53 protein-coding genes (2 of these 53 running past the window's edge) are annotated in these 55,646 nt (G+C 71.9%); 16 read left to right on the top strand and 37 right to left on the bottom strand.

Annotated features, from left to right (window positions below; all coding sequences use genetic code 11):
• On the top strand, window positions 1–619 hold the 3' portion of the coding sequence (locus AB0D32_RS14410) for an AfsR/SARP family transcriptional regulator (RefSeq protein WP_357089430.1). Its footprint begins 173 nt before the window's first position; the window shows 619 of its 792 coding nt (coding positions 174–792); its start codon lies beyond the left edge, outside the window; it ends in the stop codon at window positions 617–619.
• Between the two features lie 28 nt (window positions 620–647).
• Here AB0D32_RS14410 and AB0D32_RS14405 read toward each other — a convergent pair whose 3' ends face one another.
• From AB0D32_RS14405 to AB0D32_RS14375, 7 genes are read right to left on the bottom strand one after another with little or no spacing between them, the layout of a single operon-like run.
• Window positions 648–1,388, bottom strand: coding sequence for a response regulator transcription factor (locus AB0D32_RS14405; protein ID WP_357089427.1), 741 nt, complete (start codon window positions 1,386–1,388; stop codon window positions 648–650).
• Window positions 1,385–2,659 carry a hypothetical protein gene (locus AB0D32_RS14400; RefSeq protein WP_357089425.1) on the bottom strand — a complete coding sequence of 425 codons (1,275 nt, stop codon included), beginning with the start codon at window positions 2,657–2,659 and terminating at the stop codon, window positions 1,385–1,387. Before AB0D32_RS14400 ends, AB0D32_RS14405 begins: the two co-directional genes overlap by 4 nt.
• On the bottom strand, window positions 2,659–4,206 hold the full coding sequence (locus tag AB0D32_RS14395) for a condensation domain-containing protein (protein ID WP_357089422.1): 1,548 nt from the start codon (window positions 4,204–4,206) through the stop codon (window positions 2,659–2,661). Before AB0D32_RS14395 ends, AB0D32_RS14400 begins: the two co-directional genes overlap by 1 nt.
• Entirely contained in the window at window positions 4,203–5,456 is a 1,254-nt protein-coding gene (locus AB0D32_RS14390) for a cytochrome P450 (RefSeq protein WP_357089419.1), read from the bottom strand. The genes AB0D32_RS14395 and AB0D32_RS14390 overlap by 4 nt, the downstream gene beginning before the upstream one ends.
• Window positions 5,453–7,201 (bottom strand): non-ribosomal peptide synthetase, encoded by a 1,749-nt coding sequence (locus AB0D32_RS14385; protein WP_357089417.1) that lies wholly within the window; start codon window positions 7,199–7,201, stop codon window positions 5,453–5,455. The genes AB0D32_RS14390 and AB0D32_RS14385 overlap by 4 nt, the downstream gene beginning before the upstream one ends.
• A complete protein-coding gene (locus tag AB0D32_RS14380) occupies window positions 7,198–7,935 on the bottom strand; it encodes a thioesterase domain-containing protein (protein WP_357089414.1) in 738 nt (245 codons plus the stop codon). The genes AB0D32_RS14385 and AB0D32_RS14380 overlap by 4 nt, the downstream gene beginning before the upstream one ends.
• A 49-nt stretch (window positions 7,936–7,984) precedes the next feature.
• Window positions 7,985–8,800: an alpha/beta fold hydrolase gene (locus AB0D32_RS14375; RefSeq protein WP_357089412.1), complete on the bottom strand. Its 816-nt coding sequence runs from the start codon at window positions 8,798–8,800 to the stop codon at window positions 7,985–7,987.
• A 329-nt stretch (window positions 8,801–9,129) separates the two neighbouring features.
• On the opposite strand from AB0D32_RS14375, the gene AB0D32_RS14370 reads away from it, so the two are divergent.
• Window positions 9,130–12,291 (top strand): amino acid adenylation domain-containing protein, encoded by a 3,162-nt coding sequence (locus AB0D32_RS14370; protein WP_357089409.1) that lies wholly within the window; start codon window positions 9,130–9,132, stop codon window positions 12,289–12,291.
• A gap of 69 nt (window positions 12,292–12,360) precedes the next feature.
• On the opposite strand, the gene AB0D32_RS14365 is transcribed toward AB0D32_RS14370, so the two are convergent.
• Window positions 12,361–13,671, bottom strand: a complete 1,311-nt coding sequence (locus AB0D32_RS14365; RefSeq protein ID WP_357089407.1) for a peptidoglycan DD-metalloendopeptidase family protein — start codon at window positions 13,669–13,671, stop codon at window positions 12,361–12,363.
• Window positions 13,672–13,865: 194 nt separating this feature from the next.
• Here AB0D32_RS14365 and AB0D32_RS14360 point away from each other — a divergent pair, with 194 nt between their 5' ends.
• The gene (locus AB0D32_RS14360; RefSeq protein WP_357089404.1) at window positions 13,866–14,780 is read left to right on the top strand and encodes a hypothetical protein; all 915 of its coding nucleotides are present in this window, start codon (window positions 13,866–13,868) and stop codon (window positions 14,778–14,780) included.
• 179 nt (window positions 14,781–14,959) lie between these two features.
• The gene (locus AB0D32_RS14355; RefSeq protein WP_357089401.1) at window positions 14,960–15,712 is read left to right on the top strand and encodes a DUF899 domain-containing protein; all 753 of its coding nucleotides are present in this window, start codon (window positions 14,960–14,962) and stop codon (window positions 15,710–15,712) included.
• A gap of 91 nt (window positions 15,713–15,803) precedes the next feature.
• Here AB0D32_RS14355 and AB0D32_RS14350 read toward each other — a convergent pair whose 3' ends face one another.
• The 16 genes from AB0D32_RS14350 to AB0D32_RS14275 form a co-directional block, all read right to left on the bottom strand.
• Window positions 15,804–17,252, bottom strand: coding sequence for a fibronectin type III domain-containing protein (locus AB0D32_RS14350; RefSeq protein WP_357089398.1), 1,449 nt, complete (start codon window positions 17,250–17,252; stop codon window positions 15,804–15,806).
• A 79-nt stretch (window positions 17,253–17,331) separates the two neighbouring features.
• Window positions 17,332–18,291, bottom strand: coding sequence for an electron transfer flavoprotein subunit alpha/FixB family protein (locus AB0D32_RS14345; RefSeq protein ID WP_357089395.1), 960 nt, complete (start codon window positions 18,289–18,291; stop codon window positions 17,332–17,334).
• Between the two features lie 11 nt (window positions 18,292–18,302).
• A complete protein-coding gene (locus tag AB0D32_RS14340) occupies window positions 18,303–19,082 on the bottom strand; it encodes an electron transfer flavoprotein subunit beta/FixA family protein (protein ID WP_357089393.1) in 780 nt (259 codons plus the stop codon).
• Window positions 19,079–19,963 carry an enoyl-CoA hydratase gene (locus AB0D32_RS14335; protein ID WP_357089391.1) on the bottom strand — a complete coding sequence of 295 codons (885 nt, stop codon included), beginning with the start codon at window positions 19,961–19,963 and terminating at the stop codon, window positions 19,079–19,081. The genes AB0D32_RS14340 and AB0D32_RS14335 overlap by 4 nt, the downstream gene beginning before the upstream one ends.
• 80 nt (window positions 19,964–20,043) lie before the next feature.
• A complete protein-coding gene (locus AB0D32_RS14330) occupies window positions 20,044–21,060 on the bottom strand; it encodes an acyl-CoA dehydrogenase (RefSeq protein WP_357089389.1) in 1,017 nt (338 codons plus the stop codon).
• A 6-nt stretch (window positions 21,061–21,066) separates the two neighbouring features.
• Entirely contained in the window at window positions 21,067–22,206 is a 1,140-nt protein-coding gene (locus tag AB0D32_RS14325; protein ID WP_357089386.1) for an acyl-CoA dehydrogenase family protein, read from the bottom strand.
• Between the two features lies 1 nt (window position 22,207).
• Window positions 22,208–23,458 (bottom strand): acyl-CoA dehydrogenase family protein, encoded by a 1,251-nt coding sequence (locus AB0D32_RS14320; RefSeq protein WP_357089523.1) that lies wholly within the window; start codon window positions 23,456–23,458, stop codon window positions 22,208–22,210.
• A 29-nt stretch (window positions 23,459–23,487) separates the two neighbouring features.
• Window positions 23,488–24,462, bottom strand: coding sequence for an NADPH:quinone oxidoreductase family protein (locus tag AB0D32_RS14315; protein WP_357089520.1), 975 nt, complete (start codon window positions 24,460–24,462; stop codon window positions 23,488–23,490).
• Window positions 24,463–24,474: 12 nt separating this feature from the next.
• Window positions 24,475–25,263: an enoyl-CoA hydratase family protein gene (locus tag AB0D32_RS14310; RefSeq protein ID WP_357089383.1), complete on the bottom strand. Its 789-nt coding sequence runs from the start codon at window positions 25,261–25,263 to the stop codon at window positions 24,475–24,477.
• Window positions 25,260–25,793 (bottom strand): MaoC/PaaZ C-terminal domain-containing protein, encoded by a 534-nt coding sequence (locus AB0D32_RS14305; protein WP_357089380.1) that lies wholly within the window; start codon window positions 25,791–25,793, stop codon window positions 25,260–25,262. The genes AB0D32_RS14310 and AB0D32_RS14305 overlap by 4 nt, the downstream gene beginning before the upstream one ends.
• Window positions 25,790–26,263, bottom strand: a complete 474-nt coding sequence (locus tag AB0D32_RS14300) for a MaoC family dehydratase N-terminal domain-containing protein (protein ID WP_357089376.1) — start codon at window positions 26,261–26,263, stop codon at window positions 25,790–25,792. Before AB0D32_RS14300 ends, AB0D32_RS14305 begins: the two co-directional genes overlap by 4 nt.
• Window positions 26,264–26,322: 59 nt before the next feature.
• Window positions 26,323–27,120, bottom strand: coding sequence for an SDR family oxidoreductase (locus AB0D32_RS14295; protein ID WP_357089373.1), 798 nt, complete (start codon window positions 27,118–27,120; stop codon window positions 26,323–26,325).
• Window positions 27,113–27,988 (bottom strand): SDR family NAD(P)-dependent oxidoreductase, encoded by an 876-nt coding sequence (locus tag AB0D32_RS14290; RefSeq protein ID WP_357089370.1) that lies wholly within the window; start codon window positions 27,986–27,988, stop codon window positions 27,113–27,115. The genes AB0D32_RS14295 and AB0D32_RS14290 overlap by 8 nt, the downstream gene beginning before the upstream one ends.
• Before the next feature lie 2 nt (window positions 27,989–27,990).
• A complete protein-coding gene (locus AB0D32_RS14285) occupies window positions 27,991–29,106 on the bottom strand; it encodes a nitronate monooxygenase (protein ID WP_357089368.1) in 1,116 nt (371 codons plus the stop codon).
• Complete coding sequence (locus AB0D32_RS14280) at window positions 29,103–29,930, bottom strand: CoA-transferase (protein WP_357089365.1); 828 nt, start codon at window positions 29,928–29,930, stop codon at window positions 29,103–29,105. The genes AB0D32_RS14285 and AB0D32_RS14280 overlap by 4 nt, the downstream gene beginning before the upstream one ends.
• Entirely contained in the window at window positions 29,927–30,787 is an 861-nt protein-coding gene (locus AB0D32_RS14275; protein ID WP_357089362.1) for a CoA-transferase, read from the bottom strand. The genes AB0D32_RS14280 and AB0D32_RS14275 overlap by 4 nt, the downstream gene beginning before the upstream one ends.
• Window positions 30,788–30,959: 172 nt before the next feature.
• On the opposite strand from AB0D32_RS14275, the gene AB0D32_RS14270 reads away from it, so the two are divergent.
• Window positions 30,960–31,721, top strand: a complete 762-nt coding sequence (locus AB0D32_RS14270) for an enoyl-CoA hydratase-related protein (protein ID WP_357089358.1) — start codon at window positions 30,960–30,962, stop codon at window positions 31,719–31,721.
• Between the two features lie 4 nt (window positions 31,722–31,725).
• On the opposite strand, the gene AB0D32_RS14265 is transcribed toward AB0D32_RS14270, so the two are convergent.
• Both AB0D32_RS14265 and AB0D32_RS14260 read right to left on the bottom strand, forming a co-directional pair.
• On the bottom strand, window positions 31,726–32,541 hold the full coding sequence (locus tag AB0D32_RS14265) for a sugar phosphate isomerase/epimerase family protein (RefSeq protein ID WP_357089355.1): 816 nt from the start codon (window positions 32,539–32,541) through the stop codon (window positions 31,726–31,728).
• 43 nt (window positions 32,542–32,584) lie between these two features.
• On the bottom strand, window positions 32,585–33,541 hold the full coding sequence (locus AB0D32_RS14260) for an SDR family oxidoreductase (protein ID WP_357089352.1): 957 nt from the start codon (window positions 33,539–33,541) through the stop codon (window positions 32,585–32,587).
• A 197-nt stretch (window positions 33,542–33,738) separates the two neighbouring features.
• Between AB0D32_RS14260 and AB0D32_RS14255 the strand changes: the two genes are divergently transcribed.
• Together AB0D32_RS14255 and AB0D32_RS14250 are read left to right on the top strand one after the other, a co-directional pair.
• Complete coding sequence (locus AB0D32_RS14255; protein ID WP_357089349.1) at window positions 33,739–34,326, top strand: TetR/AcrR family transcriptional regulator; 588 nt, start codon at window positions 33,739–33,741, stop codon at window positions 34,324–34,326.
• 103 nt (window positions 34,327–34,429) lie between these two features.
• Window positions 34,430–35,506: a phosphotransferase family protein gene (locus tag AB0D32_RS14250; protein ID WP_357089347.1), complete on the top strand. Its 1,077-nt coding sequence runs from the start codon at window positions 34,430–34,432 to the stop codon at window positions 35,504–35,506.
• A gap of 95 nt (window positions 35,507–35,601) precedes the next feature.
• Here AB0D32_RS14250 and AB0D32_RS14245 read toward each other — a convergent pair whose 3' ends face one another.
• The gene (locus AB0D32_RS14245) at window positions 35,602–36,822 is read right to left on the bottom strand and encodes an acetyl-CoA C-acetyltransferase (protein WP_357089344.1); all 1,221 of its coding nucleotides are present in this window, start codon (window positions 36,820–36,822) and stop codon (window positions 35,602–35,604) included.
• Between the two features lie 155 nt (window positions 36,823–36,977).
• Window positions 36,978–38,585: an AMP-binding protein gene (locus tag AB0D32_RS14240; RefSeq protein WP_357089517.1), complete on the bottom strand. Its 1,608-nt coding sequence runs from the start codon at window positions 38,583–38,585 to the stop codon at window positions 36,978–36,980.
• 182 nt (window positions 38,586–38,767) lie between these two features.
• On the opposite strand from AB0D32_RS14240, the gene AB0D32_RS14235 reads away from it, so the two are divergent.
• Together AB0D32_RS14235 and AB0D32_RS14230 are read left to right on the top strand one after the other, a co-directional pair.
• Window positions 38,768–39,919 (top strand): acetyl-CoA C-acetyltransferase, encoded by a 1,152-nt coding sequence (locus tag AB0D32_RS14235; RefSeq protein ID WP_357089342.1) that lies wholly within the window; start codon window positions 38,768–38,770, stop codon window positions 39,917–39,919.
• A complete protein-coding gene (locus tag AB0D32_RS14230; RefSeq protein ID WP_357089340.1) occupies window positions 39,919–40,734 on the top strand; it encodes an SDR family oxidoreductase in 816 nt (271 codons plus the stop codon). Before AB0D32_RS14235 ends, AB0D32_RS14230 begins: the two co-directional genes overlap by 1 nt.
• Before the next feature lie 96 nt (window positions 40,735–40,830).
• Here the strand turns inward: AB0D32_RS14230 and AB0D32_RS14225 are convergent, their stop codons facing one another.
• Genes AB0D32_RS14225 through AB0D32_RS14215 form a run of 3 tightly spaced genes read right to left on the bottom strand, consistent with a single transcriptional unit; the run spans window position 40,831 to window position 44,054 of the window.
• Window positions 40,831–41,976 (bottom strand): acyl-CoA dehydrogenase family protein, encoded by a 1,146-nt coding sequence (locus AB0D32_RS14225; RefSeq protein ID WP_357089338.1) that lies wholly within the window; start codon window positions 41,974–41,976, stop codon window positions 40,831–40,833.
• Window positions 41,977–41,986: 10 nt separating this feature from the next.
• Entirely contained in the window at window positions 41,987–43,135 is a 1,149-nt protein-coding gene (locus AB0D32_RS14220) for an acyl-CoA dehydrogenase family protein (RefSeq protein WP_357089514.1), read from the bottom strand.
• A 37-nt stretch (window positions 43,136–43,172) separates the two neighbouring features.
• On the bottom strand, window positions 43,173–44,054 hold the full coding sequence (locus tag AB0D32_RS14215) for an SDR family oxidoreductase (RefSeq protein ID WP_357089336.1): 882 nt from the start codon (window positions 44,052–44,054) through the stop codon (window positions 43,173–43,175).
• A gap of 112 nt (window positions 44,055–44,166) precedes the next feature.
• On the opposite strand from AB0D32_RS14215, the gene AB0D32_RS14210 reads away from it, so the two are divergent.
• The 4 genes from AB0D32_RS14210 (at window position 44,167) to AB0D32_RS14195 (ending at window position 47,662) form a co-directional block, all read left to right on the top strand.
• Window positions 44,167–45,381, top strand: a complete 1,215-nt coding sequence (locus AB0D32_RS14210) for an MFS transporter (RefSeq protein ID WP_357089511.1) — start codon at window positions 44,167–44,169, stop codon at window positions 45,379–45,381.
• Window positions 45,382–45,458: 77 nt separating this feature from the next.
• A complete protein-coding gene (locus AB0D32_RS14205; RefSeq protein WP_357089333.1) occupies window positions 45,459–46,280 on the top strand; it encodes an SDR family oxidoreductase in 822 nt (273 codons plus the stop codon).
• Complete coding sequence (locus AB0D32_RS14200; protein WP_357089331.1) at window positions 46,273–46,872, top strand: nuclear transport factor 2 family protein; 600 nt, start codon at window positions 46,273–46,275, stop codon at window positions 46,870–46,872. The genes AB0D32_RS14205 and AB0D32_RS14200 overlap by 8 nt, the downstream gene beginning before the upstream one ends.
• Complete coding sequence (locus AB0D32_RS14195; RefSeq protein ID WP_357089329.1) at window positions 46,865–47,662, top strand: SDR family oxidoreductase; 798 nt, start codon at window positions 46,865–46,867, stop codon at window positions 47,660–47,662. Before AB0D32_RS14200 ends, AB0D32_RS14195 begins: the two co-directional genes overlap by 8 nt.
• A 32-nt stretch (window positions 47,663–47,694) precedes the next feature.
• On the opposite strand, the gene AB0D32_RS14190 is transcribed toward AB0D32_RS14195, so the two are convergent.
• Complete coding sequence (locus tag AB0D32_RS14190) at window positions 47,695–48,510, bottom strand: SDR family NAD(P)-dependent oxidoreductase (RefSeq protein ID WP_357089326.1); 816 nt, start codon at window positions 48,508–48,510, stop codon at window positions 47,695–47,697.
• Window positions 48,507–49,448 (bottom strand): hypothetical protein, encoded by a 942-nt coding sequence (locus AB0D32_RS14185; RefSeq protein ID WP_357089324.1) that lies wholly within the window; start codon window positions 49,446–49,448, stop codon window positions 48,507–48,509. Before AB0D32_RS14185 ends, AB0D32_RS14190 begins: the two co-directional genes overlap by 4 nt.
• A gap of 110 nt (window positions 49,449–49,558) precedes the next feature.
• Between AB0D32_RS14185 and AB0D32_RS14180 the strand changes: the two genes are divergently transcribed.
• Window positions 49,559–50,824, top strand: coding sequence for a MaoC family dehydratase N-terminal domain-containing protein (locus AB0D32_RS14180; protein WP_357089322.1), 1,266 nt, complete (start codon window positions 49,559–49,561; stop codon window positions 50,822–50,824).
• Window positions 50,825–50,834: 10 nt separating this feature from the next.
• Window positions 50,835–51,788, top strand: a complete 954-nt coding sequence (locus tag AB0D32_RS14175; protein ID WP_357089320.1) for a zinc-binding dehydrogenase — start codon at window positions 50,835–50,837, stop codon at window positions 51,786–51,788.
• Window positions 51,789–51,820: 32 nt separating this feature from the next.
• Here AB0D32_RS14175 and AB0D32_RS14170 read toward each other — a convergent pair whose 3' ends face one another.
• The 4 genes from AB0D32_RS14170 to tnpA all read right to left on the bottom strand — a co-directional run bounded on the left by AB0D32_RS14170 (window position 51,821) and on the right by tnpA (window position 55,158).
• Window positions 51,821–52,351 carry a nitroreductase/quinone reductase family protein gene (locus AB0D32_RS14170; RefSeq protein ID WP_357089318.1) on the bottom strand — a complete coding sequence of 177 codons (531 nt, stop codon included), beginning with the start codon at window positions 52,349–52,351 and terminating at the stop codon, window positions 51,821–51,823.
• Complete coding sequence (locus tag AB0D32_RS14165; RefSeq protein WP_357089315.1) at window positions 52,348–53,817, bottom strand: MmgE/PrpD family protein; 1,470 nt, start codon at window positions 53,815–53,817, stop codon at window positions 52,348–52,350. Before AB0D32_RS14165 ends, AB0D32_RS14170 begins: the two co-directional genes overlap by 4 nt.
• Before the next feature lie 3 nt (window positions 53,818–53,820).
• Window positions 53,821–54,654: an ATP-binding cassette domain-containing protein gene (locus tag AB0D32_RS14160; protein WP_357089311.1), complete on the bottom strand. Its 834-nt coding sequence runs from the start codon at window positions 54,652–54,654 to the stop codon at window positions 53,821–53,823.
• Window positions 54,655–54,762: 108 nt separating this feature from the next.
• Window positions 54,763–55,158 (bottom strand): IS200/IS605 family transposase, encoded by a 396-nt coding sequence (tnpA, locus tag AB0D32_RS14155; RefSeq protein WP_357089309.1) that lies wholly within the window; start codon window positions 55,156–55,158, stop codon window positions 54,763–54,765.
• Window positions 55,159–55,196: 38 nt separating this feature from the next.
• On the opposite strand from tnpA, the gene AB0D32_RS14150 reads away from it, so the two are divergent.
• Window positions 55,197–55,646: the start of a transposase gene (locus tag AB0D32_RS14150; protein ID WP_357089307.1), read on the top strand. The gene runs 771 nt beyond the window's last position; the window shows 450 of its 1,221 coding nt (coding positions 1–450); its start codon is at window positions 55,197–55,199; its stop codon lies beyond the right edge, outside the window.

Below are 55,646 nucleotides of genomic sequence, written 5' to 3'. Positions count from 1 at the left end.
GCCCGGCCAGGACGGCCCGGCGGCCACGGTGCGGACCGTGGGCACGCCGGCCAGCCGGGGCTACCTGCTGGAGGTGGCGCGGGACAGCATCGACGCACAGGTCTTCGAGAGCGCGGTGCTGGAGGGCAGCCGGCTGCTGCGCACCGGCGGTGCCGCCGAGGCGCGGCAGGCGGCGAGGCTGCTCCGGGACGGGCTGGCGCTGTGGCGGGGCACCGCCTTCGCGGACATCGCCCACTGGTGGGGTGCCACGGCCGAGATCAACCGTCTGGACGCGCTGCGCCGGTCGGCGATGCAGATCCGCGCCGAGGCGCTGGTCGAGATCGGCAGCTACCTGGAGGCCACGGGCGAACTCGCCGGCATGATCGCCGTCGACCCGTACAACGAGAAGGTGCGGCGCCTGCTGGCGCTGGCGCTCTATGCCGACCAGCGGGTGGACGAGGCGGCTGAGGTCTGTCGGGAGGGGCTGACCCTGTTGGCGTGCCGTGGCCTCGACGCACCCGACCTTCACGAACTCCAGCGGAGGATCCTGCGACGTACGGTTTCCGTCGGGACGCGCCAGTCGGTGTGGACGGCCAGTTGGCGCTGTACCGCAGCCTGCTCGTCGACCGTCGGCTGCTGACCGTGTTCGGCATCCCGGCTCCACGCGGTCAGCCCGCGGCGGCATCCGGGGCCCAGTACGCCCCTGGCGCGGGGGCGCCCAGAGCGTCACGCACCATGAGGACCGCCTCCAGGCGGTTACGGGCGCCGAGCTTGGCCAGGGCGTGCGAGACGTGGCTCTTGACGGTGGCGCTCGAGACCCCGCAGAGGTCCGCCGCCTCGGCGGTGGTGAGTCCCTCGCCGAGGCGGCAGAGCACCTCGCGTTCCCGGGCGGTCAGTTTCTGCACCGCGTCCCGGGACCGCCGGTCCACCCCGGCCGGGTCGACGTAGAAGTTCAACAGGGCCGCCGAGAACACCCGGTTCCTGCCGGCAACCGCCTGCACGCTGCCGGCCACGCCGCTGAGATCGGTCTCCTTCACCAGGCAGCCGGCGGCGCCGGCCGACACCGCGGCGTCGAGACTGCGCCGGGACCAGTCCAGGCAGAGAAGGACGACCCTGATCCGCCGGGCGGTCAGCTGTCGGATCGCACCGACCATCGGTTCCCCGTGGCTGGCTCCGAGGACGGCCACGTCGACGCGTTGCAGCGGCCAGTCCGCCAGCGGCCGGCGGCCGTCCACCTCGGCCACGACGTCGAGCTGGCTGTCGCCGTTCAGCACGTCGTACAGCAGGTGACGCCAGAGCGGATCGTGGTCCGCGACCAGGACCCGGGTCCGCATCCTGGTGCGGGTCTCGTCACCGTCGGACGTCGTTCGCGACCGGAACTGGCGCGTCGCATCATGGACCACCGTCATACCGGCACCTCCCGATGCAGCTCGGCCGCGCTCAGTCGCCGGGTGCCGTCGTGGAACCGGAACTCGTAACAGATCCGACGCTGGGCCGCGGCGATGAGCGCGGCCAGGTCGGCGGGCCGGTCACAGCGCCCCCAGTGGAGGTCGAGATGCCGGGTCATCACGTCGGCGTCGAGGACGTCGCCCACCCGTGCGTACGCCCGGAAGCCGTCGATGCCGTCGACCTGGCGGACGTCGGCCGCGCCACTGATCGAGACGAGTTCGCAGGGCTCGACCGGGGCCAACGTGTGGTACTGGAAGTGGACCCTGTCCGGCTGGTCGATCCGGGGCACGGTCACCGGTCGGCCGAGTGCCAGCTGCCCGGCGAGACGGACCATGTCGAAGCCGGCGCAGTGCCGGGCCAGGGCGTTGACGTGGCCGCCCAGGCGACCGTTCACCTCGATGATCCGCGGCCCGCGCTCGGTCAGCTTGATCTCGGTGTGGGTCAGGCCGGGGCCCAGGTCGAGCGCGGTGAGGGCACGCGTGGCGAGATCGAGGATCTCCTTCCGCTCGACGTCGGTCACCGCCGCCGGCCAGAACTGCCCCGTCTCCCGGAAGGGCGGCACCAGCGGGAGCTTCCCGGTGACGGCGAGATGCCGCAGCCCCTGCGGCCCGTGGCAGCTCTCCACCGACACGTAGTCGCCGTACGGTCCGCCCGATCGGCCCACGAGCAGTTCTTCGACCACCACCGTGGACGCCCGGCCGGCCGGCAGAAGCGGGGCGAGCACCCGGTGCGCCACCGCGTCGTCAGTGATCACGTACGTGTTCCGGCTGCCCTGGCCGTGGACGGGCTTGACCACGGCGGGCAGGCCGACGTGGTCCCTGGCGGCGGCCCACTCGTCGATCGAGGAGATCGGCCGGCTGCGTACGTCGTCGACGCCGCACAGGCGCAGTCGCTCACGTTGCCGGACCTTGCTGGTCAGCAGCTCGGTCGTGGCGATCGAGTGGAACGGCAGGCCGAGCGCGTCGGCCAGCCACGCGGTGACCGGCAGCATCGGCTCGGAGAAGGTCAGGACCGCCGCCGGGGTGAGCCGACGCACCGCCGCCAGATCAGCCTCGCGGTCGCCGGTCAACGGTACGACGTCCCCCAGCCGGCGCAGCACCTCCCCGGTCCGGTCGGTGTACGCGTTCGGGTTGACCAGGAACGCCACCGGGCCGAGCGCCCCCAGTCCGACGGCGACCTCCGCGGCCGACGCGGCGCCGCGGTCGTACACGACAACCAGCGGACCGGCCATCAGTCGGGCATCCCCGCCGCCGCGTGCAGCGCATCACGGTACCGCTCCAGGTACGTCGTCACCTGCGCCTTGTCGAACAGGTCGGGATCGTAGGCCACCGCGACGGCGGTACCCAGGTCACGAGAGTTGATCATGAAGTCGACCATGAACGGGAAGCTCGCCTTGTCGAAGGCCCACCACGCGCCGGGCCTGATCGCGGTCAGCTGCTCCAGCTGGTCGTACACGTGGAAGTGGGTGAAGTTGAACGCCGTGTCGAACGGTGGCCGGCCCAGTCGTCGCTCGATCATGGCCAGCGGGTACCGGCGGTGACGCATCCCCCGCTGCTCGGCGGCGAGGGCGCTGCGGCACAGTTCCACCTGGTCCTCGGGCACCACCGGCACCCGGATGGGCACGGTGTTGAGGAACAGTCCGACGAGGAGGTCCGCGCCGGCGGTCTCCGGCCGGCCGTTGACCGTCAACCCGGTCACCACGTCGCGGTCCCGACCGGTCCAGGTGCTCAGGGCCCGGATGTGACAGCCGAGAACCAGACTCTTCAGGGGGACGCCGATGCTGCCGGCCGCCGCCCTGAGGCCCTTCAGCAGGGTCTCCCCGACCTCGAAGGTGAGCATCTCCCGTGGGTCGGCCGCGCCGCCGAACCGCCCACGGTCGAGCAGCAGGCCGGGCACGTCCGCCTCGGCGTGCCAGTGGTCGGCGGCCTCCCGGTCGTCGACGGCCTCCCGTTCCAGCCGGAGGAACTCCCGCTGCCCGGAGGCCGGTGGCAGCGGCAGGTCCGCCGGCCGGCCGGTGAGCTTCGCGTCGTACAGCGCGAGAAGCTCGTAGCAGAGTCGCGCGTAGCTCCAGCCGTCGAGGACAGCGTGGTGGAGGGTGAGGGTGACGTGGAAGCAGCCCTCGAGTGCCACCACGTGGCAGCGGAGGGCCGGCGGACGACCCCAGTCGACGGCCTGGGACAGCTGCGTCTCACGCCAGCGGGCGACCGGTTCGGCCGTGGTGGCGTACTCGACGGTCAGCGGCGGGTCCACCGAGGACCACAGCAGTTGCGCGGGGACGCTGAAACCGCCCAGGTCGAAGGAGGAGCGCAGGGCCTGGTGCCGGCCGCACAGCTCGTCGAGCGCGGCCGTGAACAACGCCTCGTCGAACGGCCCGGTCACCTCGACACCGATGAGGTCCTGGTAGAGACGGGGGTCGCCCGACGCCTCGCTCAGGTAGATGAGCCCCACCTGCAGGGCCGAAGCGGGCCAGGCGTCGCGTACCTCCGCCGGCATCAACGCCCGGTCGTAGGGGTCCAGGAGACTGAACGGCTGGTGCTCCCCCACCCCGTCGGCAGGTCCGTCGCGGCCGGCCACCGCCGCCACCAACTCGCCGACGGTCGGAAAGTACAGCAGGTCGCGCAGCTCGACCGGAATGCCCCGCGCGTTGGCGTCCGCGACGACCCGGAGGGCGATCAGCGAATCCCCGCCGAGGGCGTAGAAGTCGTCGTCCGGGCCGATCGGCTGGTCACCGAGGTGCCTCCGCCAGATCTCCACCATGGCCTGCGTCGCGTCGCTCATTCGGCGAACTCCCTCGGGGATGCCGTGCGCCGCCGGGCCAGCACGGGCAGGTGTGTGATGCCGGCGATGAAGTTCGATGCCAGGTGCTCCACCGGGCCGTTGAGCTCGATCCGTTCGAACGCCCGGAACAACTCGGCGAAGAAGACGGCCAGCGTCAGCCGCGCCAGCGGTGCGCCCAGGCAGTAGTGGGGGCCGAATCCGAAGGCGATGTGCCGGTTGTCCGGGCGGGCGATGTCGAACCGGTAGGGATCGGTGAAGACGTCCGCGTCCCGGTTGGCCGACCCGACCCAGACCGCGACCGCCTCGCCCCGACGGACCAGGCCGCCGCTGAGTTCCACGTCCTGCCGGGCGTGGCGCAGGAAGCTGTTGGCCGGCGAGGTCCACCGCAGGCCCTCCTCGACCAGGCCGGTCAGTGCCTCCGGTGCGGCGACGGACTGCGCCGGGTGTTCGATGAGCGCGAGGACGGTGCCGGTGACGGCGTGCGGGGTGGTGGCGTTCGCGCCGAGCAGCAGGCTGTAGCAGTTGTAGATGACCTCTTCGGTGGTCAGCCGCCGGCCACCGGCCAGCATGCCGGCGAGGTGCCCGATCAGGTCGTCCCGTCGCTGGCGTCCGTCGTCGCGCAACTGCGTGGCGAAGTAGTCGAACAGGCCGTGGTGGGCGATGGCCAGGGTGACGGCCGGATGACGCACGCACAGCCCGGGGTCCTCTGGCGCGGTGGCCATCGCGGTCCACCGCGTCAGCTCGGCCCAGTCCGGTTCGGGAATCCCCATGAGCGTCCCGGCGACCGCCATCGGCAGCTGGGCGACGCACTCGGCGAGGTCCCATTCCGTACGGTCGAGCACGGGCAGCAGGATCCGGCGGACCGCCCGGACGACGTCCGGTTCGAGGTCGCGCACCGCCCTGGCGTTCAGCACGCGGTTGAGCGGGGTGCGCAGCTCGGTGTGCCGGGGCGGGTCGGTCGACACCAGCATCAGTCCGGCCGCCCGGTCGCCGTGGCCCAACTGTTGCAGGAGGCTGCCCTGTTCCGAGGTGAACTCGCGGTGGTCGCTGAGCACCCGGCAGGCGTCCTGGTACCTGGTGACCGACAGGAAGGCCCGCCCGTCCGGCAGTTCCTGCCGGTGCAGCGGGTGCCGGGCCCGCATCTCGGCCCACACCGGGTGCGGGTCACCCGTGGCGTAGAAGTCGGGGGCGAACAGGTCGACGTCCGCCACCGGCGTGGTCAGGGGTCGGACTCCGCTGGAGATCCTCACCGGATCTCCTGCATCTGGTGGGCGGCGGCCCGTACGGTGCGGGCCAGTCCGGCCGGTGTCGGGTCCAGATAGAACGACAGCGGGGACACCTCGACGCCGTGTGCCTGCCGGAGTTCCGCGAGGATCTGCACCCCGAGGAGCGAGTGCCCGCCGAGTTCGAAGAAGTCGTCGTCGGCACCGATACCGTCGAGGCCCATGAGGTCCTCCCACAACTGCGTGATGCTCAGCCCCAGCTCCGTGGCCGGTGTCCGATGGTCGGCGCTGACCTCGGGCCGGCTGTGGGACTCCCGGCCCGCCAGATCCGTCCGGTCGACCTTGCCGTTCGCGGTCAGCGGCAACGCGTCCAGCCGGGTCACCCGGGCGGGGACGGCGTACGACGGCAGCACCTCGCTCAGTCGTCGACGGAGCTCCAGCACGGACGCGGTCCCGGTGAAGAAGGCTGCGAGGCGTCTGCTCCCGCGCGCGTCGTTCTGCACCACGACGGCGACGTCGGTCACGCCCGGCGCCTCGACCGCCACGGCCTCCACCTCCGCCGGCTCGACCCGGAAGCCCCGGATCTTGACCTGCCGGTCCCGCCGGCCGACGAACTCGAACTGCTCCCCGGTCCGCCGGACGAGGTCGCCGGTGCGATACATGCGCGAGCCGGGGGTGGCGGCGAAGGGGTCGGCGACGAAGCGGGTCGCGGTGAGGGTGGGGTCACCGAGGTATCCGTGGGCGACGCCGGTCCCGCCGACGTACAGCTCGCCGACCTGACCGTCGTCCACCGGCCCGAGCCGGTCGTCCAGGACGTACGCCGTGCTGCCGTGGATCGGCTGCCCGATCGGGACGGTGCTGCCGGTGACCACGGACGTCATCCGGTGGCAGGTGCTGAAGGTGGTGTTCTCCGTCGGCCCGTACCCGTTGATCAGTACGGTGTCGGGCAGCGCCGCCACGGCACGGTTCACGTGCGGTACGGAGAGGACGTCCCCGCCGGCCAGCAGGTACCGCAGTCCGCGCAGGTCGTCGAGGCCGGCCTCGACCACCCGGTGGAACAGGCCGGCGGTGAGCCACAGCACCGTGGCGCGCTGTGCGGCGACGTGGGCGCAGATCTCCTCCGGGGAGAGATCGCCCGGCGGCGGGATGACGAGGCAGGCCCCGTTGAGCAGCGGGCCCCACACCTCCAGCGTGGACGCGTCGAACGCCAGGGGTGCGTACTGGACGAACACGTCGTCGTCGCGGACCGGCAGAAAGCCGTTCCCCACGACCAGTCGGACGACGGCCCGGTGCGGTACGCACACCCCCTTGGGCCTGCCGGTGGAGCCCGACGTGTAGGCGAGGTAGGCGAGGTGCTCCGGGCCGGCCCGGACCGCGGACGGGGCCGCCGGCCCGTCGTCCGGGGCGTCCGGCACCGGCAGGGCCCGGCAGCCGGTCGGCAGGCCCGGCGCTCCGGCGGGTGTGGTGAGGACCAGGTCGACAGCCGCGTCCCGCAGGATGGCATCGCGGCGCTCCGGCGGGTAGCGGTCGTCGAGCGCGACGTACGCGGCGCCGGAGCGGAGGACGGCCAGCAGGCCGACCACGGCCGCGGCGGAACGTGGCAGGTGCACTCCGACCACCGCCCCCGGCACGGCGCCCGCCTGCTGCAACCGGTGGGCGAGCCGGTCCACGCGCCGGTGCAGCTCGTCGTAGGTCAGCTCGCCGTCCCAGGCCCGTACCGCCGTCCGGGCGGAGTGCAGTGCGGCGATCTGCCGGAACAGCTCGTCGATCATCGCGGGGCACGCTCCTGTAGTTGCGTCGACAGCAGGGCGAGCAGCGTCTCGGGTGCGTTCAGGAACTCGTAGTGGCCCCCCGCGAGGACGTCGAACCGCACGTCGTCGCTGTAGTGCTCCCAGCCCCGCAACTCGGCCTCGGTCACCTCGGGGTCGTCGGCCCAGTGCAGCACCGAGATGTCCATCGGGACCGGGGCCGGCTCGTCGAGGCGGTAGTAGCGGTTGGCCTCCAGGTCCTCGCGCAGCACCGCCATGCTCAGTGCCAGCATCGCGGGATCCGGTTGCCCGCCGCGCCGCACCGCGAGGTCGGCCAGCTCGTCGAGGAGTTCCTCGTCGGTGAGGGCCAGGAACCGGTCGTGCGGGCAGTGGTGCGGCGCGACCTGGGCCGAGACCACGAGGCTGGCCGGGTGCGGCAGCCGGTCGACGGGCAGGCGACGCGCCGTCTCGTACGCCGGCAACGCGCCGGCGCAGTGACCGAAGAAGGCGAACGGTCGGTCGAGCAGCGGCAGGAGTTGTTCGGACAGCACGTCCGCCAGCTGCGCGTAGCTGCGGTAGTGGGGTTCCCGGACGCGGTTCTCCCGACCGGGTAGTTGCACGAGGCAGACCTCGATCCCGTCGATCCAGCGGGGCCACCGGTTGAACATCGACGCGCCCATGCCGGAGTACGGGAAGCAGAAGACGCGGCCCACGGACTCCTCGGACGGGTCGCGCAGCAGCCAACGGTTGCGCTTCACGACCCGCCTCCGCTCCGGCGGCGACCGCACGCGCGGTCGGACGAATGTGTCATCCTCGCTCTCCCTGCGTCGGGCGCATCGGTGCCGAGCCGGTCCCGCACAGCAGGGGTAGCTGCTGGCGGATGAGATCGCCGAGCTCCGCTGCCCGGTCGCGGTAGTAGAAGTGGTCACCGGGCAGCAGGACGGTGGTCGCCGGCCCGAGGGTCAGGTCCTCCCAGCCACGCAGGTGCTCGGGAGTGATGTCGGGGTCGGCGTCGCCTCCGACGATCAACATCGGGCAGGGCAGGGGCTGCGGCGACCCGACGTGCCGCGCGGCCAGCAGCGTGTCGGAGCGGATCGCCTGGATCGCGAGGCGCCGCATCTCCGGGTCGTCGAGGATCTCCTCGGTGACGGCGTTCTCCTCCCGGAGGACGGCGACCCACTGTTCGACGCCGCGTGATTCGATCTCGTCGGCGCACAGGGTCTTGAACGCCGTCGGCTGGGCCGACGAGATCACCAGGAGTTCGACGTGGCGGCCGGAGCGGGTGAGTCGGTGCGCCAGCTCGAAGCAGAGCAGCCCGCCCAGGCTGTGCCCGAGGAGCACCAGGTTGCCGACGGTGTGCTGGTCGATGTCCTGCGCCAACTGGTCGGCGAGATCGTGCAGGCTGGCCGTGGGCGGCTCACCGACGCGTGGCCCCCGTCCCGGGTACTGGAGGACGAGCGTCTCGTCGGCGGTGGGTGCCACGTGCCGCAGCAACTCGTGTACGGAGTAGGCGCTGCCGCCTCCGTACGGCGCCACCACCACGGTACGGGTGGCGGGGCGGCCGGGCCCGCCGGCGACGCCGCGGTACCGCCACAGCCCACGCGTTGTTGGCTCCAGCGCCATGCGGCACACTCTCTTTCATCAATGGATCTCGGCCCAGTGAAGCACCCGGTTGTGGAAACACTGTGGAACCGGTGTGGAAGGCGGGAGCGGGGAGTCGGGAGCCGATCGCCGGTCACGGGCCTCCACCTCCGGTGGAGGCCGGGCGCACCTCCTCCACCATCGGTTGAAGACAGGCCGCCGCATCAACGACATGATCTGAGCATCCGCCGGGCCGCCGTTCTCCGGTGCGCGCCTGGGCCGTGCCGCATCGGCACTGCCGAGCAGGCACCCCGAACTGGCCGGGCGCACCGTCAGCGCCGTGCTTGCGTCACCGCGAGTGAAGGATGAGCATGACTCCAACCGAATCGCGCCGTGGTGTCGGCGGCGAGGCCGAGAGCCTGCTGGCCGGCTTCGCCCACTCCGTGCGTCGTCATCCCGACCGGACCGCAGTCGTCGCGGACGGGCGGGTGCTCACGTACGCCGAACTGGACCGGGCCGCCGAGGCGGTGGCCGCGCAACTTCAGGCCCGGACCGTCGACCCTGGAGCCCACGTCGGCATCTTCCTGCCCCGTACCGCCGACCTGGTCGTGGCGGCGATCGCGGTGATCAAGGCGGGCTGCTCGTACGTTCCGCTCGATCCGGCGAACCCCCGGGCCCGGCTGGAACGCATCCTCGCCGTGGCCGAACCCTCCCTGGTCATCACGACGAGCGCCCTGGCGGGCGACCTGCCACGGGACACCGCCGTGATCCGGCTGGACCACGACCGGCCAGGCAACCTGCCCTACTCACCGCCGTCGGTGCGCTCCTCCGACTGCGCGTACATGATCTTCACCTCGGGCACGACCGGCCAGCCCAAGGGTGTACGGATATCCCACGGCAACGTCCTGCACCTGTTCGACTCGACGGACTCCCTCTTCGCGTTCGACGCTCACGACGTGTGGTCGATGTTCCACTCCTTCGCGTTCGACGTCGCCGTCTGGGAGATGTGGGGGGCGCTGCTCTACGGCGGTTGCGTGGTCGTCGTACCGGAGCCCGCCGTCCAGGACCCGGCCGCGTTCCGGCGACTGCTGCGGGACCGGGCAGTGACGGTGCTCAGCCAGACGCCGACCGCCTTCAACCAGTTGGTCGCCGAGGAGCAACGGCACGACGACAGGTTGGCGGTGCGCCGGGTCGTGTTCGGCGGCGAGGCGCTGCGCTTCTCCAGCCTCGCGCCGTGGGTCGCCAAGTACGGCGACGAGACGGTCGAGCTGATCAACATGTACGGCATCACCGAGACGACCGTCCACGCCTCCTACCGCCGGGTCCGCGAAGCCGACCTGCGCCAGGGGGCGAGCCTCATCGGGGTACCGCTGCCGAACTCCTCGTTCCTGCTGGCCGACGACCAACTCCGTCCGGTGCCACCGGGCGAGGCGGGCGAGATCGTCGTCCTCGGCCCGGGTGTCGGGCTCGGCTACCACGCGCAGCCCGAGCTGACCCGGCAACGGTTCGTCGAGCTGACCGACGCCGACGGGCGGGCGATCCGTGGCTACCGGTCAGGTGACCTCGCCCGGCTCCGGCCGGACGGCGACATCGAGTACCTGGGCCGGGCCGACGACCAGGTCAAGATCCGCGGGTTCCGGATCGAGCTCGGCGAGGTCGAGACGGCGCTGCTGCGGCATCCGGCGGTACGCGCCGGCGCGGTGGCCGTCCGTACCCTGCCGACCGGGGACGAGGGCCTGGTCGGATACGTCGTGCCCGACGACGGGGCCGCCCCGGACCAGCGCCGGCTCCGCGACGATCTCTCGCTGGTCCTGCCCGGCTACATGGTGCCGGCGGCATTCGTGCTGCTGGACGCACTGCCCCACACCGTCAACGGAAAGCTCGACCGGGCGGCCCTGCCGGAGCCGACCCTGGCCGCCACCACCGGCCGCGCGCCACGGTCGCTGGTGGAGGAGCTGCTCTGTCAGCTCTCTGCCCAGGTGCTCGGGCGTCCCGTGGTGGGCCCGGACGACAACTTCTTCGTACTGGGCGGACACTCGCTCACCGCTGTCCGGCTGGTCACCCGGATCAGGGCGGTCCTCGGGCTGGAGGTGAGCATCCAGGAGCTGTTCCAGTCGCCCACCGTCGCCGCGATCACCGCGAGGATCACCGACGCGACCGGTCGTCCGCCACTGACCCGACGTGCCGGCGGCGACGTGGTGCCCCTGTCGCCCGCGCAGCGGCATCTCTGGTTCCGGCATCAGGCGCCCGGCACCGCCCCAGCCGATCAGGGGGCGTACGTCCTGCACCTGAGCGGTCGGGTCGACGTGGCGGCGCTCGACGCCGCGCTCACCGATGTCGTACGCCGGCACGCCGTACTCCGCACCCTGTTCCCGCAGCACCAGGGGGCACCCGTCGCGCGGATCGTTGACGCCACCTCGGTCCCGCCGCCACTGGTCGTCGAACACGTGAGCGCGGAGAAGCTGGCCGACTCCGTCACCGCCGTCGCCCAGGAGCCCTTCGACCTGCGGCGGGACCCCGCCATCCGGGCCAGGCTCCTCCTCGTGGACGAGGACCGCTCGGCGCTCGTGCTCGTCCTGCACCACATCGCCGCCGACGAGTGGTCGTGGCACCCGCTGCTGCGCGACCTGACCGAGGCGTACGCTGCCCGGCTCGCCGGCCGTCCGCCGCACTGGCAGCCGTTGCCCGTGCAGTACGCCGACCACCTCCTGTGGCAGCGGGACCTGCTGGGCGACGCCGACGACCCGGACAGCGTCACGGCGCGGCAGTCGACCTTCTGGAAGGGCTACCTGGACGGCGTACCGCACGAACTTGAGCTGCCGTTCGACCAGGCCCGGCCGGCCGACTCGCGGTCGGACGTCGACCTGGTCCCGGTCGACATCGACGCCGACCTGCATGTCCGGCTCGCCGGACTGGCCGCGGCCAGCGGCACGACCGTCAGCATGACGCTCAAGGCAGCGGTGGCGGCACTGCTGACCCGGTTCGGGGCGGGCACCGACCTGCCGATCGCGGTCACGGTGCCCGGGCGGACCGAGGCCGCCCTGGAACGGCTCGTCGGACGCTTCGCCAACACGCTGGTCACTCGGGTCGACACCACCGGGGACCCGACCTTCGCGGAACTGCTGCTGCGGGTACGGGCCACGGACCTCGCCGCACACCAGCACCAGGATCTGCCCTTCGAACGGCTGGTCGAGCAGCTCGACCCGGCGCACCCGGCCGGCCGGCACCCGCTGGCCCAGGTCAGGACGGGAACCCGACCCGCGATCCCGGCCGGCGTCGCCCTACCCGGGCTCGGTGTGCAGGTGGAGCCGATCGGCCAGCACAGCGCGGCGTTCGACCTGTCGTACCGGTTCGCGGAACGGCGCGACGCGGACGGCCAGCCGCAGGGGGTGCCCGGCTCCGTGGAGTACCGCGTCGACCTGTTCCACCGGGAAACTGTCGAACAGCTCGCGGGCGACCTCAGACGCCTGCTGGAACAGGTGACCACCCAGCCCGCCGCCCGGCTGAGCCAGCTCGACGTGCCCGACGCCTAGCCTTCCGCGCCGGCGCCCGGAGGCGGCGCCGCGTTCGGCACCGCCTCCGGTGGTGCTACCGACACCGGATCAGGGACAGATACCGGCGACCGGATCGTCGCTACCGGTGTCGACGAACGCGTCACTGACGTATCCGCCGGACGGCATCCGGTTCCACAGGTTGGTCCGGTTGTTCCACGGGCCGGTCACATAGTCGCCCGTCGCGGTGCAGGCGATCTCGATGACGTCGCCGTCGTTCACCGAACCGACGACGGAATGGTTGACGCCCGGACCGGATCTGACGTTGATGGTGCTGAACGTGCCGGTCTCCACCACGCCGGTCGGGTAGCTGCTGTCCCCCGGGCCGTAGTTCACGATGGGGCAGCAGTAGTTGCGGTAGACCTTCTGCCCGTTGCGCTCCGCGTAACCCTGGTACGCGGCGTTGCCGGAATACCAGGTCCAGCCGCCGATCGTCTTGCCGACCACGGTGACCGCCGTGTTGCCCCGCCACAGGGTCCAGTGCACGTGGTCCCCGTTGGCCCGGCCGCCGCAGGGCAACTGCACGTCGATCCGGCCGAGATACTCGCCGGCCGCGACGTACGCCCCCTCGCCCTTCGTGGTCTGGTTGCTGATGTGGTAGTAGCCCGTGGTGTAGCCGTTGTCGTGCACGACCTTGACGTACGGCCAGCGGGCGTTGGTGCAGAACCGGTACATGTACCCGGCCCGCGACGCGCGGACGTCCCCGTCGCCGCCGTAGAAGTCGATCGAGTTGTACGGGTACGACTCCCCGGAGTCGCCGTGCACACCCCAGTGCGCCCAGCCCTGGTTGAGCTTCCAGGGCAGCGCCAGGCCGGTGGCGGTACCGGCCGCGGCGACCGACGTCCGGCCGAACAGGTCCCGCTCGGCCTGGCTCAGCACCGGCGCCTGCCGGGCCGCGACGGCGAACTCGGGACTGCCTTCCAGAGCCACCTGCCAGCTGCCACCGACCCGCTGTGCCAGGAAGAGCAGCGCCACCGGTGCGGCTTCGACGTCCGACGGCACCCGGATGACGCCGCCACCGAACACCCAGTTGCGGTTGGCCGCGTACCGCTTGGGTTCGACCATCGTCGCGACGCTGTCGGTGGCGGCGCGGCCGTAGGTCGCCAGCGCGCGTTGGCCGTGCTGGTTCACCAGGCGGGCGGCGACCACCTGTCGCAGCTGGCTCTCGTCAGCCGGCTGTAGCCGGCTCTCCGCGACCTGCCAGGACTGGCTCTTCTCCTCGGCGGCGGGCCCGGCCGGGATCGGGGCGGCGGAGATCGGGGCACCGGGCAGGAGCGCCGTCGTGACGACTGCGGCCAGACAGACCGAAGCCCACCGGGCCGCCAGCCGTCGTGTTCTTCGGGAGGGTGCGGGGCGTCTCATCTGTTTGCTCCTCGAGCGGTGGGGGACGGGACGCGTTGACGATGCAGCCGTTCACCGCGCCACACAACGACCTCGCAGGAACGCCTCGTAGCTCGGTGAACACCGCTCGACGCAGCGGTGAACGTCGCTGGGTGGTGGCCTTGCGCTTCGGTGCCCGACACGGTATTTGTCTGTGAACGTTCACAGGAGTCGCCATGGATCGCGAACTGGCGGCCGTACTGCGGTCCGGTCCCTTCCACGTCGCGCTACGCGCGGCGATCCAGTCCCACGGGCTGGCCCTGCAACGAATCCAGCACCGACTCGACCAGCTCGGCGTACACGTCAGCCTCGGCACGCTCAGCTACTGGCAGTCCGGGCGTCGGCGGCCGGAACGGCCCGCCTCACTGCGGGCGGTGACCGCCCTGGAGGAGATCCTCGGTCTGCCGGCGAACTCACTGATCGTGCTGCTCGGCCCGCCCCGGCCGCGCGGGCCGGCGGCCGGGCTGCCGCCCGGGGCGCGACGGTACGCCGACGTGGTCGACGCGCCCGGGCCGCTCGCCGCGCTGCTCGACGACCTGGACGGGCCGGACGGCCGGCTGCACATCCTCAGTTCCTTCGACAGCATCCTGATCGGCGCCGGCCGGGACGGCCGCCGGTACGAGCACGTCCAGGTGCTGGCGGCCCACCAGGACACCGACCGGCACGTCACCATCTACCAGGGCGATCCCGGCTGCGATATCGGGCTGGTGTCGTTCACCGCCCTGGACAACTGCCGGCTGGGCCGGATCCGCCGGGATCCTCAGGCCGGTCTGCTCGTCGCCGAACTGCTCTTCGACCGCATGCTGCGGGTCGGCGAGACGCAGATCCTCCGCTACCACATCACCGACGCCAGCGGCGTACCCGGCACCGGTTACTCCCGCGCGTTCCGGTTCCCGGTCCACCAGGCGGTGCTGCAGGTACGGTTCGACCCGGCCGCCCTGCCGGTGCGCTGCTGGCGGTTCGTCCGGCGCTCCGCCACCGGCGCCGACGACGAGTGCGAGGAGTTGACCCTCGGCCCGCACCACGACACGCACTACGTGCGGACCGGGGTCCTGCCGGGCGTGATAGGGCTGCGCTGGGAATGGGACTGAGCGAACCGTCCAGCGGCACCTTCACGTACCTCCGGGCTCTGCCCGTTCCGAGACCGCTGTTGCTGCTCGCGGACCTGACGGTATGGCCCGCACGATCAGCGTCCGGGCCCTGACCCGCCGAGCGTGACGGGCTGAACACCGCTATGGCAGGTTGTACCGACAAACGGATGGAGCGTCACATGACAGAGATCGACCTTCCTCTGCCTCCCGTCGTGGATGCCGAAGCGTGGGCGGAAGCGCGGCGCGTGCTTCTCCTGCAGGAGAAGGCGCTCACGCGGATGAAGGACTCCGTCGCGGCCATGCGGCGGCGGCTGCCCGTCGTGGAAGTCACCACCCCGTACGTCTTCGAAGGGGCCGATGGCCCGGTGAGTCTCCTCGACCTCTTCGGAGACCGGCCGCAGCTCATCGTGCAGCACTTCATGTTCGCCGAAGACTGGGAGGAAGGATGTGACGGCTGTTCGATGATGGCCGATCACATCGGCCCTCTCAGCCACCTGCAGGCGCGGCGCACGTCGTTCGCGCTCGTGTCCCGTGCGCCGGTCGAGAAGCTCACGGCATTCCGAACGCGGATGGGATGGAAACTGCCGTGGGTGTCTTCCGGAGGGACGACCTTCAACGACGACTTCGGTGCCACGCAGGACGGTGAGGAACGCCAGGCGGTCAGCGTCTTCATCCGACGCCGCGACCGCATGTTCCACTCGTGGTCGACGTTTGCTCGGGGCGAAGAGCCGTTCATGCTCGTCTTCGACCTCCTCGATCTCACTCCCTACGGACGACAGGAGTCCTGGGAGGACTCCCCCGAAGGGTGGCCGCAGGAGCCGACCTACTCCTGGATGCGGCTGCACGACCGCTACGGCGCCGAGGCTGACCAGTGCGCACACCATGCGGCGCCCCCGCACCCGACGGAGGGCTTCGTGCCCGACCCCGTGTGAAGCAGCACGATCTTCACCGCCGTACGCGACGCGCTGCGCCGGGCCGCCGCGGCGATCGCGTCGGCCGGTCAGGACCGCCCGTGCCGCGACCTCACGGGGCGACCAGGAAGGGGGTGATCACGTCGACCGGGGCAGTCGGCGGGGACTCGTCGCCGTTCGCGTTGACTGCGGTCAGCCGGTACTGGTGGCGTTCAGCGCCGCGGGTGCGCAGGGTCACGGCGTTGCCTGGGTACGTGCCGACCACCGTGGCGCCGTCGTACAGGCGGTAGGCCAGGCCGGGCAACGCGGTCCAGGACAGCGGGACGTCGGCGTCGTAGGTGTTGACGACCGTCGGCTGGGCCACACGGAAGCCGAGCGGAGCCACCGGGCGGTCGGTGGGGCCCGGGAGCGTGGTCACGGTCAGCGGCGCCGAGGCGGGCGTGTCGGGGCAGCCGGGCAACGACCCGACCACGCGCAGGCTGTGTGGCGAGGCCGGCGCCAGGCCCGTGAGCACTGCGCCCGGGTCGGTGACGGTGGCGACGGCGCTGTCGCCGTCCAGCACCGTGTAGGAGCCGGCGGTCGACTCGAGGGTCCAGTCCAGGCGCAGGGTCGACGCGGTGACAGCGGTGGCGGTCACCCTGGACGGGGACGGCGGGAGAACCGGGCAGGCGGCGGTCGAGAGGGACAGGACGGGGCTGTGTTCCGACTCGTTGCCGGCCACGTCCAGCGCCGCCACGGTGAAGCGGTGCACGGTGTCGTGGAACAGGCCGGTGACCGTCGCCGACGGGGTCCAGGTCGTGGCGACCCGGTGGGCGCCATCGTAGACCGCGTACTGGTGGACGTACGAGCCGTCGGACGGGGCCGACCAGGTCAGGCCGATCGAGCGGTCGGTCCGGGCGGTGGTGGCGAGGTTTCGCGGCGCGGCGGTCGCATTCGTCGCGCCTGGCGGCGTGCGGGTGGTGGCGTAGCCGACCGTTGCGTTGCGCGGATCGCAGTTGACGCGGCGCAGGGCGATTGTGTACGCGGTGTCGGGGGTGAGGCCGCCGACGCGCAGGCTCGTGCCGGGCACGATGCCGTAGTCGCGGTCGTTGACCGTCAGGGCGAGCTGCGGCGACGCCCGGCCCACCGACCAGCGCACCGACAGAGCGGAGGACGTCACGTCGAAGACGGTGAGCGGCGCGGGCTCATTGCACTGGGGCGCCATGCCGGGCGTCCACGTGGTGCCCGTGAACGGCGCCGACGGGGGCGACTCCACGCCGTTGGCGGAGACCGCGGTCACCGTGTAGGTGTGGGTGGTGTTGACGCCCAGGTACTGCATCGGGGCCGACGTCGTCGCCGTACGCCGCACGACCGCGCCGCCCTCGTAGACGCGGAACGACGCGACCGCGGGACCGCCCGCCGGCTGGCGCCAGGACAGGTAGATGCCGGTGACGGCGACCGAACCGGTCAGGTCGGCCGGCGCCAGCGGGGCGGGGCCGGCGGCGGCCGCGGGGCCGGTGGTGCCGGCGAGCACGGTCAGCAGGGCGGTGAGCGCGGCGGCCGTGGCGGCGAGCGTACGCATCGGCGGTCCTCTCTATGGAGACGCCGAGAAACAGTAAACAAAGCTTCCTGTCGATGTCAACGTGAGGAGTGCAGAAGGATCACTTGCGCTTGCGGATCTCGTCTGCGGCCTGCGGGACGATCTTGAACAGGTCGCCCACCACACCGAAGTCAGCCAATTCGAAGATCGGCGCCTCACCGTCCTTGTTGACCGCGACGATGGTCTTCGAGGTCTGCATACCGGCCCGGTGCTGAATCGCACCCGAAATACCGAGCGCCACGTAGAGCTGCGGGGAGACCGTCTTACCGGTCTGACCCACCTGGAACTGGTGCGGGTAGTAGCCGGAGTCGACAGCCGCACGCGACGCGCCGACCGCACCACCGAGCAGGTCCGCCAACTCCTCGACCAGCTTGAAGTTGTCGGCGTTACCCACACCACGACCACCGGAGACGACCACACCCGCCTCGGTGAGCTCCGGACGGGAACCCTTCTGCTCAGCGACCCGCTCCACAACCCTGGCCAACTTGTCGGTATCCGTGACCGCGACAGTGAGCTGCTCGACAGCCGGGGTCGCCGCCGCCGGCGTCGGGTTGACCGAGTTCGGCCGGACAGTGACCAACGGCAGACCCCGGGTGACCCTGGACGTGACGATCGCGGAACCGGCGAAAGCCACCTGCGTGGCGGTGCCGTCCGAGTCCAGACCGACCACATCGGTCAGGATCCCGTTGTCCAACTTGACCGCCAGCCGGGCCGCGATCTCCTTACCCTCCTGCGACGACGCCAACAACACCGCCGCCGGCTGCACCCGCGTCACCAGTTCGGCCAGCACACTCGCCTTCGGGGCCACCAGGTAGCCGTCGATCTCCTCACTCTCGGCCGCGTAAACCTTCTCCGCACCGTACTCACCCAACCTGGCACTCAACGCCTCGACAGCGCCGGGACCACCAAGCACCACCGCACTCGGGGTACCCAACCCGCGGGCGAGAGTGAGCATCTCCAGAGTGACCTTCTTGACGCCGAACTCACGAGTGGCTTCGACGACGACGAGAACCTCAGACATGTCCAGACCCCTCACACGAACTTCTCGGCAGCGAGGAACTCGACCAGCTTCACGCCGCCGTCGCCCTCATCGGTGACCTTCGCCCCACCAGAACGCGGCGGACGCCTGGTGTGCTCCAACACGGCGCTGGACGCCCCCTCGAAACCCACCTCAGCCGCAGCCACACCCAGATCAGCCAGCGACAACGTCTGCACCGGCTTCTTCTTCGCCGCCATGATGCCCTTGAACGACGGATAACGCGGCTCATTGATCGTGTCCCACACGGAAACCACCGCCGGGGCGGTGGCGGTGACCACCTCGTAGCCCTCCTCCGTCTGCCGCTCCACCGTCAGCGTCGAGCCGTCGACGGTCAGCTTGCGGGCACCGGTCAACGCCGCGACACCCAACCGCTCCGCGATCATGTGCGGAATGACCTGCACCCGGCCATCGGTCGACTCCGTGCCGCAGAGCACCAGATCGGCGTTGAGCTGACCGAGCGCGGCCGCCAGCACCCTCGACGTCGCCACCGCACACGACCCGTGCAGGGCATCGTCCACCACATGCACCGCCTTGTCCGGACCCATGGACAGCGCCTTACGAATCGACTCCGACGCCCCCTGCGGACCCATCGTCAGGACCGTCACCTCACCCCCGTGCGCCTCCTTGATCTTCAACGCCTCCTCGATGGCATACTCATCCATCTCATTGATGACGTTGCTCGCCGAACCGCGGTCAACCGTGTTGTCGTCAATACGCAGGCTGCGGTCCGCGCCCGAATCAGGCACCTGCTTGACGAGTACGACAATGTTCATCGCGCTTCCCTTCTCGCGGCGTCACGCATGCTCCGAGCGTCCTGGCCACCGAGGGGATCATTGCCCACCTCGGCGTTGTGCGCGTGGGCCGCGTGGTGCAGTCCGAACACCGAATCCATCCCATCCCGCAGGCCCATGAGGTCCTCGGCCTGGTTGACCGCCTTCTTGGTCAGCGCAAGACCCAGCCGCGGCATCTGTGCGATCCGTGCCGCGAGCCCCATGACCTCCGCCTCGAGATCGTCCCTGGCGACGACCCGGTTGACCATGCCGAGTTCGGCCGCGCGCGCCGCCGGCATCCGGTCGCCGGTGAAGAGGAACTCCTTGGCGAACCGCGGGCCCAGCACCCAAGGGTGGGCGAAGTACTCGACCCCGGGTATCCCCATTCGCACGACCGGGTCGGCGAAGAACGCGTCGTCCGAAGCAACGATCAGGTCGCATGACCAGGCGAGCATGAGGCCACCGGCGACACACGCCCCCTGCACCATGGCGATCATCGGCTTGGGCAGCTCACGCCAGCGGCGGCACATCCCGAGGTAGACCTCGGACTCGCGGGCGAACCGGCTGTCCACCCCGGCCTTTCCGACATGGTCCCACCACAGGCCGGCACGCCGGTCGAACGACGAGTCGATGTCACGACCCGGCGTGCCGATGTCGTGGCCGGCCGAGAAGTGCTTCCCCGCACCTGCCAGAACGATGACCTTCACCTCGTCGTCGGCGGCTGCGCGGTAGAACGCGTCGTCGAGGGCATAGGTCATCGCGGAGTTCTGCGCGTTGCGGTACTCGGGCCGATTCATCGTCACGACGGCCACCGGCCCCCGCGTCTCGTACCGGACGACCTCCACCGCCGCGTCGTGCGGGGCCGCGCCGCTGTTCTCGCTCATCTGCATCTCCTTCTCGCCGGGGGGCGGGTGTACGTCGTGAGGGTCGTGGGCCGCCGGTGAGGCACCATCGAGTGCCTGCGTCAGGACGCGGGGCGCGCGCCGGTCAGGCCGACACCGAGGTCCGCCAGCAGAGCCGCCCGATGCCAGGCGGAGCTGCCCCACGACGACTCCAGAGCCCACGACCGCTTGAGGAACAGCTGAAGGTCGTACTCGGTCGTGTACCCGATCGCGCCGTGGCACTGCAGAGCGGCCCGGCCCACGACGTGCGCCGCCTCGGACGCCAACGCCTTGGCGGTCGCCAGTGAGCGCAGCCGGCCCGGGACGCCCGCGGCCAGCTCGAACCCGGCCGTCGCCACCACCGGCGCGGCGAACTCCAGTTGCAGCAGCGCCGTGGCGAGGTGGTGCTTGACCGCTTGGAAGCTGCCGATCGGCACCCCGAACTGCTCTCTGGTGCGCACGTGCTCGACCGCGAGGTCGAGCATCCGTCGGGACAGCCCGATGAGCTCGGCCGAGGCCGCCAGCACTCCCCGCTCCCATGCCAGCCTCACCACCTGCGGGTCGTCCACGGTCGCCACGAGCCGCGCGTCCGCGTACCCGGTCAGGTCCAGCGCGAAGTCCACCGACGGCGACGCCGAGGCCGTCGCCTCGGACACGTCGAGAACCTCGATGCGCCCGGTCCCGCCGAAGCCGCCGCTCAGCACCAGGTCGACACCGGAACCGAACGCGACCCGCCCGGTCGCCGCAGGGTCGGCACCGACCGTGAGAGCCCCCTCGACAAGGCTCGCCAGCAGCTCCGGGGCGCCCGAGACGAGCACCGCCGGAGCGACCGCCAGGGTCGCCGTGAGCGGCAACGGGGCGGCGGCATATCCGATCTGCTCGAAGACCGACACGAGATGGTTCTCGTCCAGGCCCAGCCCTCCGTCGTCCTCGGCCACGAGCAGCCCCGCCACGCCGAGGCCGGCCAGGCTCTCGGCCAGCGAGGCCACCTGCGCCGACCCGGCTCCGGCGCGCACCGTCTCCGGCGGGCACCGGTCGGTGAGCACCTGACGGACGACCGCCTCGAGCTCACGCTGTTCGTCACTCGGAGCGAACCGCACGCCTGGTCACCTCCTCGGCAGACCGAGCACGCGCTCGGCGATGATGTTGCGCTGGATCTCGTTGGTGCCCGCATAGATCGGGCCCGACAGCGAGAACTGGTAGCCGCGGGTCCAGGGGCCGTCGACAAGCGCGTCCGGACCGAGTAGTTCCAGCGCCGTCTCGTGCAACGCGATGTCCAACTCGGACCAGAAGACCTTGTTGAGGCTCGACCGCGCACCGGCCGGGCGCCCCTCGACGATGTCGGTGACCTGTGCGAGCGTGAACTGCTGGTAGGCGTGCGCCTGCATCCACGAGCGCGCCACCCGGTCGCGGAGCAGATCGGTCGCCGCCCCGGCCCGCTCGCCCGCGAGCGCCACGAGCGCGTCGGCCGCCTTGAGGAAACGCCCCGGTGAGCGCAGCGTCAGGCCCCGCTCCGACCCGGTCGTCGACATCGCGACCGACCAGCCCTGGTCGACGCCGCCGAGAACCGCCGAGTCCGGTACGAACGCGTCCTCGAAGAACACGTCGGCAAAGCCCTCGTCACCGTCGAGCCGGTCGAACCCGCGCACCGTCACGCCCGGGGTATCCAGCGACACAAGAAAATACGTCAGTCCCCGATGCCGTCCGGCCTGCGGGTCGCTGCGGAACAACCCGAACAGGTGGGTGCAGAACGCGCCCCGGGTCGACCAGGTCTTCTGCCCGCTCAGGCGCCACCCGCCGGCCTGCTCGTCCCGCACTGCCTGGGATCGGATCCCCGCCAGGTCGCTGCCCGCGCCCGGCTCCGACCAGCCCTGGGCCCACAGGTCCTGTGCCGCCGCCATCCGCGGCAGCAGCTCGTCCCGCTGCTCCTTCGTGCCGAACTCGAAGATCGTCGGGGCCAGCAGGAAGATGCCGTTCTGCGTCACCCGCTGCGGCGCACCGGCCCGGTAGTACTCCTCCTCGAAGATGAGCCACTGCCAGATCGAGGCCTCGCGGCCGCCGTACTCCTTGGGCCACGACACGACCGACCACCGGTCCGCGTGCAGCGCCCGCTCCCACTCCAGGTGTGCGGCGAAGCCCTCCGCGGTGTCCCCGGAGGGCAGCGGCTGCCGCGGCACGTTCGCGGCGAGCCAGTCGCGGGCCTCCGCCCGGAACTGCTCGTCCTGCGCCGACCAGGTCAGGTCCATCTCAGCCCCGCCCCGTCTCGGCGGCGCCCGTCGGCGCCGCGTCGCGGTAGCGGCGTAGTTGCGTGCGCGCCACCGTGCGCAGGTGCACCTCGTCCGGGCCGTCGGCGATGCCGAGGATCCGGGCGCTGGCCCACATCCGGGCGATCGGGAAGTCGTCGGTGACCCCACCGCCGCCGTGTGCCTGGATCGAACGGTCCAGCACGTTGCGGGCGACCCGCGGCGCGACGACCTTGATCGCGGCGATCTCGGTCGCGGCGCCCTGGACGCCGACCCGGTCGATGAGCCACGCCGCCTTGAGCACGAGCAGGCGGGCCTGCTCGATCTCCATGCGGGACTCGGCGATCCAGTTTCGCACCACGCCCTGCTCGGAGAGCGGGCCGCCGAACGCCTCGCGGGCCATCGTCCGGCGCACCATGAGCTCGAGGCCCCGCTCGGCCATGCCGAGGCAGCGCATCGCGTGGTGGATGCGTCCCGGGCCGAGGCGGGCCTGGGCGATCGCGAAGCCGTCACCCTCGCCGCCGAGCAGGTTCGTCACCGGCACCCGCACGTCGTCGAACCGGATCTCGCAGTGGCCGTGCTGGTCGTGGTAGCCGAAGATCGGCAGCGAGCGCACGATCGTCACCCCGGGGGTGTCGACCGGCACGAGAACCATGGACTGCTGCCGGTAGACGGCCGCCTCCGGGTCCGTCTTGCCCATCAGCACGAGGATGTCGCAGCGCGGGTCCGCCGCGCCGGTCGTCCACCACTTGCGTCCGTTGATGACGTACTCGTCGCCGTCGCGCACGATCGAGGTGGAGATGTTGCGTGCGTCGGAGGAGGCCACGTCCGGCTCGGTCATCGAGAAGCCGGAGCGCATCGTGCCTTCGAGCAACGGTGTGAGCCACTGCCGCTTCTGCTCGGGCGTGCCGAACATGTGCAGCAGTTCCATGTTGCCCGTGTCCGGCGCGGCGCAGTTGAGCGCCTCGGGGGCGAGGTAGGGGGAGCGTCCGGTCTCCTCCGCCAGGTAGGCGTACTCGAGGTTGGTGAGGCCCGACAGGTCAGGCAGGAAGAGGTTCCACAGACCCAGCTTGCGCGCCGTGGCCTTCAGCTCTTCGACGACCGGCGGCAGGACGTGGGACACTCCCCCGTTTTCGCGGGCCGCGGCGCCGAGCTCGGCGGCGTACACCTTCTCGGCGGGGTAGACGTGCTCGGCCATGAACGTGCGCAACGTCGCGAGCAGCTCGATCGAGCGCGGGCCGGGGCCGAGGTCCATCTGGGTCAGCTCGGTCGCGTCAGCCACCTTCACTCCTTGCCTGCTTTCGTACGGAGGGCGATCTTGCCGCGAGCGCCACGGTTCATCACCGTGCCGAGCGCGCGGGCGGCCTCCTCCAGCGGGAAGACTTCGCTGACGTGTGGCCTCAGCCGGCCGGCGGCGATCCATTCGAGCAGCGTCGTCATGTTCGCGGCGTTCGCCTCCGGGTTGCGCTTGGCCCAGGCGCCCCAAAGGACCCCCAGCACCGCGCCCTCTGTGAGCAGCAGCCGGTTGAGCTTGACCTGCGGGATCTCGCCCGTCGCGTAGCCGACGGTGAGGAACCTCCCGGCCCACGAGAGGGCACGCAGTGCCGCGGTGGCGGCATCGCCGCCGACGGGGTCGTAGACGACGTCGGCACCGGCGCCGCCGGTCAGCTCGCGCACCGTCGCCGTCATGTCGTCGTAGCCGATGGCGTGGTCGGCCCCGTGCGCCAGGCACAGCTCACGCTTGTCCTCGCTCGAGGCGGCCGCGATCACGGTCGCGCCGAGGGCCTTGCCGATCTGCACGGCGGTGAGGCCGACGCCGCCGGAGGCGCCGAGCACGAGCAGCGTCTCGCCGGCGGCGAGGCCGGCCCGGTCGACGAGCCCGTGGTAGGACGTGCCGTAGACGACCGGAATCGTGCTGGCCTCGACGAGGTCGACGCCCTCGGGCAACGGGTGGACCATGCGGGCGTCAACGAGCACCTGCGCGGCGTAGCCGCCGATGCCACAGAAACCGATGACACGGGTGCCGACAGGCGGGCCGGTCACCCCGTCGCCGAGCGCCGCGACCGTGCCGGCGACCTCGCAGCCGGGCACGAACGGCAGCTCCGGCTTGGTCTGGTAGGTGCCGGCGACGATGAGCCCGTCGGGAAAGTTCACCCCGGCGCCGACGACGTCGACGAGCACCTGCCCCGGGCCGGGCTGCGGCTGCGGCCCTTCCGTGAGCGTGAGCACCTCGGGACCCCCGAGCTCACGGACCACCATCGAACGCACGGCTCAGCCCTCCCTGCCCGAGCGCGCCGCCTTGTCGGTGCCGGCGAACTCGTCGCGGACCCGGTCGGCGACCCCGGTGAGGTTGAGCTCGAAGGTGAAGCCCTGCTCGAAGCGGTAGCTGCGGTTGACGTCCCACAGGTCGATGCCGTTGAGCGAGGCCTTCGCGGCCCGGATGACGGTGGGGTCCTTCCCGGCGATCTGGGTCGCGACGGCGAACGCCGCCTCGCGCAACTGCTCGCGGGGTACGACACTGTGGACCGAGCCGTACGCGTGCAGCTCCTGGGCGGTGGCCGTGGCCGAGGTGTAGACCATGGCGCGCATCCGGTGCTGGGGCACCATCCGGGACAGGTGGGTCGCGGCGCCGAGGGCGCCGCGGTCGACCTCGGGCAGGCCGAAGGTGGCGTCGTCGGAGGCGACGATGACGTCGGAGTTGCCGGCCAGGCCGATGCCGCCCCCGAGGCAGAAGCCGTTGACGGCGGTGACGACCGGTACGGGGCACTCGTAGACGGCCTTGAACGCGGCGTAGCAGCCGCGGTTGGCGCCGAGCAGCGCGGTGAAGCCTTCGGTGCGCTGCATCTCCTTGATGTCGACGCCGGCGTTGAAGCCGCGGCCCTCGGCGCGCAGCACGACGACCCGCACCGACTCGTCGGCGCCGGCGGCGTCGAGGGCGGAGGCGAGTGCGAACCAGCCGGCCACGGGCAGCGCGTTGACCGGCGGGTTGTCCACGATGATCTCGGCGATCCCGTCGGGGTGCGTGGTCGTCGTCACGGACGCGTGGGTCGTGGGGGTCATCCCTGCTCCTCGGTGGTCTCGGGCTGCTCGCTGGTCCCGGGCGTCGTGCCCCCGACGGCGGCGTCGAGGGCGGCGTCGGGCAGCACGAACGTCGCCCACGCGGTGACGGCCGTGTCGCCGGTCTGACGACGGCAGGTCAGCTCGACGTCGACGCGGCCCTCACGACCGTTCTCACCCTCGAGCACGTAGGTGCGCAGCGGAACGCCGCCGAGCGTGAGGGTGTCGCCCGGCCACACCTGGGCCAGGAACCGGATGCGGAAGTCGCGCACGTTGGGGCCGCCGAGCCAGTCGGTGGCGTAGGTGCCGAGCAGGCTGGCCTGCCACATGCCCACCGAGAAGGGGCTCGGGAACCCGGCGGCCCTGGCGAAGACCTCGTCGTGGTGGATCGGGTTCATGTCGCCCGAGGCGCCCTGGTAGCGGACGAAGTCGGTGCGGGTCACCGGGCCGTGGGTGCGTGCCGGCGGGGTCGCCGGGACGGGCAGGCTGACCTCGGTCGTGCCGGGCCGGGTGGTGGCGGTCGTGTCGCTCATGCGGAAGCTCCGTCCTGCGTCGCGGCCCCCGTGTCCGGCGGGCGGGCCGTCTCGACACCGGTGAGCTTGGCCTGGGCGACGAGACGCCCGGTCTCGTCACGGAAGTCGGTGTACATCACGGCGAAGGTCATCTCACCGCCGCGACGCCCCACCTTGGTGTAGATCTCGCCGATGCGCGACTGGCAGGTGAGCCTGGTCCCGGCGCGAGGCGGCTCACCGAAGAAGGTGTACTGCTGCTCGGCGTGCAGGCCGCGCTGCTGGTCGAGCTCGACCGCGGACCACGGGTTGGAGTCCTCGCCCTGCCAGAAGAAGGTCGTCGTGAGGAACGTCGGCTGTACGACCGGGTCCTCCTCCCGCAGGTAGGCAGCGTCGGCCGCTCCGGTGGCCAGCGCGAACTCGCGGATCTTGCCGCGCTCGACGTCGAGCCGGAAGGGGGCGCCGGTGACGCCCTGCGCGTCGGGGTTGGCCACGACGAGCTCCTTTCGTCGGTCCGTGCGCGCCGGCGCGGGTCGCCGGCACGCACGGATGGTCACGGGTGCTGGCTCGAGACGGACACGACCTCGCCGGTCATGTACGACGAGTAGTCACTGGCGAGGAAGACGATGACGTTGGCGATCTCCCACGGCGTCGCGGCCCGGCCGAAGGCCTCCTGGGCTGCCAGCTGGGCGAGCAGCTCGTCGCTGGTCACCTTGGCCAGGTGGGCGTGCAGGGCGATGCTCGGGGACACCGCGTTGACCCGGATGCCGTGCTCGGCGACGTCCAGGGCCGAGCACCGGGTCAGCGCCATGACGCCGGCCTTGGCCGCGGCGTAGTGTGCCTGCCCCTTCTGCGCGCGCCAGCCGATGACGGAGGCATTGTTGACGATGACCCCCTTGCCGGCCGGGATCATGTGCCGCAGCACCGACCGGGTCGCCTTGAAGGTCGAGGTCAGGGTCACCGACAGGACGGAGTCCCACTGGTCGTCGGTCATGTCCTGCACGGCCGCGGTGCCGCCGAGGCCGGCGTTGTTGACGAGCACGTCGATGCCGCCGAACTCGGCGGCGACGGTGTCCATGAGGTGGTCGAGCTGGACCTGGTCGGTGACGTCGCAGGGCACCCCGAGCGGCCGGGTCCCGGTGAGCCGCTCGAGCTCGTCGACCGACTCGGCGAGGCGGCGCTCGTGACGGTCGCTGATGGCGACACGTGCGCCTTCCTCGGCGGCGCGGCGCGCTGTCGAGAAGCCGATGCCGGTGCCGGCCGCGGCGGTGACGAGCACCGAGCGCCCGGAGAGCAGCCCGTGGGCGGGGCCGGCCCAGTCGGTGGCGTTGGTGTGACCGGTGTCAGACACGGGTGGCCATCTCCTTCGCGATGTCCTCGACGCTCCAGCGGGCACCCTTGTCGACGGTCCAGTCGTAGCTCCACGGGGCGAAGCGACGGATCTCGCCGCCCTTGGCGTAGTACACCTCGCCGGTCACCGGCGCGTCGGCGGTGAGCAGCCAGGCGACGAGCGGGGAGACGTTGCCCGGGTGGTAGACGTCGAACGCGGCGGGGTCGGCCGGGGCGGCGACCATCTCGCCGATGCCGGGCAGGTCCTGGGTCATCCGGGTACGCGCGACCGGGACGATCGCGTTGACGCGCACGCCGTAGCGGCCGATCTCCTGGGCGAGGATGACGGTGAGGGCGGCGATGCCGGCCTTGCCCGCGCCGTAGTTCGTCTGCCCGACGGCGCCGATGAGGCCGGAGGTCGAGGAGACGTTGACGATCGAGGCGACCGGCTGGTTGCCGGCCTTGGACTCGGTGCGCCAGTGGTCGGCGAACACCCGGCACGGCGCGAACGTCGAGCGCAGTTGGCCACGGATCACCGCGTCCCAGTCGTCTTCGCTCATGTTCACGAACATCCGGTCTCGCAGGATGCCGGCGTTGTTGACGAGGCCGTCGACGCGCCCGTAGGTGTCGCGGGCAAGCGCGAGCAGCTCGCGGGCCCCCTCGGTGGTGGCGACGTCCGCGGTGCTGGCCACGGCCCGCCCGCCAGCGGTCGTGATCTCGGCGGCGACGGCCTCGATGACCGAGGGGTCGCTGCCGGTGCCGTCGGCGGCGGCGCCGGTATCGGCGACGACGACCGAGGCACCTTCGGCGGCGGCGAGCAGCGCGTGCTCACGGCCGAGGCCGCGGCCGGCGCCGGTGACGACGACGACCCGTCCCTGCAGTGCTCCCATGACTAGTCCTCCTCGTGCACGGCCGGGGCCGACGCGACCGGCGCAGGCACGCCGAGTCGGTCGAGGGTCCGGGTGGCCTCGTCGATGATGCGGTCGATGAGCTCGGCGACGCTCGGGACGTCGTCGATGAGTCCGACGACCTGGCCGGTGGCCATGACGCCGACGTCGGTCCTGCCCTCGAGCAGGGCCGACCGGTAGAGCATCGGAGCGTTGGCCGCCATGACGACCTGGCTCCACGTCAGGTCGTGAGCCTTGCGCATGGCCAGGCCCTCTCGGACCATGTCGCCCCACGGCGTGCTGGACAGCTTCTGAAAGGCGAAGGCGTTGCGCACGGCCCGCAGCAGTCTGCCGGCGGCGGAGGTGCGCTCCAGTTCCTCGATCGTGCCGGCGCGCAGCACGCGCTGCGGCACGCCGTCGACCTGGAGGGTCAGGACGGTGTCGTTGACCGTCTTGGACAGGTAGACGTCCTTGACCGACGGCTGGACCGGCGAGTCGCTGGTGAGCAGGAAGCGGGTGCCCATGGCGATGCCCTCGGCACCGTAGGCGAGCGCGGCGACGAGGCCGCGGCCGTCGAAGAAGCCACCGGCGCCGATGACCGGGATGTCGACGGCGTCGACGACCTGGGGCAGCAGCAGGCTGGTGGGCACCCCGCCGGTGTGGCCGCCACCCTCACCGCCCTGCACGATGACGGCGTCGGCGCCCCACGCGGCGACCTTCTCGGCGTGGCGGCGCGCGCCGATCGACGGGACGACGACGAGGCCGGCGTCCTTGCACTTGGCGAGGAGCGCCTGCTTGGGGGCCAGCGCGAAGGAGGCGACCTTGACGCCGGCCGAGATGAGCAGGTCGATGCGCTTGACGACGTCGGGCTGGTCGGCGCGGATGTTGACGCCGAACGGTGCGTCCGTGCCGGCCTGGATCTGTTCGATGGCCACGACGAGCTCGTCGTAGGACAGCAGGCCGGCCGCGAGGATGCCCAGCCCGCCGGCGTTGGCCGTCGCGGTGGTCAGGCGTACGTCGGAGACGTAGCCCATGCCGGTCTGGACGATCGGGTACCGCACCCCGAACAGGTCGGTCGCCCGGGTACGCAGCCTCGGGTGCGGCCCCTGGGCCTGGCTCATGCGGGGATCTCGCGGTCGCGCAGCGAGCGGGGGTCGATGACCTCGCGGATGAGGCGCAGTTCCTCGGCGCTCGGCTCGCGGGTGGCCGGGACCTCACCCTCGACGTGCACGTCACAGGCGGTGGCCGCACGGAACTCCTCGAGCGTGACGCCGGGGTGCAGGCTGAGCAGGCGCATCGCGCCGTCGGGGCCACCGAAGTCGAGGACCGCGAGGTTGGTGACGACACGGCGCAGATCGTGGTACGCGCTCGCGGCCGGGCCGGCGGCGCGGGCGCTGTCGGTGCCGACGCCGGAGACCATGTCGACGGTCCGGACGAAGCTGCGCGTGGAGTGGTTGGGCACCCAGTAGCTGGTCGGGTGGTAGATGCTGTTGCCGGGGGCGCCGCGCACGCCGAGCAGTTGGACCTTGGGCTGGGCGTAGTCGCCGATGGCCGAGATGTTGGTGTTGCCGTACCCGTCGATCTGGACCGGGATCATCATGACGTGCCGCTTGCCGTGCCAGACGAGGTCGAAGATCGTGCGGAACGGGCTCCAGCCCTCGACGACGACTCCCTCGGTGGCGTGCGGGTCCGCGCCGATCTGCCAGGTGCCGGAGACGAAGTGGGCCTCACCGTCGGTGAGCAGCAGGTCGGGGGCGACGGTGAGCCGGGCGAGGCGGACGCCGATGGCCGGGATCGTGCCGAACGCGCTGGCGATGAACTCGCCGTCGCCGGCGAACGCGTCCGCCACGGCGACCGCGCAGTACTCGGCGCGGGTCACCGGCGCGTCGGCAGTGGTGGCGCTGCCCGTGGGCTGGTCCGCGGACTCGGTGACGGTGCTGCTCATGCGACCTCCTCGGCTCGGGCGGCGACGGCCGCCTGGTAGTCATCTTCCGTACCGGACAGGTATCGCTTCTCGAACTTGGCCCAGGCCTGCGGGTCGCCGGCGGCCTTGGCGTACTCACGCTGGAAGGCCTCGTCGCGCTCGTAGTCGGGGACGCAGGAGGTGAAGTGCGCGCCGTTCGGGGTCTCGACGACGCCGGTGACGAGCTGACGGTTGATCTTGATCGTCGCCGAGTGCCCGGCGGCGCTGAGCTCGGCCGTGGGCACGATCCGCTCACAGGACATGAAGGCCTGGTCGGCGGCGAGGCAGTAGAGGTCGTCGAAGTACGGGTCGGGTCCGAGGAACTGGCCGTTGCCCTGGGCGTCGGCGCGGTTCATGTGCACGAGGGCCGCGTCGAGACGTAGCGGCGGCATGGCCACGAGCTGCTCGGTGCCGTACGGGTCCTGGACGAGCTTGAGGTCGGGATTGTGCTTCAGGACGTCCGACCCGAGCCCGGCGCGGGTCGGCAGGAAGGGCAGGCGGATGCCGGCGGCGTACAGCCCCCACTGGAGCATGCCCTCGTCGACCTCGGCGATTTCGACGGCGCCCTTCTGTCGCGCGGCGCGGAAGTGCGGGTCGAGGGCGATGCTGTCGAGCGAGACGAAACCGAAGACGACCTTCTTGACCTTGCCCGCGGCGCAGAGCAGGCCGACGTCCGGCCCGCCGTAGCTGACGATGGTCAGGTCCTTGAGGTCGGAGCGCAGGATCTCGCGCACGAGGGCCATGGGCTTGCGCCGTGAGCCCCATCCCCCGATGCCGATGGTCATCCCGGATTCGAGGCGCGACACGACGTCGCGGGTTGTCAGAGTCTTGTCGGCCATGTGTCCCTCATCGTTCCGTCTCGGGGCACTGCTCGAGCGCGGTGGCGAGCGGTGCGAAAGCGAGTCGCGTGCCGGGCTTCCGGGGCCGGGCCACCGTGTAGCAAGCGCTTGGTTGGTAGACTAACAGCCATCGGAAAAGGGTCAAGACCCTAAGGCGCAGGAGGGTGGGACGATGGGCACAGTGGTGTGCGAACGCGTCGACGCGGTGGGTGTCATCAGGATCAACCGGCCGCAGGTGCGTAACGCCCTCGACCCCGACACCCTCCTGGCGATGACCGACGCCCTGCTCGGGTACGACGCGGACCCGGGCGTGCGCGCGGTCGTGCTGACCGGCACCGGCGAGCTGTCCTTCAGCGCCGGGATGGACCTGCGCGCCGCGGCCGAGGGGCGCCTGGTCGACGTGGCCCGCAGTCCGCTCACGCTCCTGCGCGACGGCTACCGCAAGCCGGTCATCGCCGCGGTCAACGGGCCCGCCGTCGGCGGAGGCTTCGAGCTCGCCCTCGCCTGCGACCTCGTCGTCGCGGCCGAGCACGCCTACTTCGCACTGCCCGAGGTGGGGCGCGGCATCGCCGCCTCCGAGGGCGGCACCGACCTGCCCCGTCGCCTGCCGATCGCCGTCGCCCTCGAGCTCGGGCTGACGACCGAGCCGCTTCCGGCGGCCCGGGCCCACGAGCTGGGCCTGGTCAACGCCGTGGTCCCCGCCGACGAGGTCCTCCCGCGCGCGCTCGCGCTCGGCGCCCGGATCGCGACCCACTCTCCGGCGGCGGTGCTGGCGACCAAGCGGCTCATGCACCTGAGCCTGGACACCCGCGAACGCGATTTCGCCGCGGTCAACCGCCTCGCGACCCTCGAACTGCTCGCCGGGCCGGATGCCGCCGAGGGCGCGGCCGCGTTCGTCGCCAAGCGCGCGCCGCGGTGGGCGGACGTGCCCTGAGCGCTCAGGGACGCGCCGCCGCGACCTGCTCACGCATCCACGCGATCGATCGGGTCACCGCCGACTCGGCCCCCTCGGCCTCGATGGCCGGGCCGAGCAACTCGACGTCGACGATGCCGGTGTAGCCGGCCCGCAGCACGTTCCCCAGCAGGCCGGCCATCGGCAGGTCGGCGTCCCCGGGCACCCACCGGTTCGGGAAGGTCGAGGTGCCGACCCGGAAGTCGGACACCTGGAGGATCTCGATCTGCGCGACCCGGTCGCGGACCAGGTCGGTCAGGCCGCGCTCCTGCCAGCAGCAGTAGAGGTCGAGGCAGACGCCGATGCCGCAGAGGTCGGCCAGGGCGAAGGCGTCCCGCGCGGTGTGCGTGAAGCTGAGATCGCACCTGACCGGCAGGGTGTTCTCCACGCCGAGGCGCACCCCGTGCTCACGGGCGGTGGCCACGACCGGCATGATCCGCTCGGCGAACCGGTCGGCCGCCTCCTCCCACGTCAGGTGTGCCGAGGGGCCCGACGTGAGGTAGACGAGGTCGGCCCCGAGCGTACGGGCGTTGACGACGCCGGTCTGCAGCGCCGCGACCTGCTGTGCCCAGCCCGACTCGTCGTCCGGATGGGCGCTGAAGCTGTGCACGAGGTAGCCGAGGCGTACGTCGTGCTCGGCGAGCAGGTCGCCGAGGGCCGGCACGCCGAAGGGGGCGACCTTGCCGCACTGCAGGCCGACGAGGTCCGTGCCGGTACGCCGGTACATCGCGATCTCCTCAGGCAGGGCCCAGGACATCGCGGCCATGCCGCTGACGCAGAGCGGGTTGATCGTGGCGGGCATCGGGCTCCTGTCGGTTCGGGATCGTTCGGGTGTCGGAAATCGGTCAGTCGAGATATTCGGTGCGCACCCGGCGCACCCCGAGAGGCGCCAGGTGCGGCCGCAGCCGCGCCGTGACGGCCTCGGCGATCCGCTCCGGGGTCCACGCCGTGTGCCGCAGCACGGGGTCGGCGAGCGCCGGGTGGGTCGTCAGCATGAGCTCGGGACCGTTGGAGCGCAGCACCTGGCCGGTGATCTCGACGCTGAGGTCCGAGAGCAGGTAGAGCAGCAGCGGCACGTTGGCCTCGGGCGCGATCCCCGCGTTCTGCCCGCTCGGAACACCGCGGAACTGCTCGAGCACCTCGGCCATCTGGGTCTGCGCGTTCGGGGAGATCGCGTTGACGCGGATCCCGGCCTCGGCGAGCTCGGCTGCCCACGCGTAGGTGAGCGTGGCGATCGCGGCCTTCGTCGCCCCGTACACGGCCGTCTCGGCACGGCCCATCTGCTCGCCGGAGGTGACGTTGACCAGGACCCCGTGGCCCTGGGTGCGCATCGCCGCGATCGCGGCGTTGCCCCAGGCGATGGTGCCGAGCACGTTGACCTCGAGCATCCGGCGCACCATGGCCTCGGACTCGGTGCCGGCGTGAGCCATGGCGAAGACGCCAGCGTTGTTGACGAGGCCGTCGAGCTGGCCGTGCTCGGCGAGGCAGTCACGCACGAGGTCGTGCGCGGTCGCCCAGTCCGCGACGTCGGCGACCCTGCTCGAGCCGCGGCCACCAGCTGCGGCGAGCTGCCCGCTGAGCCGCTCGAGTCCCTGCTCGTCGACGTCGACGGCGACCACGTGGGCCCCGGCCGCGGCGATGCCGCGCACGTATGCCGCCCCCAACCCGTTGGCGGCGCCGGTGACGATGACAACGCGGCCGGCGAGCAGGCCGGCCCCCTTGTCAGTTCTGGAGGCGGGTGGACGACGTGGCCCGCTGCCGGGCAGGACGGTGGGGATCGGACCGGTCCTCGGGTCGGACATGCGGGCAGCACCTTTCGGCGGATCGGGTCCGGAGCGCAGCCCCTACGCGACCGAACGAGCGCTTGGTTGGCCGCAGGATAGGTGGTGCAGCCTTCCTGGTCAAGGGAGATATTTGCCTCTGCCCATGCACAGGAGGCGTCGAGGTGCTATAAACAAGCGCTTGACCAACTGCGCTCGAGAAACCGGGAGTACCCCAGATGTCGACGACCCAGGACCGCCGCGCGGTCATCCTCGACAACGCCGCGCACCTGTTCGCGGCCAAGGGGATCGTTGCCACGACCGTCCGCGAGATCGCCGACTCGGTCGGCATCCTCTCGGGCAGCCTCTACCACCACTTCAAGTCCAAGGACGAGATGGTCGACGCGATCATCTCGGACTACCTGACCGACCTGACCAACCGCTACGCCAAGGTGCTGGCGTCCAAGGAGAGCCCGGCGACCCAGCTGCGCGAGCTCGTGACGAGCTCGCTGGCCAACATCGAGGCCCACCCGCATGCGACCGAGATCTACCAGAACTCGAGCGCCTACCTGCCCACGATCAAGGGCTACGAGCACATCCGCGAGTCGGCCGCCTCGATCCAGCGGGCCTGGATCCAGGTGCTCGAGGCCGGCATCGCCAGGGGCGACTTCCGCGACGACATCCCGGTGCGCGTGCTGCACGGCATGCTGCGTGACTCGCTGTGGCTCTCGGTCCGTTGGTTCAAGCCCACCCCGTCGTACTCCATGGCAAGCTTCGCCGACGACTTCGTCTCGGTGTACCTCGACGGAATTCTCGCCCACGACTGAGCGCGGTCGGCCCGCGCCCGGCGTCCGGCGTACGACACGACACGGTACACCGAACCAACCAAGCACTTGCTACGCTCCATGCCGACGGCAAGGAGGCGCTCCCATGACGGCAGCAGGTCATGCCCTGACCGGTCCGGCCCCGATCGGCACCGCCCGACACGCCGGGCTCCCGGCGGGGGTCGACGCCTGGCTCGGCCGCACCGTGCCCGAGCTGCAGGGGAACCTGCGACACGAGCTCATCGCCGGGGGACGCTCCAACCTCACCTACCGGACCACCGACGCGGCCGGCCACGTCGTCGTGCTGCGACGTCCACCGCTCGGGGACCACCCGGCCACCGCGCACGACGTGCTGCGCGAGGCGCGGATCCTGCGCGGGCTGCATGGCCACCTCCCGGTGCCGCGAGTGCTCGCCGTCGAGGAGACGGGTGAGGTGGCCGGCGCCCCTCTCGTCGTGCTCGAGCACCTCGACGGCACGATCCTGCGCAGCCCCGCCGACGTCGTACGGCTCACCACCGAGGCCGACCGTGCGCTCATCGGCCCCACGATCGTCGACGCCCTCGTGGCCCTGCACGGGCTCGAGCCGGAGGTCATCGGGCTCGGGGGTCTGGCCCATCGCCGTGACTACATCGCCCGCCAGCTCGGGCGCTGGAACGAGAACTGGCACCGGACCAGGATCCGCGACCTGCCCGATCTGCGGACCGCGCACGAGCATCTCGTGGCCGCGGCTCCCGAGCAGTCCCGCTCGGGGATCGTGCACGGGGACTTCCGCCTCGACAACTGCATGCTCGACTCCCGGTGGCGGGTGCAGGGCGTGCTCGACTGGGAGCTGACCACGGTCGGAGACCCCTTGGCCGACGTCGGCCAGCTGCTCGTCTACTGGGCGCAGGCCGACGACGAGGCCCGCGCGCTGCACGACCCGGCCACGGTCCTGCCCGGCTTCTCGACCCGGGAGGAGCTGCTCAACCGGTACTGCCTCGCCACCGGCACCGATCTGGCCCGGATCGACTACTTCGTCGCCTACAACTGGTGGAAGACCGCGTGCATCGTCGAGGGCGTGCACACCAGGGTCGCGCAGGGTGCGATGAGCGGTGGCGACCGCACCGCGGCCTCGTTCGCCGAGCAGTCGGCCGCCGTCGCCGGCCGGGCCGCGACGCTCGCGGCAGCGCTGCGCAGGCACTGACCCTCGCCCGGCCGCGGACCCGCGCACCTCGGCACCCCCGCACAGGGCCCGGTCGCGTTCGCGGCCGGGCCCTGTGCGGGGGTGGGCGCGGGGCCCTAGGAGAGCCGTTCGATGACCATCGCCATGCCCTGGCCGCCGGCCGTGCACATCGTCTCGAGACCGAGCTGGCCGTCCCGGGCCCGCAGCCCGTTGATGAGCGTCGTCGTCATCCGCGCTCCGGTCTGGCCGAACGGGTGGCCCAGGGCGATCGCGCCGCCGTGGACGTTGACCTGATCGGGACCGGCCTTGAGGTCCCAGATCGAGGGGATGACCTGCGCGGCGAACGCCTCGTTGATCTCGACGAGATCAATGTCGGCCATCGAGAGCCCGGCCAGCGCGAGGGCCCGCTTCGAGGCCTCGACCGGGCCGAGACCCATGATCTCCGGCGAGATCGCCGAGACGCCCGTGGACAGGATCCGGGCCAGCGGCGTGATGCCGAGCTCGGCGGCCTTGCGGCCGGACATGACGACGAGGGCGGCCGCGCCGTCGTTGAGCGGGCAGCAGTTGCCCGCGGTCACCGTGCCATCGGGCCGGAAGACCGGTTTGAGGCCGGAAAGCGACTCGACGGTCACCCCGGCGCGGGGGCCGTCGTCGGTGGCTACGACGGTGCCGTCGGCGAGGGTCACCGGCGTGATGTCGGTGGCGAAGAAGCCCGCCTCGATCGCGGCCTGGGCCCGCTGCTGGCTCGTGGCGGCCCACTCGTCCTGCTCGGCGCGGCTCACACCGCGGTGGCTCGCGACGTTCTCGGCGGTCTCGCCCATCGCGATGTAGACGTCGGGCAGCTCACCCGCGTCGCGCGGGTCGCTCCACGGGCCGGCGCCACCCTGGGCGCGGGCGGCGGTGCGCTCCCCCGCCGCGGCGAAGATCGGGTTCTTCGTGTCCGGCATGCCGTCGGACTTGCCGGCGGCGAAGTGCGAGACGACCTCGACCCCGGCGGAGACGAGCACGTCCGCCTCACCGGCGCGGATGGCGTGCAGCGCCATCCGGGTCGTCTGCAGGCTTGAGGCGCAGTACCGCTGCACCGTCGTCCCGGGGACCCGGTCGAGCCCGAGCTCGACGGCGACGACGCGCCCGAGGCCCCAGCCCTGCTCGCCGGCCGGCTGCGCGCAGCCGAGCATGAGGTCGTCGATCTGGGTCGGGTCGAGCGACGGCACCTGGGCCAGGGCCGCCTGGACCATCTGGGTGGCCAGGTCGTCGGCCCGCATCGAGGCCAACGACCCCTTGAAGGCCCGGCCGATCGGCGAGCGCGCCGCGGCGACGATGACTACGTCCTGCATGGTGTCCTCCGATTGTGGGCTGGTGCCCGTGACGGCGGTGCCGTCGGTGTCAGATCTGGTCGGGAGTGTCGGGTCTGCGGGCAGACCGGTCCGGTGCGCCCGCACAAGCGCCTCGGGGGCAGCACCCCGGGGGGCGGGACCCGCGAACGCCGGGCTCACCCGGTGAGCTTGAACTTCTGGATCTTTCCGCTCGGGGTTCGTGGCAGGGCCGGAACGATGCTGAAGCTGCGGGGGCGCTTGAAGTTGGCCAGCCGGTCCCGGCACCACGCCTCGAGTTCGTTGACGAGCACCGACTCGTCCCCACTCCAGTCGGGGACGATCTGCACGAAGGCGCTGCCGACCTCGCCCATCCGCGCGTCGGGCACCCCGACGACGGCGACGTCGGAGACTGCGGGGTGCTCGCACAGCACGCGCTCGACCTCGGCGGGGTAGACGTTGAAGCCCCCGACCATGTAGACGTCCTTGATCCGGTCGGTGATGCGCAGGTAGCCATCCTCGTCGACCCAGCCGACATCACCAGTGTGCAGCCAGCCGTCCTCGTCGATGGCCTGTCCGGTGGCGACCGGGTCCTCGAAGTAGCCCAGCATCACGTTGTAACCACGCACGAGGACCTCGCCGGTCTCACCGGCCGGCAGCGCCTGTCCGTCGAGGCCGGCGATCCGCAGCTCGGTGCCCGGGATCGCCTGTCCGCAGCTGGTCGAGATCCGCTCGAGGTCGGCATCGGGCGGACACACGGTCGCGGTGCCGCACGTCTCGGTCAGGCCGTAGGCGGTGATGACGTCGCGGAAGCCGAGTTCCTCGCGCATCCGGCGCAGCAGCGGCACCGGCACGATCGTGGCCCCGGTGACGGCCAGGCGTACCGAGCTGACGTCGTAGGCGCCGAAGGCGGGGTGCTCGAGCAGGGAGGTGTAGACGGTGGGCGCGCCGGGGAAGACGGTGACGCGTTCCCGCTCGACGAGACGCAGCACGGTCTCGACGTCGAACACGGCGACCGGGATGATCGTGGCGCGCATGAGTAGGCAGGCCAGGATGCCGGCCCGGTAGCCGAAGCTGTGGAAGAACGGGTTGACCATGAGGTAGCGGTCGCCGCGCTGCAGCCCGACGAGCCGGGCCCACTCCAGGTCGACGCGCAGGTTCGAGGCGTGCGAGACCATCGCGCCCTTGGGGTAGCCGGTGGTGCCTGAGGTGAACAGGATGTCGGCCATGCCCTCGGAGTCGAGGGCGGCGATCCGTCTGTCGATGATGGCGGGGTCGACCTGGTCGGCCAGCGCGGTGAAGCCGGCCAGGGACCACACACCGTCACCGGCCTGCTCGCGACCGGCGGCGGCGGACAGGTCGACGACGGTACGCACCGAGGGCAGCAGCGGCACGGGGCGCCCGATGGCCGGTGGTGGCCCGTCGCCGCGCAGCGCGGCCAGGTAGTCGGCGCCCAGGAAGGTGTCGTCGAGGATGACCATCGTGGCCCGGACCTTGGCGATGGCGTACCGTGCCTCCCCTCCACGGAAGCGGGTGTTGACGGGGCAGAGCACGCCCCCGGCGGCCAGCACGCCGAGGGCGCTGATGACCCAGTCGGCGCTGTTCGGGGCCCAGACGACGACACGGTCCCCCGACTCGAGACCGTGCGCGACCGCGGCCCGGGCGAACCGGGTGACAGCCGCGTCGAGCTCGGCGAAGGTCATCCGCACGTCGCCGTCGACGAGGGCCTCGAGCTCGGCGGCGTCCTGCGCGGCCTGCCGCAGCAGGGCGGGGATCGTGGTCAACACGTCACTCACGCACATCTCCTCACGCGGAGCCGGTCACTTGCCTGGAACGAACCACAGACTACCAACCAAGCGCTTGCTAGACTAGGCGTGGCGACGCCGGCTACACCGTCGGCGAGCCACGCAGACTCGACCGATCCGACGTCCGGCACCGACCGGCGAGGCATCCGCAGGAAGGGAACCCGGTGGCAGAGGCATACATCGTGGACGCCGTCCGCACCCCCGTCACGCGACGCGATGGCGCGCTCGCGGGCATCCACTCCGCTGACCTGGGCGCCGCCGCGCTCACCAGCCTCATGAGCTCCTCGGGGGTCGACCCCGACGCCGTCGAGGACGTCGTGTTCGGCTGCGTCGACACCATCGGCCCACAGGCCGGCGACATCGCCCGCACCGCCTGGCTCGCCGGCGGCCTCCCGCAGCACGTGCCCGGGGTCACCGTGGACCGGCAGTGCGGCTCGAGCCAGCAGGCGGTGCACTTCGCAGCCCAGGCCGTCATGGCCGGAGTCAACGACGTCGTCGTCGCCGGGGGCGTGCAGAACATGAGCGCCATCCCCATCTCGGCCGCGATGCTCACCGGTCGGCAGTACGGCTTCGACGACCCCTTCTCCGGATCCACCGGCTGGCGCGAGCGCTACGGAGACGAGGAGATCTCGCAGTTCCGCTCGGCGGAGATGATCGCCGAGAAGTGGGACATCAGCCGGGAGGACATGGAGCGCTTCGCCCTACGCAGCCACGAGCGGGCCCTGCGGGCCATCGCCGAGGGCCGCTTCACCCGCGAGATCCGCGCCGTCGGCGACGTCGACACCGACACCTGTCCTCGCGCCGACACGAGCCTGGAGAAGATGGCCGGCCTCAACCCGCTCACCCCGGGCGGCCGGGTCACCGCTGCCGCGGCGAGCCAGATCTGCGACGGCGCGGCCGCCCTGCTCGTCATGAGCGAGCGGGCCGTGGCCGAGCACGGGGTGCGCCCGCGCGCCCGGATCCACCACCTGTCGGTGCGCGCCGACGACCCGGTGTGGATGCTCACCGCCCCGATCCCGGCCACCGCCCACGCGCTCGGGCGCACCGGGCTGTCGATCGAGGACATCGACCTGTTCGAGGTCAACGAGGCGTTCGCCTCGGTCGTGCTCGCCTGGATCAAGGAGACGGGGGCCGACCCGGAGCGGGTCAACGTCAACGGCGGCGCGATCGCCCTGGGCCACCCACTCGGCGCCACCGGCGCCCGGCTCATGACCACCCTGCTGCACGAACTCGAGCGCACCGGTGGCCGCTACGGCCTGCAGGTGATGTGTGAGGGCGGCGGCCAGGCCAACGTGACGATCATCGAGAGGCTCTGATGCCCCAGTCCCCCACCACGTCCACGACGCCCGAGGGCGTCGACCTGACCGGGCAGGTCGCCATCGTCACCGGCGGCACCCGTGGCATCGGCGCCGAGATCACCCGCACCTTCCTCAGGGCCGGGGCGCGGGTGCTCGTGTGCGGCCGCAACGAGCCCGAGCGGCTGCCCGAGGTCGACGGACGCACGCCCGTCTTCGTCCAGTCGGACGTACGCGACCCGGAGCAGGCCAAGGCCCTCGTCGCCGCGGCGGTGGACCGGTTCGGCCGGCTCGACATCCTGGTCAACAACGCCGGTGGCGCGCCGAGCGCCGACACCGCGACGGTCTCCCCCCGCTTCGTCTCGGCGATCGTCACGCTCAACCTGCTCGCTCCGTTCTACGTCGCCCAGCCGGCCAACGAGGTCATGCAGCGTCAGGGCAGCGGGACGATCATCAACATCGGCTCGGTCGCCGGGGTCAACCCGGCCCCGGACACCGCCGCGTACGCCGCTGCCAAGGCAGGCCTGACGATGCTGACCCGGTGCCTCGGGCTCGACTTCGCGCCAGCCGTGCGGGTCAACCAGGTGACGGTGGGTCTCGTGCAGACCGAACTGTCGCACCTCTACTACGGCGACGAGGCGGGACAGGACCGCGTGGCCCGGACGATCCCCATGCGGCGGATGGCCACCCCGGCCGACATCGCCGCAGCCTGCCTGTTGCTCGCCTCTCCGCTGGCCAGCTACGTCACCGGCACGGAGATCGTCGTCGCCGGTGGCGGTGAGATCCCGTCGCGGCACCTGGCCGCCCAGTCGCCCGGCACCGGTCCGCTCGGCTGACCCCCGCGGAGCACGTACGACAGAGGGGGTCAGCACCGACCGGTGCTGCCCCCCTCTGTCGTGCGTTGTTGCCTGTCGTGGTTGTCGGCGGCCGGCTCAGAGACCGGCGAGCGCCGCCACCTCGGCGCGAACCGTCGCCGGGGAACCGGCCAGCAGCTGGGCCGACTTGGCGCGCTTGAAGAACAGGTGTGCGTCGTGCTCGAAGGTGAACCCGATGCCGCCGTGCAGCTGGATCGCCTCGGCGGCGACGGTCATCAGCGTGTCGGTGCACACGAGCTTGGCCAGTGCCGCATCGTGCGAGCGGGTGGCGGCCCCGGTGTGCAGCGTCGTGACGAGGTGGTCGGCCGTGGCCCGCGCTCCGGCGACCGCGACGGCGAGGTCGGCGCAGCGGTGCTTGAGGGCCTGGAACGACCCGATCGGGCGGCCGAACTGCTCGCGGACCTTGAGGTACTCGACGGTGAGGTCGAGGCAGGCGCGGGCGGCGGCAGCCGACTCCAGCGCGAGCATGGCGCGCACGTGGTCGAGCAGCACCCGGGCCCCCTCCCCACCGGGGGCGTCGACCCGGGTGGCGGCGGCCTCCCGGAGGTGCACCGTGCTCAGTCGCCGGGTCTGGTCGAGCGTCATGTGCGTCTGCACGTCCACCCCGTCGGCGGCCAGGTCCACGGCGTAGACGCCGAGCTCACCGCCGGCGTCCCGGGCGGTGACGAGGACGACCCGGGCGGCTTCGGCTCCGGCGACGAGGGTCTTGGTCCCGGTCAGCACCCACTCGTCCCCGGTGCCGGTGGCCCGGGTGACGGTCTGCTCGAGGTCCCAGCCCGCGCCGTCCTCGGCGAGGGCACTGGCCAGGGTCAACTGCTCGGCGACGACGCGCGCCAACAGGGGCTCGGCGCTCGGGCCGAGGGCGCGGGCGGCAAGGATCGCGGTGAGGCTCGTCGCGAGCGCGCCGGGCACGAGCCGGGCCCCGAACTCCTCGATGACGGCGGTCGCGGCGGGCACGTCGAGGCCGAGCCCGCCGAGGTGCTCCGGCACGACGAGGCCAAGCAGGCCCAGCTCTGCCGTGAGCAGCTCGTGCAGCTGCGGGTCGTGGCCCTGCGCGCCGACCATGAGCTCGTGGGTCCGGCGCAGGTCAGCCTGCTCGTCGAGCACCTCGACGACGGAGGCGCGGATCTGGGCCAGCTCCTCGGCCGCCTCGGGACGCAACGTCTCGGCCACACGCTGGGGGCCGGCGCTCGCTTCGGTCATCGTCCTCACCTCATCGGGGCAGACCGAGCAGGCGCTCGGCGATGATGTTGCGCTGGATCTCGTTGGAGCCGCCGTAGATCGTGTTGGCCCGGCTGAAGAGAAAGTGGGTCTGGGCATCGTCCAGCTCGTACCCGGGCCCGGTGAGCAGCGCCCCGGCCCCCTCGACGTCGACCGCGAGCTCGCCCAGCGAGCGGTTCCACGTGGCCCACTGCAGCTTGGAGATCGACGCCTCCAGGCCGGACAGCCCCCCACCGGCGGACGCGAGCAGCCGCACCGCTGAGTGCCGCATCACCTCGAGCCCGATGTAGGCCTCGACGAGACGGTCACGCAGCGCCGGCTCCTGCCAGGCGCCGTTCTCGCGAGCCCGGGCGATGACGGCGTCGAGGCGCCGACGGAAGCCGATCTGCTGGCCGAGGGTGGACACGCCGCGCTCGAAGCCCAAGGTGCCCATGGCAACCTTCCAGCCCTCGCCCTCGGCGCCGACGCGGTGCTCGACGGCGGCGACGGCCCCGTCGAAGAAGACCTCGTTGAACTCGCTCGTACCGGTCAACTGGGTGATCGGTCGCACCGTGATGCCGGGCTGGTCCATCGGCACGAGCAGGTAGGACAGGCCCGCATGACGAGTCGAGTCGGGGTCGGTGCGGCACAGCACGAAGCACCAGTCGGCCAGGTGCGCGAGCGAGGTCCACACCTTCTGCCCGGTGATGACGTAGCTGTCGCCCCGGCGCTCGGCGCGGGTGCGCACCCCGGCGAGGTCCGAGCCAGCGCCGGGCTCGGAGTAGCCCTGGCACCAGATGTCCTCGCCGCTGGTGATGCCGGGCAGGAACCGCGCCTTCTGCTCCGGCGTGCCGAATGCGAGCAGCGTCGGGCCGAGTAGTTGCTCGGACATGTGCCCGAGCCGGCCGGGGGCGCCGGCGCGGGCGTACTCCTCGTGGTAGATGACCTGCTGGGCCAGTGTCGCGGGGCGACCGCCGTACTCGCTGGGCCAGCCGAGGCCGATCCAGCCGGCCCGGCCCAGGTGGCGCTCCCACTCGCGGCGCAGCTCGTGCGCCTCGTGCTCGCGCCCCTCGCCGCCGGTGCCGACGGCCTCGGCGAACGGCCCGGTGAGGGCCTCGTGGAGCCAGCCGCGGATCTCGGCCCGGAACTGCTCGTCGCTCACCGGCGCACCGGTGGCCTGCGCCGCGTCCGCACCCATGTCAGGCACCGTAGACGGGGGTCGGCGGCTCGGAGCGGGCGATGAGGTCGGCGATCGCGTCGGTGAATTCTTCCGGCTTCCACCGCTCGCCCTTGGTGGCGGCCAGCCCGTGGCGCCAGCCGTCGGCGAGCGAGACCTCACCGCCGGCGACCTCGAAGACAGCTCCGGTGACGGCCTGCGCGGCGTCGGATCCGAGCCAGACCACGAGGGGGGAGACGTTGGCCGGGTCCATCGCGTCGAAGCCCGCCTCGGGGGCGGCCATCGCCTCGGCGAAGACGGCCTCGGTCATCGGGGTGCGGGCCGAGGGGGCGATCGCGTTGACGACGATGCCGTAGCGGGCCCACTCGACGGCCGCGATCTGGGTCAGGGCGGCGATCCCGGCCTTGGCGGCGCCGTAGTTGCCCTGCCCGACGCTGCCCATGAGCCCGGCGCCGGAGGACGTGTTGACGACGCGCGCGGCGACCCGGCGGCCGGCCTTGGCCTCGTCCCGCCAGTAGGCGGCGGCGTGGCGCATCGGGACGAAGTGGCCCTTGAGGTCGACCCGCAGGACGAGGTCCCACTCCTGCTCGCTCATGTTGACCAGCATCCGGTCGCGGTTGATGCCGGCGTTGTTGACGAGGGTGTGCAGCCCGCCGAAGGTCTCGACGGCCTCGCGCACGAGGCGCTCACCGTAGGCCCAGTCGCTGACGTCGCCGGTGCTGACGACCGCGCGACCGCCCGCGGCGCGGATCTCGTCGACGACGGCCTGGGCCGCCTCCCGGCTGCTCTCGATGTCGTTGACGACGACGTCGGCGCCCTGCCGGGCGTACTCGAGGGCGTGCGCCCGACCCAGCCCCTGTCCAGCACCGGTCACGATCACCGTTCGTCCTACGCAGAAGCTCACGACACGCCCTTTCACTCGTGGTGCGGCCAGAAAACCACATCCGACGCTGGCGATGCAAGCAAGCGCTTGGTAGGGTGCCGAAAACGATATAAGGACGGCGAACGACGTGACGATGTTCTCGTCCCTGCGATTCCGAGACTTCCGCTTCGTGCTCCTGACCCTGGTGCTGTCCCAGGCCGGCTACTGGGGCTGCAACATCGCCTTCCAGTCGGTGCTCACCGAGGTCGACGGCACCCCGGCGACGATGGGCCTGCTCTTCTTCTGCCTGCTCGTGCCGTTCACGCTCTTCTCGATCCCCGCCGGGGTGCTGGCCGACGCCTTCGACCGGCGGCGGCTGCAGATCGGCGTGCTCCTGGCGACCAGCGCCCTGGCCGGGGTCTGCGCGGCGATGGTCGCGGCCAGCGTCGTCAACCTGCCCGTGCTGCTCTCGCTCGCCTTCCTCGCCGGCACCGGGATCAGCTTCCTGTCCCCGGTGACCCAGGCCCTCGTGGCCAACACCGTCCCGGCCGAGGCGCTCGGCAACGCCGTCCCGATCCAGGCCGCCGGGCTCAACCTCGCCCGCTCGATCGGCCCCGCGGTCGCCGGGCTGGTCCTCGTGGCCTGGGGACCGCTGGGCACGTTCGTGATGTACGCGACGCTCAGCCTCGCCGCGGCCGCAGCCGCGGTCGCGGTGCGCACCCGTCGCGTCCCGCCGGTCACCCCGGTGGTGCGCGAGAGCCTGGCCGCGCAGGTCCGCGCCGGTGTCCGGCACGCCCGGGAGCGGCCCCCGGCCTCGCTGTGCCTGGCCATCGTGGGGGTCAACGCGTTCTTCGGGTGCGCCTTCACGACCCAGCTCGCCGTCCGGGCAACCTCGACCTCGGACCACCCGGACAGGGTCTTCCCCATTCTCGTGGCCCTGACCGGGCTGGGCTCGTTCCTCGGGGTCCTCGTCGTGGCCCGGCTCTCCAGGCACGTCGCCACCGTGTGGCACGCCGCGGTCACCCTCGGCCTGCTCGCCGTGAGCACCGCACTGCTCGGGGTGGCGACGACGGTTCCCGTGCTCGCGGGGGCCGCGCTGCTGTGCGGCTCGTTCAGCATCGGCGCCATGGTGATCCTGCAGACGGTGGTCCAGCGGGTCGTCGACGACGCGCAGCGCGGCCGGGTGATGAGCCTCTACTTCCTCGGCTGGGGCGGCATGCCGTTCGGTGCCCTTCTGCTCGGCGGGCTGAGCACGTGGTTCGGCTCCGCGACCGCCTTCCTGCTGTTTGCCGCCGCGTGCCTGGCGACGGCGATCACGGTGCTCGTGCGGTTGCATCGCGGGGGCAGCGATCCCCTGCCCGCGACGTGACCGCCACGGCCCCTCCTGACTCCTCCTGCCCCCACCGGCCACTTCCGTTGTCCACCACCGCATTCCAGGAGTTCGTCGTGACCGACCAGTCCCCTCCGACCACACCCACGGCGGCGCTGCCCGTGCCCGCCGACTTCGCCCACCGCACCGGTGTCGCGCTCGTCACCGGCGGCAGCGGCGGCATCGGCCGGGTCGTCGCCCTCGAGCTGGCCCGCCGGGGGTCGACGGTGGTGATCACCTACCGCGGCAACGCCGAAGCGGCCCGGCAGGTGCTCGACGTGCTGCCGCCCGTCGCGTCCGGCACGCACTCGGCGCACCGCCTCGACCTCACCGACGCCGAGGCCACCGCCGCGCTCGTGACCGAGCTCACCGCAAGCCACGGTCCCCTGCACACGATCGTGCACGCGGCCGGACCGCACGTGCCCATGCGGCACCTGTCGACAGTGAGCCCCGGACAGTTCGCCACGCAGGTGGCCAACGACACGACCGCCTTCTTCACGCTGGTCTCGGCCTGCCTGCCGGCCCTGCGGGAGAGCCGCGGCAACGTCGTGGCGATCACGACCGCGGCGACGGTGCGCTACCCCGCCCGGGACGGCCTCTCCGCCGCGCCGAAGGCGGCGGTCGAGGCCCTCGTGCGGGCCTTCGCCAACGAGGAGGGCCGCTTCGGCATCCGGTTCAACTGCGTCGGGCCGGGCATGCTCACCGACGGGATGGCCGAGCGGCTCATCTCCTCGGGGGACCTCGACGAACGCGCCCTGGCCGTCGCCCGGTCCTCGACCCCGCTGCGGCGTTTCGGTGCCGCCCTCGACATCGCCGAAGCCGCCTGCTTCCTGGCCAGCGACCGGGCCAACTTCGTCACCGGGCAGAAGCTCGACGTCGACGGAGGCTTCGGTGTCTGAGCAGCCCCGGTCCTTCCCGTCCGGCTCGGACGGACTGGACGTGCTGCTCGCCGAGCGGGCCATCGAGCAGGCCCTGCTGCGCTACGCGCGCGGGGTCGACCGGATGGACCGGGACCTCGCCGCGAGCGCCTTCCACCCGGACGCCCGGATCACCCTCGGCGGGACCATGGCCGACCGGGACACGACGCTGGACGTGGTCTTCACGCTCGTGGCGCGGCGCACCATGACGATGCACTACCTGACGAACGTCCTGGTCGAGCTCGATCCGGCCGACCCGGACCGGGCCCGGGCCGAGACGTACGGCATCGCGTTCCAGCGCAGCACGTCCGAGCCGCCGCGCGGCAACATCGTCAGCGGGTTCCGCTACGTCGACCTCGTCACCCGGCGCGCGGGTGAGTGGCGGGTGCAGGAACGTCTCACCGTCTCGGAGTGGCAGCGGGTCGACGACCTCGCCGGACAGTGGCCGCTCCCCGAGGCCTCGCTGCGGGGAGCCCGCGACGGGTCCGACCCGGTCAGCCGCCCGTGGCCGCCCGACGGCCCGGGTCCGGGTGCCGGCGAGCCGGGCAGCGGGCCTGAGCACCCTCATGAGTGACCCACAGACGCCCGTACGCGAGGCGGGCGACCGGGTGCCGGGGTCCGACGCCCCCGCGCCACGGCTCGGTTTCCGCACGGGCGACGTCGTCGTCGTGACCGGGGCCGGCAGCGGGATCGGAGCGGCGACCGCGGCGACCGCGGCCGCCCAGGGACTCGTCGTGTCGGCGTGGGACCTCGACGCCGCCGCCCTCACGGCGGTGAGCGCCGCCGTCCGCGCGGCAGGCGGGGTGGTCGACCCTCACGTGGTCGATGTCTCGGACGAGGCGGCCGTGCGCGCGGCCCTCGCCGGGACCCGCACGGCGTACGGACCGGTGCGCCACCTCGTCAACAACGCCGGCCCGTCCTCGGCGACCGAGCTCGACTTCGACCACGCCGTGCAGCTTTGTGTCGGCAGCGTGCGCTCGGTGACCCGGGCCTGGCTCGAGCACGCCCCGCCCGGGGCGACCCTCGTGAACACCGCCTCGGTCGCCGGCACCGTCGTGGGCACCGCCTCGGACTGGTACAGCGCAGCGAAGGCCGGGATCGTCGGGTACACCCGACACCTGGCCGCGCACCGCGCCGACGTGGTGCGGGCCAACGCGGTCGCCCCCGGCATGGTGGACACTCCCAGGCTGCGCGGCTTCGCCGGGTCCTCGACGGGGCAGTCCGTGCTGGCCCGGGTGCCGAGCCACCGGATGGCCACGCCGGACGAGATCGCCTGGCCGATCCTCTTCCTGCTCTCGCCGCTGGCCTCGTACATCAACGGGGCGCTGCTCGTCGTCGACGGCGGGTGGACCGTCACGCAGTGAGCGCTGCCCGTGGGGCCCCACGGGCAGCCCCGTCAGCTCGGGTCGGGGCTCGACCGGCCGAGCATCGCCTGCATCCCGCCGTAGTTGCCGGCGACAAGGGCGGCCCGGTCCGGGCCGGAGCGCCGCGCGGCGACCTCGGCCTGCTGGCGCACGACGTGTACCGGACCGGCCCCCAGGGCTGCCAGCCCCTGTGCGGCGACGTCGGCCGGGTCGGCCGCTCCGGTCAGGTCGAGGCCGGCTCGCTCCATGGCGGGGGTGGCCGTGAGCCCGAGCACGAGGTGCAGCACGTCGACGCCGACCTGCCCGAGCTCGAGCCACAGTCCCTCGGTGAAGATCCGGGCGAAGGCCTTGGCCGCGGCGTAGACGCCGATGTCGGCGTGGCCGAGGTAGCTGGCCGAGGAGCCGACGACGAGAATGCCGCCGCGGCCGCGTGCGGCGAGCCGGGCACCGAGCTCCCGGCAGAGCTCGAGCGGGCGGGTGACGTTGAGATCGATGACGGCCTGGACCCGGGCGAGGTCCGCCTCGACGAAGCGGCTGCGGTAGGTGTTCGCGCCGGCGTTGAGGACGAGTAGGCCGAGGTCGAGGTCGGCAACGGCCTCGACGATCCGGGCGGTCGCGTCCGCGTCGAGCAGGTCCAGTGCGAGCACGCGGCACGGAGCCCCGTGGGCCAGGACCCGGTCGGCGACCTCCTCGAGGGCCTCGGGCTTGCGGGCGACGAGCACGATACCGAGGCCGGCCCGGGCCAACTGTTCGGCGAACGCGGCGCCGACCCCCTCGGAACCGCCGACGACCAGGGCCCAGGGCCCGTAGCGCTCGAGCAGGCCGGTCCCGCCAGTGGCCTCGCTCATGCCCCCGCCCCGCTGTCCGTCGCGGCGGCGGCGGGCTCGTCGAACCAGTCCCACTCCCAGGGGGTGATGGTGGCCAGGGGCCCGGTGAGCAGCGGCGTGGCCGTACTGGCGAGCGCTGCGGGCGGGGCCGGCAGCGGGTCCACGGCCAGGGCCCGTGTGAACTCGACCGGGTCGGCCTCGAGGTAGGTGAGACGGATCCGCACGACCGGTCCGTCAGGGTTGCTGCGGCTCGGGGCGCTGCGGAAGGTCCACACGCCCGCAACGCCGTCGCGCGCGAGCAGGTCGGGCACCTGGGTCTCGTGCTCGAACTGGGACAGGTCGGCCACATCGGGATGCAGGGAGGTCTCGACCCGACTCACCTCGACGTGCACCCCACGGTGGGGCCGGAACGGCAGCGCGGCGAGGGTGACGGAGGCCCGGGGGGCCACGTGGCCCTGCACGGGGCGGAACATCCGGGTCATCGGCCGTTCGGTCCAGGCCAGCTCCGGACGCCGGCCCTGGTGGATCGCCCGGTCGCCGAGGTCCTTCCACTCGGGAATCGAGTCCGCGGTCGGCTCGGCGAACCAGTACATCGCCATGTACTGGCTGCCGGCGAGGGCGAGGTCCGGATAGCTGCCGAGCCGTTCGCACGCGGGGGTACGCACCCAGCGGTCGCCGTACACGACGCCGGGCAGGGCGAGGTTCTCGGGGCGGTGGTCGAGCTGGTGCCACGCGTTGTAGTCGCGATGGCGGGCGGGGTCGGTCACCTTCGGGAACGAGAAGAAGGCGCGGGTGGCGGTCTCCGGGGTGCTCGGGATCATCTCGGCCTTCTCCAGGGTGGGGCGCTGGTGGAGCGCGATCGGTCCGGTTTCGCCGCCGGCCTCGGCCGGTGATGTCGCCCGGATCGGCACCTGGCGTGGCGTCCGCCGCGACGCCCGGTGCGCCCGTCGGGACGGCATCGGCCGCCGGGTGGCGGCCGCGCTCGGGCGTTGACCCTTGACCCTACGGCCGCACCACCATTACGGTCAAGCAAGCGCTTGGTTGACAACATTGCCCGCAAAGGAGCCCCATGACCGTCAGCGACGCGGACTTCCGCGCCCGGCTCGACGCCCAGATCGGCCTCACCGACCCGCCCCGCCGGGCCAAGGACGCGGTCACCGAAGCAGCCATCCGCATCTGGTGCGACGCCGTCGGCGACGAGAACCCCGCCTACCAGGACCCGCGGTGGGCCGCCCGCTCCGCCTGGGGCGGCATCGTGGCCCCGGCGACCTCGCTGAACATGTGGACCCTGCCGGGCAACCGGCGCAGCCACCGCCACGCCGAGAGCCTCGACCGGGTCAACGAGGTCCTCGCCGAGCGCGGCTTCACCTCGGTGGCCGCGGTGCAGACGGAGCACACCTACGTGCGCCCGCTGCGCCCCGGCGACCACCTCGAGCAGTTCCCCTCCATCGGCGCGGTCTCCCCGGAGAAGTCCACCCGCCTCGGCCGGGGCCACTTCGTCGACCTCGTCAGCGACTACCGCACCCTCGATGGCGAGCCGGTCGGACGCGTGGTCCTGCGGATGCTCCGCTGGAACCCGGCGACCCGGGCCGAGGTCCCGGCGACGCCCGGGGACCGCCTCGCCCGGCCGGTGCGCCCGGTCGGGACCGCCCCGACCGACCTGCCGCCCGCCGGCACCACCGGCACCCTGACCGCGCACCTGCAACCCGGCTACGCCGCCGCCCCCCTCGACGAGCGGCCCTACCTCGTCGGCACCGCCGAGCTCGCCGACGGGACCCGCCTCAGCGGAGACGTCGTGGACCTGCGCCCCGACCTCGTGCACGACGGCATGCCGGTCGTCGTGGCCCACCGACGCACCCGCGACGGCCAGATCCTGCCGGTACTCACCGCCCCGCGGCCCGAACGCCGCACGAGCACCCGCACCGGGGCCGAGGTGAGCACCGGGCAACGCCTCGCCCCCTGGCCGATCCCCGTCACCCAGCTGTCCATCGCGGCACTGGCAACCGCGACCTTCGACTTCAACGACGTGCACCTCGACCGCGACGCGGCCCTCGAGCGAGGCGCCCGCGACGTCTACATGAACATCCTCGGCTCGAGCGCGCTGGTCAACTGCTACCTCACCGACTGGGCCGGACCGGAGGCCCGCGTCGTCGACTTCCGCACCCGCCTCGCCGCGCAGAACCACCCCGGCGACACCTTCACCCTCGACGGTGTCGTCACCGGCCTGAAGCCGGCGCCCGAGGCCACCGGGGAAACGCACGTCACCGTCGACGTCCGCGGCACCAACAGCCTCGGCGACCACGTCATCGCCTCCGCCACCCTCGCCCTGCCCTGAGAGGAACCCCGTGCTCGCCAGCTACGTCGTCGACTCCGGCTCCCCCGACAGTCTGCGTCTCGGCCAGCTCGAGGCCCCGACGCCCGGCCCCGGTCAGGTGCTCGTACGGGTCCAGGCGGCCAGCCTGGACCGGGTCGACACCTACATCCGTCGCGGTACCCACGGAATGGCGGTCGCCGGGCCGACGATCCTCGGCCGGGACGTCGCCGGCACCGTCGTGCGGACCGGTCCCGGTGTCACCGGGTTCACTCCCGGCGACGCGGTCGTCGGGCTGACCACCGGCACCCACGCCGAGCTCGCCGTCGTCCCGGCCACGCACTGCTTCCCGCGGCCGGCCGCGCTCGACGCCGTCCGCGCCGCGGCGGTGCCCACCGCCGGACGCACCGCCTACGACGCGGTCGTCAATCTCACCGGGGTGCGCCCCGGCGACCGGGTCCTCGTCGTCGCCGCCGCAGGCGCCGTCGGCACCTTCGCCGTCCAGTACGCCCACCACCTGGGCGCGTGCGTCGTCGGCACCAGCGCCCCGGCGAAGGCTGACGCCGTGCGCGCCCTCGGCGCCCTCGACGTCGTGGACCACTACCGCCCCGACGTCGTCGAGTCCCTGCGTGCCGCCCTGCCCGGCGGCGAGGCCGACGTCATCGTCGAGTCGGTCGGCGGCACCCTGTGGTCCGACGTGCTCAAGGTCCTCGCCCCCGGCGGGCGGCTGGTCACCTGCGGCGTCACCGCAGACAGCCACGCCCACCTGCACCTGGGTCGACTCATGGTCAAGGGCTGGACGCTGCGCGGCATCGGCCGGCCCGGTCCCGAGGCGGTGGCCCGCCAACTGCGCGAGGCCCTCACCCTCTCGGCCGTCGCCGCCGCTCCCGTGGTCGCCGCCACGTACCCGCTCGAGCAGGCCGCAGCCGCGCACGACCATCTGGAGGCCTCCGACTTCGTCGGGCGGATCGTCCTCACGACCGGCTGAGCCGCCCGGCACGCCCCCGCGCCACGGGGTTCCTAGGTGAGCGACTCCCCCGACACGGCGGACAGGACGACGAGCGGGATCTGCCGCCCGAAGCCCGCGGCCCGGTCGGCGTAGCGTCCCACGTTCGGCTTGTGCGCCACGACGTGCGCGAACAGCTCCGGGTCGCGCTCCCCGTCGGTCACCCGCGCCCGCACCGCGATCGTCTTGCGCCGCAGGACGATCCAGCAGAGTTCGTGGTGACGCGCATTGACCACCCAGGCCGGATCCGTGGGGCCGCCCCCCTTGGAGCCGACGACCACCAGGTCCGTCCCGTGCGGCACGTACGGCAACGCCGCGTCGCGCAGCTGCCCGGACCGACGGCCCACCGTGGTCAGCAGCAGCGTGGGGTTGTACGGGAACCGGCCCGCCAGCGCGTACTGCAACGACACGAGCGAGAACCCGGTCCTTCGCACGAGGAACCGGTCGAACGCCATCCCGCGCGGCCCACGGATGACGATCAGCCACGCCCGGCCGTACGAGGCGAACGACCTCGTCTCCGCACCGATCCGATCCCCCCGGCTCATCGCGCGCGGGCCAGCAACGGTGACAGCGTCTCGGCGACGTCGGCGACGTCCTCGATGCCCCGGACCACCTCGACGAGCTGCTCCTGCGAGCCCGCGTCGAGGATCCCGTCGCAGAACGTGGCCAGCTTGCCGACCACGAAGTCCCAGTCCGCCCGCGTCGCGGAGTCCCACGGGTCGCCCTGGGCGAAGTCCGACTCGACGACGTACTCCCGGCCACCGGCCCGGATCGTCAGCGCGCCCCGCGTCCGGCGGATCTGACCACCCGGGTGCTCCTTGAGGTCGGCCTCCCACTCGGCGTCGAGCACCGGGTCGGGCGCCGTCGTGATCCGGCGCGCCAGGTCCCACACCGCGGGGTCGGCCAGCCGCTGCGGGTCGTACCACTGTGGCCCCGGGGCGTGCCCGAGCAAGGCCAGCGCCGCGGCGTACGGCATGTTGAAGGCACCGTCCAGCGGCGCGACGAGCGTGTCCGGGATCTGCGGGGCCGGCTCCCGGAACTGCAACGTCCGGTAGGCCGCGGGGCTCAGCCGGATCTCCATGGACTCGATCTGCGACACCGGCACCCCGTGGGTGCTCGGGAACGCGCGGATCGCGTCGAGCGCGGCGTGGGTGAAGCGGCACGTCGGGTACGGCTTGAGCGACGTCTCGCTGATCCACCACGTCGACCCCAGGCCGGCGACCATCTCGTGTCGCTCACCGCCGAGGAAGCCCATCGCCTCGATGAAGCCCGGGGTGCGGTCCAGCACGTCCAGGTCGCCGGTGTAGCCCTCCTCGGCGAGCGCCGCGCCGAGCATCCCGGCGTGCGCGATCGCGCCGTACGGGCCGTACTTGAACGCGTTGAACGAGCGCCGCTCGGCCATGTAGGAGTTCTTCGCCGGCGGGGCCAGCCAGGCGACCAGGCCGAGCGCGTGGGTCAGGCGCTCCGGCTCCCAGCCGCCGACGACGGCGCAGGCCGCAGCCGTGCCCATCGAGGCGTACCCGTGCGACGACAGCGGCGACCAGCGGAACTGCCCGTCCTCGAAGGCCATGAGCGAGGTCGACAGGTTCAGCCGCGCGTTGATCTCGAAGGCGATGATGCTCGCGCGCAACAGGCTCGCCCCGTCGGCGTGCAGCCGCTCGGCCTCGGCCAGTCCGGCCGCGACCCCGAACACCGCGAAGTGCGCCGAGTTGAAGAAGGTGTCGTCCGCGTCCAACGCGTTCATCATGTCCGCGTTGGCGTGCGCGGCGTTGATCGCCGCGACCCGCTGCCCCAGCCCGAACACCGTCGCCTCGGCCGGGCCGCCGAACCGGGCGGCGACCCGCTGGACCATGCGGCTGCGCCGCAACCGCACCGCCGCCAGACCACAGATGAGCGAGTCGAGCAGGACGAGCTTGCCGTAGTCGCGCACCGACTCGGGGATGTCCTCGTCGCGCGTGGTCGCGAACCGCGCGAGGAGCTGCGTCCGGGTCGGTCCCGTCGTGTCGGTCACCGCTCAGCCCACCTTTCCCGGCGCGACGAGCCGATTGCCCTGCCGGTCGCGCGGCAGCGGCACGGGGATCGCCGCGAGCAGCTTCTTCGTGTACTCCTGCTGCGGGTTGGCGAAGATCTGCTCCGTCGTGTCCGTCTCCACGACCTCACCGGAGGCCATCACCAGGACCCGGTCGGCGATGACCTCGACGAGAGCCAGGTCGTGGCAGACGAACAGGTATGCCAGACCCAGCTCCTCCTGCAGGTCCCGGAGCAGGTTGAGCACCTGCGCCCGCACCGACACGTCCAGCGCCGCGACCGGCTCGTCGCACACGATGAGGCTCGGCTTCATCGTCAACGCCCGTGCGATCGCGACCCGTTGCAGCTGCCCGCCGGACAGCTCGGCCGGGTAGCGCTCCAGGTAACGCGAGCCGATGCCGACCTTGTCGAGCAGCTCGACGGCCTCCTTCTCGCGCGTGACCCGGTCCTTGTCGGTGTGCACGAGGATCGGCTCGGCGACCGCGTCCTTGATCGTCATCCTCGGGTCGAGCGAGCTGTACGGGTCCTGGAAGATCATCTGCATCCGCTGGCGCAGCTCGCGCAGCTGCTTCGGCTTCGTGGCCAGCACGTCGATCCCGTCGAAGGTCACCGACCCGGAGTCCGGCTCGATGAGGCGCAGCACCATGCGCCCGACCGTCGACTTGCCCGCGCCGGACTCACCCACGACCGCGAGACACTCACCGCGCTCCAGGGTGAAGCTCACCCCCTTGACCGCGTGCGACCACTTCGTGCGCCGGCCGAGCCAGTCCCGACCGGAGCTGAACGACTTCGTGAGGCCCTCGACCTCGAGCAGGCTCATCGAATGTCCTCCGTAGAAAGCCTCGGCTTTGGCCGTGGGGAGGAAACGGAACCCCTGCGGATCAGGTCAGGAATAGCCCATTCGCGGCCAAGGCGGATGGGTGTCTGGTCACACGTTGCGCTGGTTCTCGACATACCTCTTGACCGCCTCCAGAGTGGCGCCGCCGGTTGTGGCGACGAAGTACGAGTTGGTCCACAGGGTTGGCATCCGGGACTTGAGGTGCGGGAACTCCTGGCGCAGCAGACGGGAGGATCGGCCTTTGATCTGCTTGACCAGGCGGTGGATGCCGTACTGCGGGTCCACGACCACGAGCAGGTGTACGTGGTCGGGCATCGTCTCGATCGTCTCGATCGGTGCGTTCCGTTCGACGCAAACCTCGCGGATAATCTCTTTGAGTCGCTCGTCGACCTTGCCGTCGATGACCTTGCGCCGGTACTTCGGGCACCAGACGACGTGGTAGTGGCAGCGGTACACGACGGTATTGTTCGACCTGACCTCGTCCATGCCGGGACTATATAGCTTTGTGGTGTATAGTGTCCGGTATGGGCGAGACGGTGCGTTACACCTATCGCCTGCGGCCCGGCCGCATCGCGCAGGCCGCACTGCGCGACGAGTGGGGCCGGTGCCGGTGGTTGTGGAACGAAGCTGTGCACCAGCAGAAGACCGGCCGCAAGCCGACGTTCGGGAAGCTGTCGAAGCTGCTGACCGAGGCCCGCAGCCGTAATGCCTGGCTGCGCGAGGGATCGCAGGTCGCACAGCAGCAGACACTGCGCACCTATGGTGCCGCCCTGGACCACTCGTTCAAGGTCAAGGGCCGGGGCCGACCGAAGGTCAAGCGGCTCAAGGACTCGCTGCCGACCCTGGAGTACACCACCCGCGGCTTCCGGATCAAAGACGGCCGGCTGTGCCTGCCGGGCAAGGTGACCGTCGCGGTCGTCTGGTCGCGGGAACTGCCGTCCGAGCCGACCAGCGTGCGCGTCTACCAAGACACC

This window comes from Micromonospora sp. NPDC048170 (assembly GCF_040652795.1).
Classification (GTDB): domain Bacteria; phylum Actinomycetota; class Actinomycetes; order Mycobacteriales; family Micromonosporaceae; genus Micromonospora.
This window is presented reverse-complemented; position numbering and strand designations above follow the sequence as displayed.

What these genes read in the sequence shown, in the direction of transcription:
- AB0D32_RS14370 (WP_357089409.1), top strand. Translation starts at nt 9,130, where the DNA reads ATGACTCCAACCGAATCGCGCCGTGGTGTCGGCGGCGAGGCCGAGAGC.
- AB0D32_RS14250 (WP_357089347.1), top strand. Translation starts at nt 34,430, where the DNA reads ATGACGGCAGCAGGTCATGCCCTGACCGGTCCGGCCCCGATCGGCACC.
- AB0D32_RS14195 (WP_357089329.1), top strand. Translation starts at nt 46,865, where the DNA reads ATGAGTGACCCACAGACGCCCGTACGCGAGGCGGGCGACCGGGTGCCG.
- AB0D32_RS14260 (WP_357089352.1), bottom strand. Translation starts at nt 33,541, where the DNA reads ATGTCCGACCCGAGGACCGGTCCGATCCCCACCGTCCTGCCCGGCAGC.
- AB0D32_RS14315 (WP_357089520.1), bottom strand. Translation starts at nt 24,462, where the DNA reads ATGGTGGTCCGTGAGCTCGGGGGTCCCGAGGTGCTCACGCTCACGGAA.
- AB0D32_RS14210 (WP_357089511.1), top strand. Translation starts at nt 44,167, where the DNA reads ATGTTCTCGTCCCTGCGATTCCGAGACTTCCGCTTCGTGCTCCTGACC.
- AB0D32_RS14375 (WP_357089412.1), bottom strand. Translation starts at nt 8,800, where the DNA reads ATGGCGCTGGAGCCAACAACGCGTGGGCTGTGGCGGTACCGCGGCGTC.
- AB0D32_RS14245 (WP_357089344.1), bottom strand. Translation starts at nt 36,822, where the DNA reads ATGCAGGACGTAGTCATCGTCGCCGCGGCGCGCTCGCCGATCGGCCGG.
- AB0D32_RS14285 (WP_357089368.1), bottom strand. Translation starts at nt 29,106, where the DNA reads ATGAGCCAGGCCCAGGGGCCGCACCCGAGGCTGCGTACCCGGGCGACC.
- AB0D32_RS14275 (WP_357089362.1), bottom strand. Translation starts at nt 30,787, where the DNA reads ATGGCCGACAAGACTCTGACAACCCGCGACGTCGTGTCGCGCCTCGAA.
- AB0D32_RS14345 (WP_357089395.1), bottom strand. Translation starts at nt 18,291, where the DNA reads ATGTCTGAGGTTCTCGTCGTCGTCGAAGCCACTCGTGAGTTCGGCGTC.
- AB0D32_RS14280 (WP_357089365.1), bottom strand. Translation starts at nt 29,930, where the DNA reads ATGAGCAGCACCGTCACCGAGTCCGCGGACCAGCCCACGGGCAGCGCC.
- AB0D32_RS14355 (WP_357089401.1), top strand. Translation starts at nt 14,960, where the DNA reads ATGACAGAGATCGACCTTCCTCTGCCTCCCGTCGTGGATGCCGAAGCG.
- AB0D32_RS14170 (WP_357089318.1), bottom strand. Translation starts at nt 52,351, where the DNA reads ATGAGCCGGGGGGATCGGATCGGTGCGGAGACGAGGTCGTTCGCCTCG.
- AB0D32_RS14395 (WP_357089422.1), bottom strand. Translation starts at nt 4,206, where the DNA reads ATGAGCGACGCGACGCAGGCCATGGTGGAGATCTGGCGGAGGCACCTC.
- AB0D32_RS14365 (WP_357089407.1), bottom strand. Translation starts at nt 13,671, where the DNA reads ATGAGACGCCCCGCACCCTCCCGAAGAACACGACGGCTGGCGGCCCGG.
- AB0D32_RS14255 (WP_357089349.1), top strand. Translation starts at nt 33,739, where the DNA reads ATGTCGACGACCCAGGACCGCCGCGCGGTCATCCTCGACAACGCCGCG.
- AB0D32_RS14400 (WP_357089425.1), bottom strand. Translation starts at nt 2,659, where the DNA reads ATGGCCGGTCCGCTGGTTGTCGTGTACGACCGCGGCGCCGCGTCGGCC.
- AB0D32_RS14160 (WP_357089311.1), bottom strand. Translation starts at nt 54,654, where the DNA reads ATGAGCCTGCTCGAGGTCGAGGGCCTCACGAAGTCGTTCAGCTCCGGT.
- AB0D32_RS14320 (WP_357089523.1), bottom strand. Translation starts at nt 23,458, where the DNA reads ATGGACCTCGGCCCCGGCCCGCGCTCGATCGAGCTGCTCGCGACGTTG.
- AB0D32_RS14340 (WP_357089393.1), bottom strand. Translation starts at nt 19,082, where the DNA reads ATGAACATTGTCGTACTCGTCAAGCAGGTGCCTGATTCGGGCGCGGAC.
- AB0D32_RS14190 (WP_357089326.1), bottom strand. Translation starts at nt 48,510, where the DNA reads ATGAGCGAGGCCACTGGCGGGACCGGCCTGCTCGAGCGCTACGGGCCC.
- AB0D32_RS14290 (WP_357089370.1), bottom strand. Translation starts at nt 27,988, where the DNA reads ATGGGAGCACTGCAGGGACGGGTCGTCGTCGTCACCGGCGCCGGCCGC.
- AB0D32_RS14180 (WP_357089322.1), top strand. Translation starts at nt 49,559, where the DNA reads ATGACCGTCAGCGACGCGGACTTCCGCGCCCGGCTCGACGCCCAGATC.
- AB0D32_RS14350 (WP_357089398.1), bottom strand. Translation starts at nt 17,252, where the DNA reads ATGCGTACGCTCGCCGCCACGGCCGCCGCGCTCACCGCCCTGCTGACC.
- AB0D32_RS14185 (WP_357089324.1), bottom strand. Translation starts at nt 49,448, where the DNA reads ATGCCGTCCCGACGGGCGCACCGGGCGTCGCGGCGGACGCCACGCCAG.
- AB0D32_RS14335 (WP_357089391.1), bottom strand. Translation starts at nt 19,963, where the DNA reads ATGAGCGAGAACAGCGGCGCGGCCCCGCACGACGCGGCGGTGGAGGTC.
- AB0D32_RS14270 (WP_357089358.1), top strand. Translation starts at nt 30,960, where the DNA reads ATGGGCACAGTGGTGTGCGAACGCGTCGACGCGGTGGGTGTCATCAGG.
- AB0D32_RS14225 (WP_357089338.1), bottom strand. Translation starts at nt 41,976, where the DNA reads ATGACCGAAGCGAGCGCCGGCCCCCAGCGTGTGGCCGAGACGTTGCGT.
- AB0D32_RS14385 (WP_357089417.1), bottom strand. Translation starts at nt 7,201, where the DNA reads ATGATCGACGAGCTGTTCCGGCAGATCGCCGCACTGCACTCCGCCCGG.
- AB0D32_RS14310 (WP_357089383.1), bottom strand. Translation starts at nt 25,263, where the DNA reads ATGACCCCCACGACCCACGCGTCCGTGACGACGACCACGCACCCCGAC.
- AB0D32_RS14360 (WP_357089404.1), top strand. Translation starts at nt 13,866, where the DNA reads ATGGATCGCGAACTGGCGGCCGTACTGCGGTCCGGTCCCTTCCACGTC.
- tnpA (WP_357089309.1), bottom strand. Translation starts at nt 55,158, where the DNA reads ATGGACGAGGTCAGGTCGAACAATACCGTCGTGTACCGCTGCCACTAC.
- AB0D32_RS14325 (WP_357089386.1), bottom strand. Translation starts at nt 22,206, where the DNA reads ATGGACCTGACCTGGTCGGCGCAGGACGAGCAGTTCCGGGCGGAGGCC.
- AB0D32_RS14265 (WP_357089355.1), bottom strand. Translation starts at nt 32,541, where the DNA reads ATGCCCGCCACGATCAACCCGCTCTGCGTCAGCGGCATGGCCGCGATG.
- AB0D32_RS14405 (WP_357089427.1), bottom strand. Translation starts at nt 1,388, where the DNA reads ATGACGGTGGTCCATGATGCGACGCGCCAGTTCCGGTCGCGAACGACG.
- AB0D32_RS14305 (WP_357089380.1), bottom strand. Translation starts at nt 25,793, where the DNA reads ATGAGCGACACGACCGCCACCACCCGGCCCGGCACGACCGAGGTCAGC.
- AB0D32_RS14230 (WP_357089340.1), top strand. Translation starts at nt 39,919, where the DNA reads ATGCCCCAGTCCCCCACCACGTCCACGACGCCCGAGGGCGTCGACCTG.